A 55,770-nucleotide genomic window follows, 5' to 3' on the forward strand; every position below is an offset into this window, starting at 1 on the left:
CCTGCGTCTCCTCGTTAGGTCTCCCTACACCAATTTACTGCGCCGGGCCGAGGCGGCTGACAATCCGGCCGCTGCCCGATATGAATCCCTCCCCAGCCTTATGGATGCGTGTGCTGACCGCTTGCTATGCTACCCGCGTAACTAAAGGAGGGCTTTCTCCAGAAGTCGAATAATTTGGCAACTTTGCCCAGGATTTCTCCATCGCCTCCGATGCTCACGATGATCGGCCTCAGCCACAAGACCGCGCCGCTGGAGGTGCGGGAGCGGCTGGCCTTTGGCGAGGAGGAGTTGCCGGAGGCGCTCCGGGCGCTCCGCGCCCTGCCCGGGGTGCGGGAGGCCTTCCTCCTTTCGACATGCAACCGGACGGAGGTCTACCTCTGCACCTGGGAACAGCCCGACCGCGGCCAGGTCGCGGAGGCCCTGGCCAGGCTGCGGCGGGCGGACGCGGCCAGTTTCCTGCCCCACCTGGGCCTCGCCGCAAACGATGAGGCCGCCCGACACCTCCTGCGCGTGGCCGCCGGGCTGGAGTCGATGGTCGTCGGGGAGAGTCAGGTTCTCGGCCAGGTCCGCCGCGCCTTCGCGGTGGCCAGAGCGACGGGGGCCACGGGACCGGTGTTGCATCGGCTCCTGCAGGTGGCCATCGCCTGCGGACGACGGGTCCGGGCCGAGACGAGCCTGGGGCGCCCGTCCGCCTCGATTCCTCATGCGGCGTTTGACCGGTGTCGCCGGAGCTGGGGATCGGCGCGCGACCGGACGGTCGGGATTGTCGGGGCGGGGGAGATGGCTCAGCTCGCCGCAAAGGCCTTCAGCGCGGGCGGGGCGCGGATCAGATTTGTCGCCAACCGCACGCTGGAGGCGGCGGAGGCCCTGGCCAGCCGCTACGGCGCGGAGGCCATCCCGCTCGACGTCCTGGCGCCGGCGCTGGACGGGTTGGACGCGCTCATCGTCTCCGTCGGCGCCGACCACGCGGTGATCGGGGCGTCGTCGGTTGCCGGTCGCGACGGCTCGGCTCCCCTGCTCGTCGTAGACATCGGCGTGCCCCGGGGGGTCGATCCGGAGGTGGGCCGCCTGCCGGGGGTGACCTTGATCGACCTGGACATGCTCGGACCGGAGACGAATGATCCCGATCCGCCAGAGGAGGTGGCTGCAGCGGAGGTCATCGTCGAGGAGGCGCTGGAAGCCTTTCTCCGCTGGCAGGGGACCCGCGCCGCGGAACCGGTGATCGCCGCGCTGCACCACCGCGCGGAGCGAATCGTGGAAGAAGAACTGGAGCGGGCGCGGGCCAGGTTGCAGCGCCTCGACGAACGCGAGCGCCGCGCCGTGCGCGGGGTGGTGGAAGGGGCGCTGCGCAAGCTCCTCCACGCGCCCTTCGTGCGGCTCCGCGCGCGGGGTGACGACGCGCGGGTGCTGGCCCTGGCGCGGGAACTGTTCGACCTGGACGGGGAACTGGACGGTGGGCCCGGTGAGTGAGGCGGTCGCGGCCACGTCGGAAGATCTCTTCACGGAGAGCCTGCAGTACTTCCCGGGCGGCGTGAACAGCCCGGTACGGGCTTTCCGCGCCGTCGGCGGGACGCCGGTGGTCGTGGTCGAAGGCCGGGGAGCGCGCGTGACCGACGTCGACGGCCGGAGCTACCTCGACTACATCGGCTCCTGGGGCGCTTTGGTCCTGGGCCACGCCGCGCCCGAGGTGGTCGATGCCGTCCGGCGGGCCGCCGCCCGCGGCACGACCTACGGCATGCCCACGCCCTATGAGGTCGAACTGGCCGGGATGATCCGGGCCGCCGTTCCCTCGATGCAGCGGATGCGCTTCGTCAGCTCCGGCACCGAGGCCGCGATGAGCAGTCTGCGCGCGGCCCGGGGATTTACGGGTCGGGCCAAGGTCGTCAAGTTCGCGGGGTGCTATCACGGCCACGCCGACGCGCTTCTGGCGCAGGCCGGGTCCGGGCTGGCCACCTTCGGGCTTCCCGCCAGCGCCGGTGTCCCCGCGGGCGCCGTCGCCGACACGATCGTGCTCTCCTACAACGACATCGGGGCCCTGCGGGAGGTGTTTGCGGCGCGAGGAGATGAGATCGCGGCGGTGATCGTGGAGCCGGTGGCGGCGAACATGGGGGTCGTCCCGCCCGAGCCCGGTTTCCTCGCCGCGCTGCGCGAGTTGACCACGGCCTGCGGGGCGCTGCTGATTTTCGATGAGGTGATCACCGGGTTCCGGGTGGCCCGGGGGGGCGCGCAGGAGCGCTTCGGGATCACGCCCGACCTGACGTGCCTGGGGAAGATCGTCGGCGGCGGCCTGCCGCTCGCCGTCTACGGCGGCCGCGCCGACGTGATGAACCTCGTTGCCCCGCTCGGCCCCGTCTATCAGGCCGGCACCCTGTCGGGGAATCCCCTGGCCGTGGCGGCGGGCGCGGCCACGCTGCAGCGGCTGGCCGAGCCGGGAACCTACGAGCGGCTGGAGGCTCTGGCCGCAGGGCTGGAGGCGGGGCTGCGCGAGGCGGCGGCCCGCGCGGGGGTGTCCTGTTCCGTCGTGCGCGCGGCCTCGATGCTCACGGTGTTCTTCACGCCTCGGGCGCCGCGCAGCTACGCCGAGGCCGCGGCGGCCGATACCGCCGCCTTCGCCCGGTTCTTCCACGCCATGCGGGACCGCGGGGTGCTGCTGCCGCCGTCCCAGTTCGAGGCCTGGTTCGTGTCGCTGGCGCATACCGACGACGACATCGCCCGCACCGTGGCGGCGGCGGGCGAGGCGTTCCGGGCGGTGCGGCCGTGACGGCGGAATCCTTCGTCCTGGGGACGCGCGGCAGCACGCTGGCCGTGCGCCAGACGGAGGCGGTGGCGGCCGCGTTGCGCCGGGCCCATCCCGCGCTCACCGTCTCCGTTCTGACCATCCGGACCACCGGGGATGAGCGGCCGGAGACGCCCTTTGAGGGTCTGCCCGGGATCGGCTTCTTCGTCAAGGAACTGGAGGTCGCGCTCCTCGAGCGGCGCGTGGATGCGGCGGTGCACAGCATGAAGGACCTGCCCACGGCGGCCACCCCGGGGCTGACGGTGTGCGCCGTCACCGCGCGCGAGGATCCCCGCGACGTGCTGGTCGGACGTCGGGGCGCCACGCTGGCGACCCTTCCCCGGGGAGCGCGGATCGGCACCGGCAGTCCGCGGCGCGCGGCGTTTGTGCGCGCCGTCCGCCCGGACCTGCAGATCGTCCCCATCCGGGGCAACGTCGAGACGCGGCTGCGCAAGGTGGACACCGGCGAGCTCGACGCCGTGCTTCTGGCCGGGGCGGGTCTGCGCCGCCTGGGGTTGGAGGACCGGATCGGCGAGTGGCTGCCCTTCGAGGTGATCCTGCCGGCCCCCGGACAGGGCGCGCTGGGGGTGCAGGTGCGGATCGGAGACGAGACGGCGGCGCAGATCGTCTCCGCGGTGGACGATCAGCCGACGCGGTGGGCGGTGACGGCCGAGCGGGCCTTCCTCGACCGGCTCCAGGGAGGATGTCGGTTGCCGGCGGGAGCGCACGCGATCATCCGCGACGGCGCGGTGCGGCTCCAGGCCGCGGTGGTGGTGCCGGACGGCCGCCGGGCGCTGCGGGGGGAACGCAACGGACCGGTCTCCCGGGCGGAGGCGGTGGGTCGGGCCCTGGCGGAGGACCTGCTGGCCCGCGGGGCGGGAGAACTGCTGCGCGCCGTGGAGGCCGGGGGATGAGGAGGATGCGTCTGCTGGTGGCGCGTCCCGAGGGCCAGGCCGAGACGCTCTGCGCGCGGCTGCGAGATCTGGGGATCGAGCCGGTTCCGGTCCCGGCGATCGAGATCGTACCGCCGGAGTCCTCTGCGGATCTGGAACGGGCGATCGCGCGGTTGCCCGAGTATGACTGGCTGGTTTTTACCAGCAGGAACGCCGTCGCGGCCGTGTTCGACCGGCTCCCCCTCCTGGGAAGAGGGGCGTCACTGCCGCGACTGCTGGCCATCGGCCCGGCCACGGCCCAGGCACTGCGCGACCGCGGGGTGCGGGATGTCTGGATGCCGAGCCGGGCGCTGAGCGAAGCAATCGGGGAGGAGATGCCGATCCGCGCGGGGGAGCGCGTCCTGCGGCTTCGCGCCGAGCGCGCCTCCGCGGAGCCCACCCGCCTGCTGCGGGACCGCGGGGCCGTCGTGGATGAGGTGGTGGTTTATCGAACCGTAGAGGCTCCCCCGGCGTCGCGGAGTCTGCTGGCCGCGGCGGTCCGGGACGGGCTGGACGGCGTGATCGTCACCAGCGCCTCGACGGTACGGGGTCTGGTGCGCCTGGCGCAGGATGTCGGTTGCCTCGAGACGCTGCGCGCCCTGCCGACCGTCGCCATCGGTCCCGTCACCGCGCGGGCGCTGGAGGAGGCCGGCCTGCGCGTCGACCTCGTGGCTTCCACGCACACGGCGGAGGGGATCGTGGCCGTATTGCGCGAGAGGGGGATCCCGCATGCTGGTGTCGCACCTGCGTAGCGCGGTCGAGGCGCGGCCGCGGAGGTTGCGCCGCACCGCCCCGATCCGGGCCCTCGTCCGGGAGACGCGGCTGGATCCGGAGATGTTCGTCGCGCCCATCTTCGTCCGCCCCGGGCGAGGCCTCCGGGAACCTATTCCGTCGATGCCCGACCAGTATCGCCTCACCGTCGACGAGCTGGCGCCGGAGGCGGACGGCCTGCGCGGTCTCGGGATCCACGGCGTGCTCCTCTTCGGTCTCCCCGAAGCCAAGGACGCGTCGGGAACCGGCGCCTACGACGACGACGGGATCGTGCAGCGCGCGGTGCGGGCGCTGCGGCGGAGCCACCCCGACCTGGTCATCATGACGGATGTCTGCCTGTGCGAGTACACCTCGCACGGGCATTGCGGGATTGTGCGCGACGGCCAGGTGGACAACGACGCCACGCTGGAGGTGCTGGCGCGCACCGCGGTCTCCCTGGCCGCCGCCGGCGCCGACGTGGTGGCGCCGAGCGCGATGATGGACGGGCAGGTGCGGGCCATCCGCAGGGCGCTCGACGAGGCCGGCCTGACCCAGACGGCGATCATGGCCTATTCCGCCAAGTACGCCTCGGCGTTCTACGGACCGTTCCGCGAGGCCGCCGGCTCCGCCCCGCAGTTCGGCGACCGCCGGGGATACCAGATGGACCCGGCCAACGCCCGGGAAGCGGAGCGCGAGATCGCCCTCGACCTCGCCGAGGGAGCGGATCTGGTCATGGTCAAGCCGGCGCTCGCCTACCTGGATGTCATCCGACGGGTCCGCGATCTGGTTCCGGTGCCGCTCGCCGCCTACAACGTGAGCGGGGAGTATGCGATGGTCAAGGCGGCGGCGGCCGCGGGATGGCTTGACGGGCGGGCCGTCACGCTGGAAATCCTCACGGCGCTGGCCCGGGCCGGGGCGGATATCCTCATCACGTACCATGCCAGGGAGGCGGCGACGTGGCTGGCGGCGCGGTAGGGGAGCGCCCCGTCCTTCAGGTGCTGGCGCTGCGGCTCGACCCGGCCTGGCGGCGCCTGTCCCCGGCGCAGCGGGCGAGCGAGCGCGAGGAGTTTGTCGCGGCGGTGGCGCAGACGGCGCGGTCGGTGACGACCCTCACCTACTCCTCGGTGGGGATGCGTGCCGACACCGACCTGATCTTCGTCCGGGCTGCGTCGTCCTTCGAAGACCTGGAGGAGGCCGCCGCGGGAATGCTGCGCAGCGGAGTGGGGAGATCGCTGCAGATCGCCCACAGCTTCACCGGGTTGATCCGGGGGTCGACGTACGTCAAGAAACCCGGGGCCCAGGAGCAGGCGCTCCTGAGCGGCGAGCGGTCGCGCTACCTGATCGTCTACCCCTTCACCAAGACCGCCGACTGGTACCGCCTGAGCCGCGAGGCCCGGCAGGGGATGATGAACGAGCACATCCGCGTCGGCCACGACTTTCCGCAGGTGCGCCAGCTGCTGGCGTACTCCACCGGGCTGGACGATCAGGAGTTCATCGTGGCCTACGAGACCGACGACCTGGCCGCGTTCCAGGACCTGGTCGTGGCGCTGCGGGAGACCGAGGCGCGCCGCTACACGCTCCGCGACCAGCCGATCCTCACCGCGGTCTTCCGGCCGCTGGAGGAGGCCCTCCGGCTGCTGGGTTGAGGAGGGAGAGGCGATGCGCACGGCGACGGCGGCCGTCTCCGCCGGGGCGGGGTACCGATTCGATCGCGCCCCGCGCATGATCTACTGGGAGATGACGCGAGCCTGCGACCTGGCCTGCCGGCACTGCCGGGCCGAGGCCGTCGCGCAGCGCGATCCCCTGGAACTGACCACGGACGAGGCGGTGGCGCTGCTGCGGACGCTGCTCGACTTCGGTCACCCCCTGCCGCACCTCGTCTGCACGGGCGGGGATCCCCTCAAGCGGCCCGATCTGCTGGAGATCGTCCGGACGGGCACCGCCATGGGGCTGGGGGTCTCCCTGGCCCCGAGCGCCACGGCCAGCCTCACGCGGGAGATGATCGTGGCCCTCCAGGCCGCGGGGATGCAGAGCATCTCCCTCAGCCTGGACGGTTCGACCGCGGCCCGTCACGACCGCTTCCGCGGGGTGGAGGGCACCTTCGAGACCACGCTGCGCGCGGCCCGCTGGATTCGCCAGGCGGAGATCCCGCTGCAACTCAACACGCTGGTCACGGCGGAGACCGCCCCGGACCTGCCGGCGTTGTACGACCTGGCCTGTTCGTTGGGCATCATGCGCTGGAGCCTGTTCTTCCTGGTGCCGGTCGGCCGGGGGAGGACGCTGCCGGAACTCACCCCGGAGCAGGCGGAAGACGTGATGCGCTGGCTGGCGGCGCGCAGCGCGGAGGCGCCGTTCGCCATCGCCGCCACCGAAGCCCCGCACTTCCGGCGCGTCGCATTGGCCGAGGCCCAGGCCCGGGGCCTGACCGCTCAGGCCGTGCGGCAGGGGCCCATCGGCCGCGGCTTCGGCGTCCGCGACGGCAACGGAGTGATGTTCATCTCCCACCGGGGGGATGTGACCCCGGCCGGGTTCCTCCCCGTGATCACGGGGAATGTCCGCGACCGCTCGGTGGTGGAGCTGTACCGGTCCCACGAGGTGTTCGTGGCCCTGCGGGATCCCGCGCGCCTGCGCGGCAAATGCGGGGTGTGCGAGTTCCGGGAGCTGTGCGGAGGATCCAGGGCGCGGGCCTTTGCGCACTTTGGGGACTACCTGGCCAGCGATCCGCTGTGCGCCTACATCCCCCGGGGCTGGCGGGACGAGGTGCCGGCGCCGATATGAGCCGCTTCCTGCTGGCCTGCCGCCGGCAGCCCGTGGACCGGACGCCGGTGTGGTTCATGCGTCAGGCCGGGCGCTCGCAGCCCGGATACCGGGCCCTGCGCGCCCGGTACTCCCTGCTCGAGATCTGTCGCCACAGCGATCTTGTGGCCGAAGTGACCCTGGCCCCGGTGGAGCAGCTGGGTGTCGACGCCGCGATCCTCTTTGCCGACATCACCGTGCCGCTGCTGGGGATGGGCGTCGCCTTCGACCTGCGGGAGGGAAGCGGCCCCCACATTCACCGACCGGTGCGCGACGCCGCCGATCTGGAGCGGCTGCATCCTTTCGAACCCGAGGAGACCGTCCACGCCCTGCTGGACGCCGTCCGTCTCATCCGGCGCAGCGCCCCGGTGCCGCTGATCGGATTCGCCGGCGCGCCCTTCACCCTGGCCAGCTACCTCATCGAAGGCGGGCCCTCCCGGGAGTTCCTCCGGACGAAGGCGCTGATGCGGGAGGACCGGCGCCTGTGGGATGGGCTGATGACCCGCCTGACCGAAGCGACCACGAGTTTTCTTCGGGCGCAGATCGCTCACGGCGCGCAGGCCGTCCAGCTCTTCGACAGCTGGGTCGGCGCGCTCTCCCCGCGGGAGTACGCGGTGTATGCCGCGCCGTACAGCCGGAGGATCTTCGAGGCGGTACGCGAGACCGGCGTCCCCGCCATCCACTTCGGGACGGGCACATCGGGATTGCTGCGGGAAATGGCATCCGCCGGGGGAGATGTCATCGGCGTGGACTGGCGGATCGGACTGGATGTCGCCTGGGCGCAGATCGGGTACGACCGCGCCATTCAGGGGAACCTGGATCCGTCCCTGCTCCTGGCCTCGCCCGAGGTGCTGCGGGCCGAGGCGGAGGATGTCCTCAGCCGGGCGGCGGGACGCCCGGGCCACATCTTCAACCTGGGTCACGGTGTGCTGCCGGAGACGCCGCAGCAGCGCCTGCGCGATCTGGTGGAGTTCGTCCACGCCTACCGGCCGGCGGCGGTGGTGTGATGGCGGCGAGGCAGGCCGTCCTCCTCATGGCCTACGGCAGTCCCCAGACCCTCGACGATGTGGGGACCTACTTCACCCACATCCGCGGAGGGCGCACCCCTCCTGCGGAGCAGATTGAGGAGCTGCGGGAGCGCTACCGCCGCATCGGGGGGACCTCGCCGCTGCGGGCCATCACCGCCCGGCAGGCGGAGGCGTTGCAGCAGACCCTGGCCCGGCAGGGGATGGGCATCCCCGTTTACACGGCGATGAAGCACGCGCCCCCGTTCATCGCCGACGTCGTCGGGGTCATGGCCGCCGAGGGCATCCGGGATGCGGTGGCCCTCGCCCTGGCGCCGCACTACTCCCGCCTGAGTGTGGCCGGGTACTTCTCCGCCGCGCGCGAGGCGGCGGCAGCGCACGGCATCGCCCTGCGCGCCGTCGAGTCCTGGCACGACCATCCCGGGTTCATCGCCGCGCTGGCCGCCCGCCTGCGCCGGGCCCTGGCCCGGTGCGCCTCGCCCGAGGAGGCCGAGGTGGTGTTCACGGCGCACAGCCTGCCGGAGCGGATCCGCACCTGGGACGATCCCTATCCGGTCCAGCTGATGCGCACCTGCGACCTGGTGGCGGCTCTGGCGACCCTGCCCTCCTGGCGGCTGGCCTACCAGAGCGCGTCGCACACAGGGGAGCCGTGGCTGGGGCCCGACCTGCTGGCGGTCCTGCGGGCCCTGGCCGCCGAGGGCCGGCGGCAGGTCGTCGTCTGTCCCGTGGGATTCGTCGCCGACCACCTGGAGGTTCTGTACGACATCGATGTCGAGGCCAGGGAGGTTGCCGCCTCCCTGGGGCTGCGGCTCGAACGGGCGCCGTCGCTCAACGCGGAGCCCGATTTCATCGCCGCCCTCGCCGACCTCATCACGCGGGCGTTCCGGGAAGAGGGCGCACGCTGATGGCGCGTATCGCGGTGGTGGGAGGAGGGATCGCCGGCCTCGCCGCCGCGTACGCGCTGCAGCACGGTCTGCAGGAGGGCCGCGCGGTCGGGGTGACGTTGATCGAAGCAGCGCCCCGTCTGGGCGGGAAGATCCTGACGGAGCGCGTCGGCGGTTTCCTCATCGAAGGTGGTCCCGATTCCTTCCTGACGCTGAAACCGCAGGCGGTGCAGTTCGCCCGCGCCCTGGGTCTCGGCGACCGGCTGGTCCCCACAGGGCGGCCCCGACACGTCTTCATCCTCCACCGGGGACGGCTGCACCCCCTGCCGGACGGACTGACCTCCCTCGTGCCCCGGCGGCTGGGTCCCTTCCTGCGCAGCGACCTCTTCTCGATCCGGGAGAAGGCGCGGTTCGCATGGGACCTCCTCGTCCCGCCGAACCGGAACGGGAGCGATGAGACGATCGGCGCCTTCGTCCGGCGCCGGCTGGGCCCGGCGGCGGTCGAGCGGCTGGCTGGTCCGCTGCTGGCCGGGATCCATGCCGGCGACGTCGAGGCGTTGAGCCTGCGGGCCACCTTCCCCACGCTGGCCGAGGCGGAGATCCGGTACGGGAGTCTGACGCGGGCCGTGGTGGCCCGGCGGCGTTCCGTGACGGGCGTTGACGGCGAGGCGGCGATGTTCATGACGCTGGCCGGCGGGCTGCAGGAGCTGGTGGATCGCGTCGTGACGGCGCTGCAGGCCGTGGTCCTGCGGACGGGAACCCGTGCCCTCTCCCTGGAGCGGCGGGCCCGCGGCTACCGGGTCATCCTTGAGGGGGGAGAGGAGGTCGAGGCCGACGCGGTGATCCTGGCCACACCCGCCAACGTCGCCGCCGCCCTCCTCCGCGACGTCAACGAGGCCGCATCACGTCTGGCCGCGGACATCCCCTACGCGTCGACGGCGGCGGTGGCGCTCGGATTCCGCCGTCCGGATGTCGCGCATCCGCTCGTCGGGCACGGCTACGTCGTCGCCTCGTCGGAAGCGATGCTGCACACCGCCTGCACCTGGGTGAGCTCGAAGTGGCCGGGTCGTGCGCCGCCCGATCACGTCCTGCTGCGCTGCTTCGTCGGACGCGCGGGGCGGTCGGCGGGATTGGAACTCGCCGACGATGTGCTGGTCCGCAGGCTGCTGGCGGAACTCGCTCCGCTGCTGGGTCTGCGGGGAGATCCGGTGCTGGCACGCGTCTACCGGTGGCCCGCCTCGATGCCGCAATACACCGTGGGCCACCTCGAGCGCCTCCGTGCCCTGCGTGCGGCCCTGGCCGGGACGCCCGGGCTGTTCATGGCCGGGGGAGGATACGAAGGGGTGGGGCTTCCGGACTGTATCCGCCAGGGACAGGAGGCCGCGGCGGCGGCGCTGGCCTCCGCCTCACCGCCGTGATGACATGGGTTCCGGCGGCCTCGTCCGCCGTGACGGTGGTCTTTGCCGCGCTGGTGCTGCGGCGGTACGCCGTCCGCCGCGAGCCCCACCTCCTGCTCTGGGGGATCGGCCTGAGTTTCTTCGGCCTGGCCACCGTCGCCGAAACGTACTCCGCAGTCGCCTGGCACCCCGTCGCCTTCCGCCTGTGGTATCTCGGGGGGGCGGTGCTGAGCGCAGCATGGATCGGGCAGGGAACGGTGCATCTGCTGGCCGGGCCCCGCCGGCGGCCGCTCGCCTCCGCCCTGACCGGGCTGCTCGCCGCGGCGAGCCTGGTCGCCTCGGGGCTGGTCTTCACGGTCCCGCTCGACGCGTCGGCGTTCGACCCACGGCGGCCTCTGGGCGTCCAGTACCGCGCCGTCCTCCCGCCGCGCGCCCCGGTACGCCGCATCACACCGGCCTTCAACATCTACGGCACCGCGGCGCTGGTCGGCGGCGCCCTGTACTCGGCCTGGTTATTTCGGCGTCGCGCCCTTGCCCCGCACCGTGTCCTGGGCAACCTCCTCATCGCCCTGGGCGCTCTGACCATCGCCCTCGCCGGGACCCTGGTCCGCTTCGGCCTGGGAGGCGTCCTGGCCCTGGGTGAACTCCTCGCCGCCGCGCTGATGTGCGCCGGCTTCCTCCTGGCCGCGGGTCCCGCGGCGGGAAGGATATCCGCCTCCCCTGCGCGGCGATGACTGCGCGGCCGAGGCGGCAGGGACCGGAATGGATGACTCTGGGAGAGGCCAGCGCCTTTCTGGGCGTGGACGCCTCCACGCTCCGGGCGTGGGCCGACGCCGGACGCGTCCCGGCCTACCGGACTCCGGGCGGGCACCGCCGGTTCGACCGGGCCGCCCTGGAGGCGTTCTTGGAGCGCAGCCGACGCGAGCCCGAGCGCAAACTGGCCGAACTCATCGGACCCCACGCCGCCTACCTGATTCCCGACGCCGTGGAGCAGATCCGCCGGCAGCGCTGGTATCGTCTCCTCGACGACACCACGGCCCGACAGATCGGCGGTATCTGTCACGGGCTGATGGATGCCCTGGCCGGCTATCTGGCCGGCGGCGCGCGGCAGCGCGAGGCCCTGCACGCCGGCGAGGAAGCGGGGGCGGCGCTGGGCCGGGCCGTGGCGTCCCTGGGCCTGGACGCGGCCGAGGCCACCGAGGCCTACCTGTTCTTCAAAGGGATCATCGGCGACGCGGTGACCCGGCGCCTGCCCCTGTCGCCCGACGGCAAGGTCCGCTCCCTGCGGCGCATCGACGCCTTCCTCAGCCGCGTCCTGCTCCGCATGATGACGGCCTTCGCCGCCGCGAAGGAGTAGGGCCGGAATAGGGCGATCCCTCTTATCCGTCCCCTAGGCTAGCGGCTATACTGTGGGGGTGGCCGCCGCAATGCAGGCGCTGATCGTCATTCCCGTGTTCAACGAAGAGCGGTCGCTCGATGCCGTGCTGGACCAGGTGCGCCGGGTCGCGCCGGCCGCCGAGATCCTCGTCGTTGACGACGGCTCCACCGACCGCTCTCCGGAGATCCTGCGCGCGCGGACCGACCTCCGCGTCGTCCGCCACCCCCGCAACCTCGGGTACGGCCGGTCGCTGATCACCGGATTTGCCGAGGCCGTGGCCGGAGGATACGACGTGGCGGTGACCCTGGACTGCGACGAGCAGCACGAGCCCGCGCGCATCCCCGACTTTCTGGCCGCCGTGCGCGACGCCGACATCGTCTCCGGCAGCCGCTACCTCGATCCGACGGTCCCCGGCGATCCGCCTCCGCCGGATCGGGCGCAGCTGAACCGCGAGTTCACGGCGCACATCCGGGCGATCACCGGGTACGCCATCACCGACGCGTGGTGCGGGTTCAAGGCCTATCGGGTCGAGGCGCTGCGCCGGTTCCAGCTCACGGAGTCCAGTTACGGCCTCCCCCTGCAGGTGTGGGTGCAGGCCGCCTACCATCGGCTGACCGTGCGGGAGATCCCGGTGGCCCGAATCTACAAGAATCCCGAGCGCCGGTTCTGGGGCGGGCTCGACGATCCGCCCACGCGGCGCGCCTACTATCTCCGCGTCCTCGAGGCGGAGGTGGCCCGATGGCTGCCGGACCGGCTGGGTCTGCTGCGGGTGGCGCGATGAGAATCCTGGCCGTGGGGCCGCATCCGGACGACGTCGAGATCGGGATGGGCGGGACGGTGCTGGTCCTGCGCGCCGCCGGCCATGAGGTCGTGCTCTGCGATCTCACCAACGGCGAACCGACGCCGATCGGCACGCCCGAGCGGCGGGCGCGGGAAGCGGCGGAGGCGGCGGGGATATTGGGGGTGCGGCGGATCACGCTGGAGATGCCCAACCGGACGCTGGCGGACACCGTGGAGAACCGGCAGGCGCTGGCCGAGGTGATCCGATCGGTGCGTCCGGAGATCCTGTTCATTCCCTACTGGGAAGATGCGCACCCGGACCACGTCGCCGCGGCCGCCCTGGGCGAAGCGGCCAGGTTCTACGCCAAGCTGACCAAAGTGTCCATCCCCCACGCCCCCTGGTATCCCCGGCGCGTCGTGCACTTCCTCTGCAGCCACTACGCACTTTCCGTCCGTCCGACCTTCGTCGTGGACATCAGCGGGCAGATCGACACCAAGCTCCGCGCCGTGGCGGCCTACGCCTCACAGTTCGGTCCGGAGCGGGGCAACGAAGGGTTTTTCGAGGAGCTCCGCGCCGTCGGGCGTTACTACGGGGCGCTCATCCACCGCGCCTACGGCGAGCCCTTCGTCATGCGCGAGGTGCCGGGGCTGCTGGGGCTGGACCAGTTCGTCTGAAGGATGCGCACCGCCTCCGCGACCGTGTCCTTCGAGATCCCGGCGCGTTCCGGCGAGGTACTGTGCGTCCCGCCGGCGTCCCAGCTCCTCGTCGTGGCCGAGGCCAACCGGCGGGCCCTGCAGGCGGCGTCCACGCCGGTGGGCGGGGTGAGTGTGGGGAACATCCGCGCCGAGATGCGGCGGGCCGTCCTGGCCGCCACCTCCGCCTACGGCGAAGAGCTGCGCCTCCCGCCGCTCTCCGAGGCCGACCCCCGGCCGCTGGTGGGCACCGGACACCAGCCGGTCCTGTTCCATCCCGGTATCTGGGTCAAGCAGCTCCTCGGTGCCCGTCTGGCGTCGGCGGCGGCGGTGGTGAACATGGCCGTCGATTGCGACGCCGCCGCGGAGGTCGGCGCCGATGCGCCGCACCTCGACGGCGGGCTGCGCATTGTGCGCGAGACGCTGCGCCGTACGGACCCCGAGGTCCCCTACGAGGCCACCGCCGCGCCGGATCCCGGGGAGTGGGCGGCGTTCCTCGAGCGCCTGGACGCCCACCTGCGGACGTTGCCCCACCGCCTGACGCGGGAGACCTTCGCGGAGTTCCGCGCGCGGACGGCCGACCTCCAGGCCCGCGAGATCGGTTCATTCCTGACCCTGGCACGGCGCCGGCATGAGGGCGAGGCGGCGTATGCCGAACTCCCGGTCTCGCGCCTCAGCGACCTGCGGGGGTTCCGGCTGTTCGTCCTCCACCTGATCACCGAGGCCGAGCGCTTCTCGGCGGTCTTCAACGCACGCCTGGCGGCCTACCGTGAACTCAACAACATCCGGACCGCGGGGCAACCCTTTCCCGGTCTCGGTCGCGACGGCCCGCGCTTCGAGGTGCCCTTCTGGATCATCCACCGCGGTTGCCGCCGGCGGATGTATGTCGACCGGTTCGGCGGCGCGTATCGACTGTGGGCCGAGGCGCAGCAGGTGGCCGCCATCGCCGGGCGCGACCCCGACGAACTGGCCGGCCTGGCCGTCCGGCCACGAGCCCTCACCCTGACCCTGTTCACCCGGCTGTGCGTGGTGGACCTGTTCATCCACGGGGTAGGCGGAGGGCGGTACGATCGGATGACCGACGAGGTGATCCGGGAATTCTTCGGCCTCGAGCCTCCCCGGTACGCCGTGGTCAGCGCCACGCTGCACCTCCCGCTCGGCGAGTTGGATCCGGATCTGGAACGGGCCGTCCTGCAGCGCCGGCACCTGGAGTTGCTCCACAATCCCGAGCGCGCGCTGGGCGACCCGACCGAGGAGCAGCGGCGGTGGATCGAGGAGAAGTGGCAGTGGATTCGGCGGCTGGACGAGGGGCATCTGACGCGGCGGGAGCGCCGGGAGGCCACCCGGCGGATCCGGACGATCAACCAGCATCTCGGCCGCGCGTTGGCCGAAGAGCGGCGGCGGATCGAGGAGCGGCTGGCGGCGCTCGCCGGTGTCGGCCGGGCCTTCGCCGCCGCCACCTACCGGGGTTACCCGTTCTGCTTCTTTCCCCGCCCGGAGGTCGAGGCGCTGGTGGACCGCATGTTTGCGGAGCCGCAGGCGTGAGGTCACAGGCGCCCTCCGGCGGCAGCGGTGTTCTGCTGGAGGTCCGTGCGGTCTCCAAGTCCTACGGGCGGAGGCGGGCCCTGAGCGGGGTGTCGCTGACTGCAGGGGTCGGGCGGGTCGTGGCGGTGCTGGGGCCGAACGGCGCCGGAAAGAGCACCCTGCTGCGGATCGCGGCCGGCATCACCCGGCCCGATGCAGGCGAGGTCCGGGTGGGAGGGCATCCGGCGGACGACGCCGGGGTGCGGCGCCGGATCGGCTTCGCCGGCCACCAGTCCCTCCTTTACGGGGCCCTCACCGTGGAGGAGAACCTCCGCTTCTATGCGCGGCTCTACCGTCTCGATCCAGACCACATCGAGGAGGGACTGACCCGCTTCGGCCTGCTCCCGCACCGTCGGCGGCCGGTCCACGAGCTCTCCCGGGGACTCGTCCAGCGCGCCAGCCTGGCCCGCGCCCTCCTGCACCACCCGCCGGTCCTGGTGTTGGACGAGCCCTTCACCGGCCTGGACGCCGACGGCGCGGCGGTGCTGCAGGGAGTGATCACCGATCTCCGGGCCCGGGGCGGGGCGGTCCTGCTGGCCACCCACGCCTGGGCGGAGGCCCGCGACCTGGCGGACGAGGCGGTGGTCCTGGTGGGCGGACGGCTGGCGCTGGCTGATGAGGCGGAGGCGGTGGACGCCGGACGCCTCGCCGCCGTCTACGGCCTGTCATGAACGGGTTCTGGGCGGTCTTCCGGAAGGATCTCCTCATCGAGTGGCGCGCCCGGGACCTGCTGCCCCCGATGGTCGTGCTGGCGCTTTTGCTGCTGGCCGTCACGGGCGCGGCGGGGGCCGGAGCCCGGAGCGCGCCGGCGATGCTGTGGGTCACCGTGGCCGTCGCGGCCGCGTTCGGCCTGCTGCGCAGTTTTCAGCAGGAGACCGAACGGGACCAGCTGCACGGATTGCGGCTGGCGGGGGTGGATCCTGCGGCGCTCTACCTGGCGAAGGCGGCGGCGAACTTCGTTCTCGTGGGCACCGTGGAGATCATCGCCCTGGCCGCCGTCGTGGTCTTCTTCGACGTCTCGATCCCCCCGCGACCGGCGCTCCCGGCGGTGCTGGTGCTCGGCACCGCTTCCCTGGTGACCAGCGGCACGTTGCTGGGAGCGCTGCTGGCCGCGGCACGGGCACGGGAGGCGCTACTCCCCCTCCTGCTGCTCCCGCTGACGACCCCGGCCGTCGCCGCCGCCGCAGGCGCCACGGCCCGTCTGCTGTCGCCGGCGGGCGGGTCGGTGGTCGGGGAGATCCGGCTGCTGCTGGCGTTCACCGTGCTGTTCCTCGCGATCGCCGTGCTGCTTTTCGAGCACATCATCGAGGAGTGAAGGCGGCGAACCGCTCTCGGGTCGCGGAGGTAGAAGGCTCCTCTTCGCCTGCGGCGAAGGGAGTCAGTCGGGGGTTGGGTATGGTGTTGCTGGTGTTGGCTGCCGTCGCCGTCCCCGTCGGCATTGTCCTCGCCTTGTTCGTCGCGCCGGTGGAGGCGGTCCAGGGCGAGCCGTACCGCATTCTCTACGTCCACGTGCCGAGCGTGACCGCCGCCTACCTGGCCTTCACCGTGACCTTCGTGGCCAGCGTCGTCTACCTCCTCACCCGGCGGATCCGCGTGGACCGTCTGGCCGCGGTCTCGGCCGAGATCGGCCAGGTCTTCCTGACCATCGTGCTCCTCACCGGCCCGATCTGGGGGAAGCCGGTGTGGGGGGTGTGGTGGACCTGGGACGCCCGGCTTACCACCGCGCTGGTCCTGTGGTTCATCTTCGCGGGGTACCTGATGCTGCGGGCCTGGGCGGGACCGCAGGGAGCGCGGGCTGCGGCCGTGGTGGCGATCGCCGGGTTCCTGGACATCCCCTTGATCCACTGGTCGGCGGTGCTGCTGCGCACGTTGCATCCGCCGCCCACGGTCTTCCGTCCGGAGGGGCCCGCGCTGCCGCCTTCGATGCTCGTCATCCTGTCGGTCAACACCGCGGCCTTCCTGCTGGCGTATTTCGCGTTTCTGACGGTGCGGATGCGGCAGGAGGCCCTGCGCGACCTGCAGGAGGCGGCGCCGTGATCTACGTCGCCGCCGCGTACCTGGTCACCCTGGCCGTGCTCGCCCTGTATGCGGGCTCGATCTGGCTGCGCCAGCGCCAGCTCAATCGCTCCGCGCCCGGAGGCTTCCGGTGACGGCATCCCGCAGACTGGTGGCAGGCCTGGCCCTCATCGTCCTGGCCATTGCCGTCGTAGCCTACAGCGGGATCCGTTCGGCCGCGGTCTACTACCTGACGCCCACGGAGTTTGCCGGCCGTCCCGATCTCCGCCACGCGCAGGTCCGCCTGGCCGGGCGCGTCGAGTTGGGCAGCGTGCGCCGCCGGGACGGGCGGATTGAGGCCTTCACCATCGGCGACGGGGCCACGACGATCGAGGTGCGCTACGACGGCCCGCTGCCCGATCTCTTCGCCGAGGGGCGCGAGGTCCTGGTCGAAGGTCGGCTGGACGGGACCGTGCTGGCGGCAAGCCGGGTGATGACCACCCACCCCACCGAGTACCGGGAAGCGCCCCCGCGGTGAGCACTCTGGGGAGTTTCGCGCTGCTCGCCGCCCTGGTCGTGGCGGCCTACGGACTGGTCGCCGGCCTGGCCGGACTCCGACGCCGGGACGACGCCCTGCTCGAGAGTTCGCGCCGGGCCCTGGTGGCGTGGGCGGCCTTCGCGGCGCTGGCCTCTGCGGCGCTGCTGGCCGCGCTGCTGACGAGGGACTTCTCGATCCGCTACGTGGCCGAGACGTCGAGTCGCGACCTCCCCCTCCTCTATACCGTCACCGCCTTCTGGGGCGGCCATGCCGGATCGCTCCTCCTGTGGGCGTTAGTCCTCGGACTCTACGGCGTCGCCGCCGCAACCCGCCTCAGACCGTCGGCGGATGCCCCGCTGGTCTTCCTCGTCCTGCTGGTCACGGCCGCGTTCTTCACCCTGACGCTGGTCCTGGGCAGCAACCCCTTCGCCTCGGAGCGGATTCCTCCGCCGGACGGGCGGGGGCTGAACCCCCTGCTGCGCAACCCGTGGATGGCCGTGCACCCTCCGGCGCTGTACCTGGGCTTCGTGGGGACCACGGTCCCCTTCGCGCTGGTGGTGGCCTCGCTGGTGCGCGGCCCCGGATCCCGGTGGCTCGAGGCCACGCGGGCGTGGATGCGTCCGGTCTGGTGCTTCCTGACCCTGGGCCTGCTGTTCGGCGCGAAGTGGTCCTACGTCGTCCTCGGATGGGGCGGGTACTGGGCGTGGGATCCCGTGGAGAACGCGGCGCTCATGCCCTGGTTGACCAGCACGGCATTCCTGCACTCCGCGCAGGTGCACGGCTACGACGGCTCGCTGGGCGGCTGGACCAGGGCGCTGGTGCTGCTCACCTTCCTGCTGGCCATCCTCGGAACGTTCTTGACGCGCAGCGGCGTGCTGAGCTCGGTGCACGCCTTTGCGCACTCGACCGTCGGCGTGTACTTCCTGGCGTTCCTCACCGTCGCCTCCCTGGCGTCGTGCGCGCTGCTGCTCCGGAGCCGGAGGGAAGCGCGTCCGGCCGCGGACAGCGCGCTTCTGAGCCGGGAGGTCGCCTTCCTCGTGAACAACGTGCTCTTTGTCGTGGCCGTCGCCGCCGTGCTGTTCGGGACACTCTTTCCGCTCCTGGCCGAAGCGGTAACCGGGGACCGGATCAATGTCGGCCCGCCCTACTTCAACCAGGTGATGGTGCCGATCGTCCTCCTCCTGCTCCTGTTGATGGCCGTCGGACCGCTGCTGTCCTGGCGGCGCACCGATCCCCTGGTGTTGAGCAGGCGTCTGGCCCTGCCGGCCGCCGCCGGCGTGCTGTCGGCCCTCGCCGCCGCGGCGGCCGGCCTGCGACGGCCGCTGCCCCTGCTTCTTGTGGCCCTGGGCGTCCTTGCTGCCGCAACGACCGTCGGCGAGTTCGTCCGCGGCGCCGGCCTGCGGCGCAACCGCGGGCAGGCCTGGCCCGGGGCGCTCCTGCAGCTGGTCGGCCGGGGCCGGACGCGGTACGGAGGGTATCTCGTTCACCTCGGGGTGCTGATCATGCTGGCCGGCATTGCGGCGTCGTCGGCCTTCACGACGCGGGTCCAGGTGACGGTGGCCCCGGGGGAGCGGTTCCGCCTCGGCCGGTACGAGGTGCGCTACGACGGCGTCCGGGCGGTGGGCGGTCCCGGGCTGCTCATCACCGAGGCCCGCCTCACCGCCGCGGACGGCCGGACCCGGGTCGCGCTGCGGCCGCGCCACCTGCTCCACACGGTGAGCGACCAGATCACCGCCGAGGTGGCGATCCGCTCCAGCTGGCGCGACGACCTGTACGTCGTGCTGATCGGTCTGGCCGCCGACCGCCGTGCGACCTTCCGGGCGCTGCTCACGCCGGGAATGGCCTGGCTCTGGACGGGGGCGCTGGTCGCGCTGGCCGGCGGAGTGCTCGCGGCAACGCCGGCGCGCCGCCGCGTCCCGGCGCGGCAGGCCATGCCCGGGGCCGCAGTCGTCCCGGAAGGAGGCGGCTAGCATGATCGAGGTCGTGATCGTCGTCTGCACCGTCGCCGCGGCGGTCTACCTGCTCCGGCCGCTGTTCGCGGCCCTGATCATCGCCACGGCCGTGCTCGCCTCCGGTGCCGCCGCCGCTCCGGCGCGGGACGGCCCCGCCATCGGGCTGCTCCTCATCGCCGTCGACGCCGGAGTGGACCACCTGCGGATCTCCGAGGCGTGGCGTGTGGGCAATCCGGGCCCTCCCCGGGAGATGGTGCTCCGGGGCGTCCTGCCCCCGGGCGCGCAGTACCTCACGTTTCATCGCGGCGTCAAGACCTTCGTCCGGACGGCGGAGGGGTTCGCGGCGCCCGTGCGCCTGGGCAGCGGACTCTCCGAGATCGCCTACAGTTACCTGCTGCCCGCCGGGGCGACGGCCGTCGTTCCCCGGAGATTTCCGCTGGACGTCAGGCGGCTGGAGGTGGTCGCGCGCGGCGGACGGACACGGCTGCGCCTCGATCGGGGCCATCCCGCCGACCCGATCCGGCTGGACGGGCAGACGCTGCCGCGGTGGGAGGTGCGCGATCTCGCCGCCGACCAGACCCTCACCCTCTTGCTCGACCATCTCCCCGCCTCGCGCCCCTGGTTGCCCGGTAGGGCCGCCGCCGTCCTGGCCGTGGCCCTGGGGGCGGGACTGACCGCGCGGATCCGCCGACTGCCGGACAGGGCCTCGATGGGGACAGACCGGCGCACAGAGGAGACGGTGCCGGACTCAAAGAATCCCTGAGGCTTGGTATGTCGGGTCTTCCCCGCCTGCTGGTCGTCCTGCTGGTCATCGGATCGCTTTCCGTCGCCGCCTGCCAGCCGACGGTCGATGTCTCGCAGGCGCTGGGGACAACGCCCCTTCCTTCGCCCGCGCCTCCGGATCCCAGGCTGGTGCCCGTCCGGCCCTCGGCCATCGAAGGCGCCCGGGTGTTCCAGCGGGCGCAGTGCGTGGTCTGCCACGGCTCCGAGGGGCGCGGCGACGGGCCGGCGGCCGCGAATCTGCGCGCGCCCGGCAAGAACCTGATGACAGACTTCTTTGCCCTCCTGGGCATCCGGCTGCGCGGCGAGCCACTGCCCAGCCGTCCGGCAAACTTCCACAACACCGTCGCGATGCGGTTGAACAGTCCCTTCAGCATGTACGAGACCGTGACCCGGGGCCGTCCCCACACGGCGATGCCGGCCTTCCCGCCGAAGGGCGGCAAGCCGGCCTACGGGGCCACCGCCTTCGGCGTGAACCTGACCGACGAGGAGCGCTGGCACGTCGTCTTCCATGAGTGGACCTACCAGAGTACGCTGGAGGAGATCCTGCGGGGGAAGCGCCTCTACGAGTCCAAAGCGGTCGAGATCGAGGGCTTTGCCGTGACCTGCGCCTCCTGTCACGGCACGGCGGGAGACGGCCGCGGGCCGCGGGGCCGACAGCTGGCGCGGCTGCTGTGGAACTGGTCGCGGGGCCAGGGTCCGGGGATCTTCACCGACATCAACCTCATGGCGCAGCGCAAGCCCAGCGAGCTGTACCAGGCCATCGTCGACGGACGGGGCCTGATGCCCGGCTACCGCGGCAAGCTGACCGACGACGAGATCTGGGCCCTGGTCAACTACGTGTACACCTTTGTTTACGACTACCCGTGGCCCCAGACCGAGCGGTGAAGCCCCGGGGCGTTGCCGGAGGCCCGGGAAAGGCGGTATGGTGATCTGGACATGAACGAGGCGTCTTCGACCCGGGTCAGGCGGCGCGGGTTCCTCAAGCTGGTCACGGCCGTCCCCGTAGCGGGCGCCCTGGCCGCCCTGGCCTCCCCGCTGCTGCGCCTGCTGAAGCCCAACGTCCCCAAGTTCGACCTCCTGCGCCCTACGGCGCCGGACACGGCGAGGGGCGAGGCGATCGTCGCCGCGTCGCTCTCCGAACTGCGGAACCCCTGGGACTTCAAGTACTTCGTCTTCACCCAGCGCTATCCGCAGTACACCCCGCAGGGGTTCAAGACGGCCAGCGTCCCGGGGGTGGCCGTGCGGCTGCCCTACAAGATCCGGCTGCCGCTGGACTGGGCGCAGGCCATCGGCAAGGAGCCCCCGGTCCGGGAGAGCGACATCATCGTCTTCTCCCGCATCTGCCCCCACCTGGGCTGCATCTACAACTACGTGCCGAACTACCGGGAGGTGACGGCGGGCTACGGCGGGTACGTGCCGCCGCCGCAACGGCAGCACGCGCTCATGGCCTGTCCCTGCCACCTGAGCATCTACGACCCGGCCGACCGGGACGTCCCGGGACGCGTGCTGTCCGGACCGGCGCCCAGGCCGCCCCGGACCTTCCTCTTCGAGATCCGGAACGCCGAGATCGTCGTCACCGACGTGGAACCCGGCGGGATCGCCTGAACGGTATGTGGGAACGCCTGCGGGACTGGGTCCGCGAACGCCGCGAGCACCTCAACCTCTTCGACGAGACGCTGGTGGCCCGGCAGGACAACCCCATGTACCTGCTGGGTCCGCTGCTGTACTACTTCTGGCTGATCACGGTGGTCACGGGCGTCGTGTTGATGATCTGGTACGAACCGACCACCGCCGGGGCGTACACCTCGATCGAGCGGATCCAGCGCGAGGTCCCGCTGGGCTGGCTCATCCGCGGCCTGCACAAGTACGCGGCGGACGGGGTCATTCTGACCATCATCCTGCGTATCTACCGGATGTACTTCCTGGGCGAGTATAAGAAGCCGGGCGAGCTGTCCTGGATGCTGGGCTTCCTGGGCCTGATCCTGGCCATGATCTCGGGGATCACCGGCTACCTGCTGATCTGGAACCAGCGGGCCTTCTGGGCGGCGAAGACGGTGCTCACCGTCCCGGTGTACTTCGACGAGCTCCCGGTGATCGGCCGGATGGGCTTCGGCTCCATGATCGCCTACATCTTCCTGGGCGGGCCGGCCATCGGCCAGGCCACGATCACCCGATTCTATGCCATCCACTTCGGGATCTCGCTGGTCCTGCTCATCCTGATCGAGGTGTTCTTCCAGCGCACGCGGCGCAAGCGCATCAACATGTCCCTGCTGCCCATCGTGCTCTTCCTGGCCATGCTGGTGGTGATCAGCTACATCCTCCCCGCCGAGTCCGGCCGGCGCGCGGACCCGACGCGCACGCCGCTGCCGATCCTCTCCGACTGGTACTTCCTGGCCCTCTACCAGTACGTGAAGTACACGCCGCCGCTGTGGGCCGGGCTCGGGCCGGGTCTGCTCATCGGCTACGGGATGCTGGTGCCGTTCCTGGACCGCAGCAAGGGCCGGCGGCCCCTGGAGCGTCCCTTCTTCTTTGTCGTCGGGGTGATGGCCCTGCTCTACTTCCTGGCCTTCACGACGCTCATTCTGTTCAACATCGCGGTGATCGAGCGCGAGCCCTTCATCATCATGAACCTGACCGCCGTCATCCTGGTGCTGGCCTTCCTGTGGGAGCTGCGCTATCGGCGTCGCCAGCGGACGGCGGCGCCCCCGCCGGCGCCGGCCGCGGGCGGGGCGGCGGGGCACTGACGATGCGGCTCCTCTCGATCGTCGCCGCCTTTGTCCTCGCCCTGGGGGCGTTGAGCCGGGGGTGGGCGGCGTTGCGCCGGGCCTGGGCGCAGCCCACGCCGGAGGCCGCGGCGGCGACCCTGCTGTACGCCCTGGTGTTCGTGCTGATGTTCCTCTACCTGGGGTTCTGGGTGTACAGGGCCGATCGCGCCGCAGGGAAGGTGGTGCGGACGATCGGCCTCTACGAGCGGATCCTCAGGCGAAGGGAGGGCCGCGTTGGCTAACCGTCTCCTCCCCGGCGTGATCCTGGCGTCCCTGGTGGCGCTGCTCGCCGCCGCGGGCATCGTCTACGGCGAGGCCACCGACCGCTGGTTCTTCGGGGGGGCGATGATCGGCGTCCTGCTGCTGGCCTACTCGGTCCTCCTCCTCCTGCTGCGGAAGATGGGCATCCTCGGCCCCCGGAAGGCGGAGCGATGACGATCGCCCTGCAGCCCGGCCCCGCTCCCAGGACCGCCGTGCGCGGCCGCTACGGCCGGCTCATGACCTGGCTGCTCCGCGCCACGCTGCGGCTGGATACGGCGATCCACCGGATCTGGCCCACCGACTACAACCCGCTGTACTACACCGGAGGGCTGGCCAACCTCTTCCTGCTGATCCTGGTCCTCTCAGGACTCTTCCTCTTCTTCTATTATGAGGCCAGCCTGGGCGGCGCCTTCGACTCGGTCCGGTACATCACCGAGGGGGTGCCCTACGGCGGGATCATCCGCGGGGTCCACCGCTACGCCGCCGACGCCTTCATCGTCGCCGTCCTGCTGCACCTCTTCCGCAACTGGTTCACCGACCGGTACCTGTTCAGCCGCGACAACCCCTGGATCTCCGGGATGTTCCTGCTGGTCTTCGGGGGCTTCGTCGGCGTCACCGGCTATCAACTGATCTGGGACGAGCGGGCCCAGGTGCTGACCGGACTGTTCCTGGGCCTGCTGCGCTCGATCCCCGGGGTGGGGGACCCTCTGGCCCGGATCTTTCTGGGCGGCGCCGGGGTCAGCGACGGGACGCTCGTCCGGATTCTGTTCCTGCACATCGCGCCGGCGTCCACGCTGTACGTCCTGCTCTGGTGGCATTACCTGCGCCTGCGCCATCCGAAGATCTGGCCGCCGGCCACCTGGGTCCTGTTCAGCGTCGGACTGATCTTCCTGCTGGCCGGCATCATCCCGGCGCGGGGCGGCGAGCCCGCCGCCCCCGGCGCACGCCCGACGGGATTTCCGCTGGACCTCTTCTTCCTGCTGCCGTTCTGGCTGCTGAACTGGATCCCCCCCGGGGGCATGGTGGCGGCGCTGGCGCTGCTTGTGGTGCTCGGCCTGGCCATCCCCTACGTCGGGCGGCGCGAGCACCCGGAGGCGATGAACGTCCGCCATGCCGGCGTGGCCCAGGTCATCGACGGCAACTGCACCGGCTGTGAACTGTGCTACTACGACTGCCCCTACAACGCCATCATCATGGTGTCCTCGCCGGCGCCCGGCCTGTCCCGGGCCGCGGCCAACCGCACCCTGCTGGCCGTCGTGCTGGAGTCCCGCTGTGTGGAGTGCGGGATCTGCGTGGGGGCGTGTCCCTTCGAGGCGCTCGAGCTCCCGGGGTTTCTGGAGCGCGACGTCAAGCGCCTGGTGGCGGAGGCGGTCCGTGCCTGAGAGGACGGCGGCGGCTGGCGAGTGGCCGAAGATCGTCGGATTCGTCTGCGACTGGAGCGTGGATCTGGCTCCGCTGGTGGAAGCCGGTCGCCTGCGGGAGCTGCCCAACGTGCGGATCATCCGCATTCCCTGCTCGGGGTTCGTGCGTCCGGCCTGGCTGGAGGACGCCCTGGGCCGCGGCGCCGACGGTGTCTTCGTCACCGGGTGCCCCTATGGAGACTGTCTCAACCGAGAGGGCAACTACCTGATGCGCGACCGGGTCGATCAGCTGCAGCGTCGCCTGGTGCGCCGGCGCATCGACCCGGCCCGGCTGGCCATGCTGGCCCACGGGCTGCACGACGGGCAGGCATTCCTGGCCGAGATCCGCGCCTTCGTCGAGCGGCTGCGGGCGCTTCCGAAAGCCGCCGCCGCGCGTCCGCCTCAGGCGCCCGCCGCCGCGTCCGCCACGGAGGGAGAAGGCTGATGAGGCGGCGCCCGCTCAAGGTGATCCTGCTCTACGTCCTGTATTACCTCTTCTGGTTCCTCCTGTTGACCTTCGTGGCATCCTTCGGACTCATTGCCGAGACCTAGACGCATCCGAGGACATCCGATCCGGCAGAAGGAGGGAGAGATGGCTCATCGCTTCTGGCTGGCCGTGCTGGTGCTCGCCGTCCTGACGCTCTCCGCCTGCGGACCCGGCGGCGGGGGGGGACCGAGCGGGGGAGGGGCGCCGCCGACCGGAGGAGGGGGTGCCGGCGGAGCGGTCAGCGTCACCGAACACGAGTGGGCGATCGAGATGCCCAAGGAAGTGCCCTCAGGAACGGTCACCTTCACCGTGAAGAACGACGGCGCCGTGGAGCACAACTTTGTGATCCAGGAGACCGGCCAGCGCCTGGACGGCATCATGCCCGGACAGACCAAGACCTTCCAGGTCACGCTGCGGCCGGGTACCTACACGATCGTCTGCGACATCCCCGGCCACAGCGAGGCCGGGATGAAGACGACGGTCACCGCGAAGTAGGCGGGCGACCGGGGAGCCTCCGTGGACCTGGCGGCGATCTACGCGCCCATCCGGGACGACCTGAAGCGGCTGCAGGGGCTGCTGGCGCAGGAACTGGTGGCGCCCGATCCCTTCATCGGCGAGCTGGTCCGCCACGTCCTGGACACGCCGGGGAAGATGATCCGTCCGGCGCTGGTCTGTCTGGCCGCCCAGGCCAGCGGCGGCGCCGGAGAGGCGCGCCTGTGGATCGCCGCAGCCGTGGAACTGATCCACGTCGCCTCGCTCATTCACGACGATATCATCGACGAGGCGGACCTCCGGCGCGGCGTGGCCACCGTCAACGTTCGCTGGAGCAACCAGATCGCGGTGCTGCTGGGCGACTACCTCTTCGCCCGGGCCTTCGACCTCCTCAGCCGCGTGCGCCATCCCGAGGTGGCCCTGTCCCTGGCCCGCGCCTCGGTGGAGATGAGCCAGGCGGAGATCATGCAGATCAAGTACGGCGCGGAACCCCACGACGACGAGGAGATCTACCTGCGGATCATCGGCGGGAAGACGGCACACCTCTTCTCTGCCGCCTGTCGCTCGGGGGCGCTGGTCGCGGGGAACGGCCCGGCCGCGGAGGCGCTGGGACGGTTCGGGCTGGAGTGGGGGATGGCCTTTCAGATTACCGACGACGCCCTCGATCTGACCGGCCGCACGGAAGCGCTGGGCAAACCGATCCACAGCGATATTCGGGGCGGGAAGGTGACCCTGCCCCTGATCCACACGCTGCGCCGCGCCGCGCCCGAGGACCGTGTCCGCCTGCTCGCCCTCCTCCGCGAGGGGACGGCGGCGGACGGACACGTCGCGGAGGTCCAGCAGTTGCTCGGGCGCTACGGGGCGGTGTCCTACGCGCTGGAGGCGGCCGCCGCATACTCCCGCCGGGCGGCCGCGGCGCTGAGCGTCCTGCCCCCCAGTCGGGCTCTGGACAGCCTGCGCGCCCTCACCGAATTCGTCGTGGTGCGCGCCCGCTGACCCCGATGCAAGGACCGATCGCGGTCACCGGTGCCACGGGCTTCGTCGGATCGCACCTCGTCCGGATGCTCCGGGCGGAGGGGCTGCCGGTGCGGGGCGTCGTGCGCGCCCCGGGTCGTGCCGCGGCGCTGCGGGCCCTCGGCTGCCAGGTGACGACGGGCGACGTGCAGGACCGGACTTCGCTCGTCGCGGCGTTCGAGGACTGCGCGGCCGTCGTGCACCTGGTGGCGGTGATCCGGGAGCGCGGCGCGCAGACCTTCGAGGCGATCAACCGGATCGGCGTGGCGAACGCCGTCGCCGCCGCATCCGCCGCCGGCTGCAGCCGATTCGTGCACCTCAGCGCGCTGGGGGCGGCGCCGGACGGCCCCCGCTATCTGCGCTCCAAGTGGGCGGGCGAACAGGAGGTCCGCACCGGCGGGCTGCCCTTCGTCATCTTCCGTCCGTCGATCCTGGTAGGGAGGGGCGGCGGAGCGGCGACGCAGCTGGCGGATGTCGTGCGCTTCGGGCCATGGTATCCGCTGGTGCTCCTGATGGGAGGCCGGAGGGTGTTCGGGCGACTGGCCGCCCTGCTGCCGATCGTCCCGGTGCTGGGCTCCGGCCGGTACCGGTCCATGCCGGTCGCCCTCGACGACGTCCTTCCGGCCCTGCGGCAGGCGCTGGAGCGGGACGATGTGCTGGGCGGGACCTACGAGATCGGGGGCCCGGAGGCCCTGACCTACGACGCCCTGATCCGGACGGTGGCGCAGGTGCTGGGCCTCCGCCGGGTGCTGGTGCACCTGCCTGGTCCTCTGGCGCGCGCCGTCGTCGCGCTTTTCTCCCTGCTGCCCGATCCGCCGATCACGCGGGAGGAGGCCGCCGCGCTGTTCATCGACAACGTCTGCGACAACGCACCCGCCGTGCGCACCTTCGGCCTCACCCTGCGCCCGGTCGAGCAGGCGCTGCGCGAGGCGCTGGCGGCTCCGGAGGCGAAGAGTTCACCAGGGTAGAGCCTGCTGGTCCAGGCGTCGCGGGGAGGCGGATGGGATGCAACATCCCGACGGAGAGGACGGCACCGGCGCGCGGCTCGGCCGTCTGATGCGCAACATCGCGGCGCTGGGGCGCCTGCGGCTGGAAGAGGCGTGGCGGGAGGCATCTGACGCGGCGCGGGGGATGGCGATGGGGATCATCTTCGGTGCCGTCGCCCTCCTCCTCATCCTGCTGGCGGTGCCGATCCTCGTCACCGTCCTCATCCTGGTCCTGGCACTGTTTCTGCCGGCCTGGGCCGCGGCGGCGGCGGTTCTGGGCGCCGTGATCGCCGCGGCCGCCGCCCTCGTCGCTCTGGCCCGTGCCCGGCTGCGCCGGCCCCGGTTCGCGCTCGGGCGGGAGATGAGGGCGGACTGGGAGGCCATCCGGGCATCGGTGGAGGGACGGCGATGACGGCGCGCCGGGCCGACCCGGAGGAGGTGCGGGCGCTGCGCGCGGCGATCGCCGACGACCTGGCAGCGTTGATGCAGGCCGTGCGCCGGCCGGCGGCCGGGGCGCGGGAGGCCGCCGATGTCTCGGAGCAACTGGGGCGCCTGCTCACCGGCCGCGCCGGGTGGGCTGCCGCGGCGGCGGGAGTGCTTGCCGGGCTGGCCCTCGCCGTCTGGTCCCGGCTGCGGCAGGCCCGCCGCTGATGCCGCGGCCGATCTCCTTCGGCCGCAGTCCCCGGGTTCCGAGACGGTGTCAGGCCTGGGACAGAGGAGTACCGCCGACGGTGCTATAATCGGAACGGAGGTGTTCCATGCCGAACATCGGCTGGCCGGAATTGATGGTGATCCTGATTATCGCCCTCCTGCTGTTCGGGCCGCAGCGGCTCGCTGGGATCGGCGGGGCGCTGGGGCGCGCCATTCGCGAGTTTCGCGGCGCGATCCGCGAGGCAGAGAACGAGATCGAGAAGGCACCCGACAAGACGAATCTGGAGAAGCGGGCGTAGGCCGCAGCCGCTGATCGAGGGTTGGACGGCGGGACGACTCCGCCGTCCGACCCTTTTCATTGTTCGTGAGATGAAGGGACGGCGGAGGCGATGAGAGGAGAGATGGAAGACCGTCCCATGACCATCATCGAGCACCTGGAGGAGCTGCGCCATCGGCTGCTCATCGCCGTCGCCGCGTTCGCTGTGGCGACCGTCGCCTCGTTCGTCTTCGTCGAGCAGATTCTGAACGTCCTCATCCGCCCCGTCGGCCGTGTGGTCTTTCTCGCTCCGACCGAAGCCTTCATCGTGCGCATCAAGGTGGCCGCCCTGGCCGGAGCGCTGCTCAGCCTTCCCGTGGTGCTCTACCAGCTGTGGCGGTTTGTGGCCGTGGGCCTCACCCCGACCGAGCGGCGGTACGCGCTGGGGCTTCTGCCCGTCAGCCTGGTCCTCTTCGTCGCCGGGGCGACCTTCGCGTTCTTCACCATCCTGCCGGTGGGCGTCCGCTTTCTGTTGAGCTATCAGACCGAGGCCCTGGTGCCGATGATCTCCATCGGCGCGTACACCTCCTTTGCCACCGCCTTCATCCTCGCTTTCGGACTCGTCTTCCAGCTGCCGGTGGTGGTGCTGCTCCTGGCCCGGCTGGGGATCGTCACCCCGGCCACGCTGGCCGCCGGACGCCGGTACGCACTCCTGGGGATCGTCGCCCTCTCCGCGGTGCTGACCCCGGGCGGCGACGTGGTGTCCCAGGCGTTGATGGCGGTGCCCACCTATCTGCTGTACGAAGCAAGCATCTGGATCGCCCGCGCCTTCGCCCCCAAGCCGGCACGGCAGGAATCCCTCCCCACGGACTGAACCCCTCTGGTGGCCGTTGCGGGGGGGGATGCGATGCGGTCAGGCAGGCGGGCCCGCAACCCGTGGTGGGTGCTGGCGATTGTGGTCAGCCTGGGCGCGGTCCTCGGCATCGTCATCGGGGAGGCGCTCGTCGGCTACCCGGTCCTGGCCTTCCTGTCCCGCGACGTGCACGTGGGGATCGACCCGCCCTTCGTCGTGGACCTCAAGTTCCTCACGGTCACGCTGGGGTTCACCTTCCGTCTGAACCTGGCCGTCCCGATCGGCGTCGTGGTCGCGGCCTGGATCTTCCGCCTCCTGCGGTAGCCCCCCGGAGCCCTCCTGGGCCATTCTCCGCAGTGCTGACCCGGATCGGCCAGCCCGACCTGTTGCCGGCCTCGGGGGGCGTGCCTATACTGGGTCCCCCGTGAGCCTGAAGCGCCTGCCCGCCGAACTGCGTCCCCGCGAACGGCTGCGGAGCCAGGGGGCGGGGGCGCTCTCCACCGCCGAGTTGCTCGCCGTCGTCATCGGGACGGGCACCCGCACCACCTCCGCCCTCGAGGTCGGGATGCGGCTGCTGCGGCACTTCGGATCGCTGGCCGAGGTGATGCGTGCGCCGCTGGCCGAGCTGGTCACCATCCCCGGGATGGGCGAGGTCCGCGCCCTTCAGGTCGCGGCCGCCCTCGAACTCGGCCGGCGGCTGCTGGAACCCGCGCCCCTGCGTCGCGTGATCCGGTCCGCCGCCGACGCCGCGGCGGTGTGCTCGTCCATGCGCCGGCTGGATCGCGAGCACTTCCGGGTGATCCTGCTCAACACGCGACACGAGATCCTGGACATCGTCGACGTGTCCGTGGGCGGTCTGGCCTCCGCACCGGTCCATCCCCGGGAAGTGTTCAAGGAGGCCATCCGTCGCAGCGCCGCGGCGGTCATCCTGGTCCACAACCACCCGTCCGGCCACCCTGAGCCGAGCGGCGACGACCTGGTCATCACCGAGCAGTTGCGCGCCGCGGGCCGTCTGGTGGGGATCGAGGTTCTGGACCACCTGATCATCGGGGAGAGGACGTTTACCAGCCTTCGCGAACAACGGCAGGGATTCTAGCGGGCCAGGCTGCGGATGGGGGCGGCGGGCTCCGGTGACGGCGGGCCGGGTGACGGCGGACCGCCGGCCGCGCCGAGGTCCGACGGCGTCTGCGCCTTGAGTGCGTGTCTTCGGGTATGATGGGAGTGACGATGGACGGGAGGCAGGCATGGTGCTCGACGGTTTGTTCGGTCGGCTGAGTCGGGACATGGGGGTGGATCTCGGGACGGCGAACACCCTGATCTACGTCCGACGGGAGGGGATCGTTCTTCGGGAGCCGTCCGTCGTGGCCAAACGCGCCGACGACGGACAGATCCTGGCCGTTGGCGACGAAGCCAAGCGGATGATCGGGCGGACGCCCGGTGAGATCATCGCCACCCGCCCGCTGCGCGACGGCGTGATCGCCGATTTCGACACCACGGCGGCGATGCTGCAGTACTTCATCCGCAAGGGGCTCAAGGGGCGAACCTTTCTCCGTCCCCGCGTCATCGTCGGCATCCCCTCGGGCGTCACGGGCGTGGAACGCCGCGCGGTGATCGACGCCACAGAGCAGGCCGGGGCGCGCGAAGCGTACCTGATCGAGGAGCCGATGGCCGCCGCGATCGGGGCCGGCCTGCCGGTGAGCGAACCGGTCGGGAGCATGGTCGTGGACATCGGGGGCGGGACTACCGAGGTGGCCGTGATTGCCCTCGGGGGCATCGTGACCAGCAAGTCCATCCGGGTGGGCGGCGACGAGATGGACGAGGCCATCATCCAGTACTGCCGCCGCGCCTACAACCTGCTGATCGGCGAGCGCACCGCCGAGGAGATCAAGATCCAGATCGGGTCGGCGTATCCCATGAAGGACGAACAGACGATCGACGTCCGCGGGCGCGACCTGGTGAGCGGATTGCCCCGGACGGTGCGCATGACGAGTTCGGAGGCGCGCGAGGCCCTGGCCGAGCCCGTGGCGCAGATCGTCGAAGCGGTGAAGCAGACGCTGGAGCGGACGCCGCCGGAGCTGGCCGCCGACATCGTGGACCGCGGGATCATCATGGCCGGGGGCGGCTCGCTGCTGCGCGGCATCGACCGGCTGCTGGCGGAGGAGACCGGCATGCCCGTCACCATCACCGACGATCCCCTGTCCGCGGTGGCCATCGGCACCGGTCGGGCGCTGGAAGAGATCGAGATGCTGAAGCGGATTCTCATCACCTCCCGGAGGCTGTAGGTGGTGTGACCGAACTGCTCCTGGCCCGGCGGCGGGGCGCCATCTTCCTGGTCCTGCTGCTGCTCATGCTTGTCCTGCTGAGCAGCCAGAGCCGCACCGCGGATCGGCGCGACGCAGGGGCGGTGGGCCGGGCGGTCCTCACGCTGCTGTGGCCGGTGCAGTCCGGGATGGTCCGCCTGGCCGACGGTGCGGCGGGCCTGTGGGGGCGGTTCACGGAGATCGGCCGCCTGCGCCGGGAGAACCTACGGTTGCGCGCGGAAGTGGAGGCCCTCCGCCGCGAGGTGGCCCGGTTGCGCGAGGCCTCCGCCGAGGCGGAACGGCTGGAGCGCCTCCTCGCCTTTCGCGCCCGGGTCGGCTATCGGAGCGTGGCCGCCCGGGTCGTGGGGCGCGACGCCGCCCGCTGGTTCAGCACCCTCGTCGTCGATCGGGGGAGCCGGGACGGGATCCGGCCCGGCACGCCGGCGGTGACCCCCACCGGGGTGGTTGGACGCGTCATCGAGGTCACGCCCTTCGCCTCGCGTGTCCTGCTCATCGCCGACTCACGCAGCGCCGTGGGGGTGTTCGTCCAGCGCACCCGCGACGCGGCGGTGGTGGAAGGGCGCAACACGGAGCGCCTGCACCTGAAGTATCTGTCGACGGCAGCGCAGGTTCGGGCCGGGGACCTGCTCGTGACCTCGGGGCTGGGCGGGGTGTTCCCCCCGGGCCTGGTGGTGGGGCGAATCGCCACGGTGGAGAGAGAGGAGGGAGCGTTGCTGCAGGAAGCCGAGGTGGAACCGGCGGCGCGGCTGGATCGGCTGGAGGAACTGCTGCTCCTCCTGCCGCAAGAGTGAGACTGCTGGCCTACGGTGGGTTGCTGGTCGCATCAGCCCTGGTGCACGTTGCCTGGCTGTCTCGTCTGGAGATTTCGGGGGCGATCCTTGATCCGTTGCTGCCGATCGCGGTGGCGGTCGGCATTCTGCGGGGCGCGTCGTCCGGCGCGGTGGTCGGAACGGCCGGAGGCCTCCTGCAGGACCTGCTGAGCGGGGGGCCGCTCGGCGTCAACGGCTTCGCCAAACTCGTGGTGGGATTCGCCTCGGGGCTGTTCGAGCGGAGCATCTACATCGAGAACCCGCTGCTGCCCGCCGTCGCCACCTTCGCCGGGACGCTGCTGGGCGAGGTCCTGCTGGCCGTCGTCGGTCAGGTGACCGGCTTCGGCCGTGAACCCCTGTCGGGCGTCCTGGGCCGCGCCGGGGTGCAGGCGGCACTGAACAGTGCCGTGGCTCCCTTCCTGTTCCGAGTCGTCAGGAGGATCGAGGTCCGGCTGGAGGAGCCGCGGTAACTCCGGACGACCGACGGGCCATGGCCGGGCGGCGGCTCCCCGGCGGGGTGCATCCGAATTCCGATGCGTACCGACTATGTGCCGCCCTTTCGGCGGCTTCGCGTCCTCAACACGATCATCGTCGCCCTGTTCGGGCTGCTGGTGGCGCGCCTGTGGCAGCTCCAGGTCTGGCACGGCGCGCACTACCTGCGGCAGTCGGAAGAGAACCGCATCCGCGACTACATCCTGACCGCGCCCCGGGGGGTGATATACGACCGGCACGGTCGGCCGCTGGTCAGCAACCGTCCGGCCTTCACCGTGGCCATCCTGCCCCTCGAACTCAAGGACGCTGCCCGCGTCCTCCCGCGGCTGGCCCAGCTGGTGGGCATGCCGGCGGAGGAGATTCGACGGCGGATCGACGCCCACCGCGAGCGCCCCTTCGAGCCGGTGCGGATCCGGCGGGATGTCGGGGCCGCGGTCGTGGCCCGGATCGAGGAACACCGGATGGAGCTGCCCGGCGTGGTCATCCTGGTGGAGCCGGTGCGGCACTACCTCTACGGGCCGATGGCCGCGCACGTCTTCGGCTACCTCGGAGAGATCAATGAAGAGGAGCTGCGAGAGCGTCGCGACCGCGGCTACCGCCCCGGAGACCTCGTCGGCAAAGCCGGCGTGGAGCGGGTGTATGAATCGGTGCTGCGCGGGGTGGACGGACGGCTGCGCATGGAGGTGGACGCCCTCGGCCGTCCGCTGCGCGTCCTCCAGCGCATCCCGGCCGTCCCCGGGCGGCCCATCGTGCTGACGTTGGATCTCACCCTGCAGAAGGCCGCCTTCCAGGGGCTGCGGGACGGGCCGCAGCCCTCGGGCGCAGTGGTGGCGATGGACCCCCGCTCCGGGGAGATCCTGGCCCTGGAGAGCCAGCCGGCCTACGATCCCAACGAGTTCGCCATCGGGATCACATCGGAGCGCTGGCAGGCGCTCACCGGAAATCCCCTGCGGCCGCTGCTGAATCGGGCCCTGGGGGCGGCGTTCGAGCCCGGCTCGGTCTTCAAGATCGTCACCGCCGTGGCCGCCCTGGAAGAGGGGCTCGTCGGCCCGACCACCACATTCTACGCGCCCGGATATTACCGTCTGGGCCGCTGGGTCTTCCGCGACCTGCGGGCCTGGGGGACGGTGACCTTTCTCCAGGGGATCCAGAACTCGATCAACGTGGTGTTCTACACCCTGGGGTACCGGCTGGGGGGCGAGACCCTCGCCGCGTACGCGCATAAGATGGGGCTCGGCGCGGTGACCGGCATCGACCTTACCGGGGAGGTCTCGGGCACGATCCCCAGCCCCGCGACCAAGCAACACCTCGTCGGGGAGCCGTGGTATCCGGGAGATGCCGTGAATATGTCCATCGGTCAGGGCGCGGTCACGGTGACGCCCCTGCAGGTGGCGCGCATGATCGCCTCGGTGGCCAACGGCGGGACGCTCCTGCAACCCCACGTCCTGCTCCAGGCTCAGGCCGGCGGTCGGACCGTCCGGTCCCAGCCGGTGGTCCAGCGCCGCGGACTCTACGACGCCCGGGCTCTCGCCGTCCTGCGGGCGGGGCTGCGGGCGGCGGTGGAGCGGGGCACGGGACGGGCGACGAACCTGGCGCAGGTCGCCGTGGCGGGGAAGACCGGCAGCGCGGAGAACCCCCGGGGGAAACCCCATGCCTGGTTCGCCGGATACGCGCCGGCGGACGCCCCCCGCCTCGTCGTGGTGGCGTTCGTCGAGCACGGCTTTCGCGGGGGGATGACCGCCACGCCCATCGTCCGCCGCGTGATGGAGGCCGCCTTCCCCGAGGCCCCGGCGGTGGGACCGGAGGACGGCCGGTGAAGCCGCGGGTGCTGCGCTATGTGGACTGGGCCCTCGTGGCCTCGACGCTGGCCCTGATCCTGGGCGGCGCGGTCATCCTCTTCTCCGCGACCAGAACCTTCCCCGACCCGTGGGCCTTCGTCAAGGCCAGGGCCGTGCACGTCGTCCTGGGCGGCGTCATCCTTGTGCTCGTCGCCGCCGTGGACTACCAGGTCCTGGCGCGCTGGTGGCGGCCGCTGTGGCTGGGGACCGTCATCCTCCTCGCCGCGGTGGACATCGTCGGTCGCACGGCGCAGGGCGCCCAGCGCTGGCTCCCGCTGGGCCCGCTGAGCTTCCAGCCCTCCGAGGTGGCCAAGGTCCTTCTCATCATCACCCTGGCCAAGCACCTGGACGGCCACGGGGAGCCGACTTCGCTGCGTCAGGTCTTTCCGGTGCTGCTGCATGCCGCGGTGCCCATCGTCCTGATCGTGCAGCAGCCGGACATGGGGACGGCGCTGGTGCTGCTGGCCATCCTGCTGGCGATGCTGTTCGCCGCCGGGACACCCGTGCGCCTGTTGGGCGGGCTGGCCGCGGCCGGGGCGCTGGCCGCACCGGTCCTGTGGCGTATGCTCCACGACTACCAGCGGCGGCGGCTCATCGTGTTCCTCGATCCGGGGAGCGACCCCTTGGGCGCGGGCTATGCCCTGATCCAGTCCAAGATCGCCGTAGGGTCGGGCCAGCTGCTGGGGAAGGGCTTCCTGCAGGGCACCCAGAACCTGCTCCGCTTCATCCCGGAGCAGCACACGGACTTCATCTTCACCGTGATCGGGGAGGAGCTGGGCTTCCTCGGGGCCCTGACCCTGCTGGCGCTGTTCGGTTTCTGGGTGTGGCGGGCCGCCGCCGTGGCCCGGGTCGCCAAGGACCGGCTGGGGATGCTCATGGCCGTCGGCGTGCTGGCCATGATCGCCTTCCACCTGTTCATCAACGTGGGGATGACGGTGGGCCTGGCGCCCATCACGGGGATCCCGTTGCCCTTCGTCAGCCACGGCGGCAGCGCGTTGATCGCGATGCTGGCCGCCACAGGGTTGCTGTTGAACGTTGGCATGCGCCGGAAGAAGATCTTGTTCTGATCCTGTCGGTGAGGGTGGTGCGTTCGGGAGTGGCCATGACCAAAGAGATCATCGCCAACATCGATCCCCTCGAGACCCGTGTCGCCGTGCGGGAGGAGGGGCAGCTGGTCAACCTGTATATCGAGCGCGGCGAGCCGCTGGCGGGAAACATCTACAAGGGCCGGGTGGCCAACGTGCTGCCGGGGATGGAGGCGGCCTTCGTGGACATCGGGCTGGAGCGCAACGCCTTTCTCCACGTCGGAGACATTCGCTCCCAGCGGCTGGCCGGCGAGGAGGTGGAAGAGTCCTTCGGCAAAGGGGCGATCGCCCAGCGGCTGCGTGTCGGTCAGGAGATCCTGGTCCAGGTGACCAAGGAGCCGATGGGGACCAAGGGCGCGCGGGTCACCACCTACATCGCGCTCCCCGCCTACCATCTCGTGCTCATGCCCACCGTGAACTACGTGGGGGTGAGCCGGCGGATCGAGGACGAGCAGGAGCGCAAGCGGCTGCGCCAGCTCGCCGACCGGCTGCGGCCCAAGGGCATCGGGGTCATCGTGCGCACCGCGGCGGCGGGAGCCAAGGAGCAGGCCCTGGCCGACGACCTCAAGTACCTGTTGCAACTGTGGAACCGCGTCGAAGAGCGCTCCAAGAACAGCCGGGCGCCGGCCCTGGTGTACCAGGACCTGCACCTGATTCGCCGGGTGGTGCGTGACCTGTTCACGGCCGAGGTCGACCGGTTCCTCATCGATGCCAAGGACGAGTTTCAGCGCGTGCAGGACCTGCTGAGTTCCTTTGCCCCCGAGCTGAAGCCCCGCGTCCATCTCTACCAGGGAGAGACCCCGGTGTTCGAGCACACCGGCGTGGAGCGCGAGCTGGAGAAGGCGCTGCACCGAAAGGTCTGGCTGCGCTCCGGCGGCTACATCGTCGTGGACCGCACCGAGGCGCTGACCATTATCGATGTCAACACCGGGAAGTACGTGGGCAAGACCGACCTGGCCAGCACGATCCTGCGCACCAACCTGGAGGCGGTGGACGAAATTGTGCGCCAGATCCGGTTGCGCGACATCGGCGGCATCATCCTCGTGGACTTCATCGACATGGAGAGCGAGGCGCACCGCAAGAAGGTGATGGCCGCCCTCCAGGAGGCCGTGCGGCGCGACCGCTCCAAGGTGCACGTCATCGACCTGACTGCGCTGGGGCTGGTGGAGATCACGCGCAAGCGCGTCTACCAGGATCTGGAAGAGGTGATGCGGGAGCCCTGTCCCTATTGCGAAGGCCGGGGACGGGTGTTCACTGCCGAGACGATGGCCCTGCGCATCCGCCGGGACCTGCGCCGGTTCCTGCGCAGCGCCAAGGGCGGCGCCCTGCTGGTCGAAGTGCATCCCGATGTCTACCGGCTTCTGACGGCCGGCGGCGAGGGGTGGGTCCGGCCGCTGGAGGACCAGACCGGCAAGCGCCTGCGTCTGCGCAGCCGTGAGGGGATGCATGTGGAGCGGGTACGGCTGGTCGAGGCGGGGTCGGTGGAGGGGCTGGAGGAGGCGGCCCGCAGCGGGCAGGAGCAGATCTTCTGGATCGCCCACGAACCGGCCGATGCCGTCCGGTTCGCCGAGCCGGACGAGGAGCAGGAGGTGGCCCTGGTCGGTGCCGGTCGGCGGGACGGCCTGCTGGTGCGGCTGCGCCGATTGCTCGGCGGAAGTTGATGTGATAGAATTCGTCGGGTCCGAAGACGCGGCGAGACCGGGCTGGTGCCGCCGCGTGGTCCGGGCCTGGGCACCGTCGGGAGAGGATCTCGTGTACGCCGTTATCGAGAGTGGGGGGAAGCAGTACCGCGTCGAGAAGGGCGCGCTGGTGCAGGTGGAGCGTCTCGACGCCGCGCCGGGGACGCAGGTGACGCTGGATCGCGTCCTGCTCGTCGCCGACGGCCCCACCGTGAAGGTGGGCGCTCCGGTGGTGCCCGGCGCCGTGGTCCGGGCCACCGTGCTCGAGCACGGTCGAAGCAAGAAGATCCTGGTCCTGAAGTACAAGGCCAAGGCCCACTATCGCCGGCGGCAGGGACACCGCCAGGGCTATACCCGTCTGCGGATCGACGAGATCACCGTCTGAGCCGGGATCACCGTCTGCGTCGGGATCATCATCTGCGGTCGGAGGGTCGGTAGCGATGGCGCACAAGAAGGGCATGGGGTCGTCCCGCAACGGGCGGGACAGCAGGAGCAAGCGGCTCGGGATCAAGGCCTTCGCCGGCGAGCGGGTGCAGCCCGGCAGCGTGCTGGTCCGGCAGCGCGGCACGAAGGTGCGCCCCGGACTCAACGTGGGCATCGGCCGCGATCACACCCTGTTTGCCCTCGTGGCCGGCACGGTGGCCTTCGAACGCCGCGGTCGCGACGGCCGCCAGGTCAGCGTCTACCCGGTGCCGGCGTAAGGCAGGAGATCCGCCGCGGCGCGTGGCGTCGGCCTCGCGCCAACGCGCCTGCGGAACCGGACGTGCCTGCGGGGACGCGTCGGCGTGAAGGAGTCTCCTTCCAGGCCCGGTCCCGCTCCGGCGGGTCGGGCCTTTTGTCTGCCGACCCGGGGTCCACGGTGATGTTCATCGATCGTGCGGTGATCCACGTGAAAGGCGGCGACGGCGGGCGCGGCGCGGTGAGCTTCCGGCGGGAGAAGTCCCTCCCCAAGGGCGGGCCGGACGGGGGCGACGGCGGCCAGGGCGGCGATGTGGTGCTGGTGGCCGACGAGGGGCTGTCCACGCTGCTCGACTTCCAGTACCGGCGACACTACCGCGCCGAACGCGGGGCCCACGGAGAGGGGGGCAACCGTCACGGACGCCGGGGAAGCTCGCTGATCGTTCCGGTCCCCGCGGGCACCGTGGTCCGTGACGCCCGGACCCGGGAGGTCCTGGCCGATCTCGTCCGGCACGGGCAGCGGGTCGTCGTGGCGCGGGGAGGCCGCGGGGGACGGGGGAACGCCCGGTTCGCCACGTCCACGCGCCGCGCGCCGCGTCGGGCCGAACCGGGAGAGCCCGGGGAGGAGCGGGACGTCGAGCTGGAACTGAAGCTCATCGCCGATGTGGGACTGGTCGGGTTCCCCAACACGGGCAAGTCGACGCTGCTGGCCCGGGTCTCCGCGGCGCGCCCGAAGATCGCCGACTACCCCTTCACGACGACGGAGCCGTGCCTCGGCGTCGTGGCCGTTCCCGACGGCCGGAGTTTCGTGCTGGCCGACATCCCGGGACTGATCGCCGGCGCGCATCAGGGGCTGGGACTGGGCCACACCTTTCTCCGCCACATCGCCCGGACCAAAGTGTTGATTCACCTCGTCGATCTTGCCGCGCCCGAGCGCGATCCGGTGGGCGATATCGAGATCATCAACCGGGAACTCCGCCTCTACGATCCGGCGCTGGGGGAGCGCCCGATGCTGTACGCGCTGAACAAGGTCGATCTCCCCGGAGCCCGGGAGCGGGCGGTCCAGGTTTCGGCGGTTCTGGAAGCGAGAGGCTGCCGTCTCTTCGTGATCTCCGCCGCCACGGGGGAGGGCGTCGATCTCCTGATGTCGGCGGCCGCCGACCTGCTGGCCCGCAGAGGCGAGGGGGCCGCCCCGCTGGCGACCGCGCAGGACGGGGACAGCGGGAGGACGCAGGAGGACGGCGAGATAGAGAGGATGAGGGGCGCAGGCACGGTGACAGGCGCAGGGACGGCCTAGACGGCAGGTTTTGTCGTGGCGCGCATCGGCATCATGGGCGGGACGTTCGACCCGATCCACTACGGCCATCTGGTCACGGCCGAGGAAGCCCGCTTCCAGTTCGCTCTGGATCACGTGTACTTCGTGCCAAACCGCTATCCGCCCCACAAGTCGCTGGATCACGTCACCGATCCCGAGCACCGGTTTCGGATGACCCAGCTGGCCGTGCAGAGCAACCCGCGGTTCTCCGTCTCGCGGATCGAAATCGACCGGCCGGGTCCCTCCTACACCATCGACACGCTGCTCGCCCTGCGCAGGGAGTATGCCGCGGGGGACCTGTTCTACATCACCGGCGCGGATGCCATCCTCCAGATCGTCCGCGGGGAGTGGCAGCGCGCGGCCGAACTGCTGGAGCTGTGCCAGTTCATCGCCGCCAGCCGGCCCGGCTTTCCCATCGGCGTGGACGACCTGCGCCGGTACAATGTGACGGGACGGGTGCTGGAGAACCTGCACGTCATGGAGATCCCGGCCCTGGCCATCTCCTCCACCGATATCCGGGCCCGTGTCGCCGCAGGTCGCCCTATTCGCTATCTGGTGCCCGATGCGGTCGCCGCGTACATTGCCGAGCACGGGCTGTACCGGCGCCCTGGGACGCCGTTACCGTGAGGGCGTCGCGGTGCCGGTCGGTCGGACGGGTCGGGGCCTGTCGGGACGGCGGCGCGGCGGGAGTGCGGCGACCATGAAGGCGGCGCGGCAGCTGGCCCTGGCCGCCGCTGCGGCGATGGACGCCAAGAAGGCCTCGGACGTGGTGATCCTGGATCTGCGGGCGCATACGTTGGTGGCCGACTACTTCGTGATCGGGTCGGCCGAGACCACGGTGCAGCTCCGCGCCGTGACCGAGGCCGTGGAGGAGGCACTCGCCGAGGCGGGGGCGATCCTCCTCGGACGCGAAGGACACGCCCGCGCGCGGTGGATTCTCCTGGACTTCGGCCCGGTCGTCGTGCACATCTTCGGCCCGGAGGCCCGGCGGCTGTACAACCTGGAGCGGTTGTGGGCCGACTCGCCGATCGTCGAGCGCTAGCCGCGGGTGGAGCGGGCGACGTGCGGGGCGCCGGCGGTGGGGCGGCGCCGAACGTGGCGGTGCGGGGACGGCGGAGCCGGCGGGACCGGGGAAGGCGATCATGGCGAAGCTGACCTTCCGTACGAGCGAGCCGGGCGATGTTGACACCCTCGTGGCCCTCTACGACCGCCACTACGAAGGCGGGTACTCGGCCTGCTTCGATCGGTACGGTCCGGCCACGCCCCGGGACTTCTGGTGGGTCCAGTCGGAGAAGTCGCTCACCCTGGTCGAGGTGAATCGGAAGGTCGTCGGCCTGATCGTCATCGGGCGCTCGGGGAGACGGCTGCTGGCGGAGGAGGTGATCCTGGACGTCGATCGCGGAGAGCGGGATGATCTCCTCCCTCAACTCCACGAGTGGCTCACCCGTCGCTTCCAGCAGGCGCGGCAGGAGGTCCTGTCGATCCGCGGGGCGGAGACCAACGCCGTTGTGCTGGCCATGGCCCGCACCTTCGGATTTGTTTTCGCCGACGCGCTGGTTGTGGCCGTCGGCGGCCGGCCGGCCGCGGGGGCCCCGACCGCGACCGGCCGGCCGCCGGCCGGCGGACCGGCGCACGACGAGGACCGGTCACCCGGGGAGGGCCCCCGCGGCTACCGCATCCGCCGGGCTCGGCCCTCCGACGAGCAGGCCCTTTCGCAACTGCACGAGGAGACCGTGGGGCCGGTCCGGGCCAGCGATCTCAAGGCGCTGTGGACCCTACCCGATGTCCGTATCCTCCTGGCGGAGCGCGACACGTTTCCGGTGGGGTTTCTGATTGCGCAGGTACGAGACGGTGCCGGGCGGTGGCTCGTCGGTGTGCGTCAGACCCACCGGGGCAAAGGGCTCGGCCGGGCGCTGGCCGCGGAGGCCCTGCAGTTCTTCCGTGCCAGACGCGTTCCGGCCGTCACCACCTACTGGGGGACGGACTCAGGCGCGATACGCCTGGCCCGCGCGATCGGGGCGAAGACGGAGCGGGTCTTCCTGTACTTCCAGCGACCGCTGTGACGACAGTCGTCCGCTAGGCGGCCTTCTCCTCAGGCTTGAAGGTGAAACGGTTGCCGCAGTTCCGGCACTTCCACTTCTGCGCGCCTGTTTCGTCGCGTCCCTGATAGTCGATGTGGGTGCTCTTGCAGGCCGGACAGCGGTCGGCGCCCTTCATCCCCATGGCCATCCCCCCTTGCCTTTATCCTAGTCGCCCGGAAGGGCCTGCCAATCCGGCAGGGGCTGTATACACGAAGACGGGCGCGCTCTCCCCGCACGCGGCCTACGGCGGCGGTCCCCGCAGGCCGGCCCGGACCTCCGCCTCGTACCGGTTGTGCGCCCGGCAGCGCAGCTGGAGGTTGTCGACCGTCGCCCTCCCACCGGCGCTGAACGGAACGATGTGGTGGAACTCGAGGAAGCCGCGCTCCGTGCACCGATGGCCGTCGCCGCTTGTGAAGGTGCACCGTCCCTCGTCGCGGAGCCACACCGCCCTTCTGACGTCCGGCGGGATGTAGCGCGAGCCGGGCGGAATGTCGCGCGAGCCGGGCCGGGGCTCCCGCAGTGGAGACCCGCCGGGAGGGGCCTTCGACGACGGTTCCAAGGAGGGCGCCGTGCGGGCCGTGCCCGGCCGGGGGGGCGCGCGGTCGGCGGCCCCGAGCTTCCGCTTCATCAGTTCGTTCAGCAACGCCGTCAGCGCTCGATCGACGATCTTCCCGACGTCGCCGTCGGGAATCTGGTGGCGTAGCAGGTCCTGCGCGGCGCGGAGTTTGGCGTGGGTGTCGGGGCTGGCCGTGAACTGGACCCGGTAGAACTGTTCCGCCAGTGGGGTGATGGCCGCGCGCCGAGAAGCAGGCGGCGTGGTCGGCGACGGCGCGGGGGGTGAGACGTGCCGGATGCGATCCTCCGACGATACCGGCGATGGGCCGGCGGCGTCCGGGCCGGGGGCAGGTTCCGGCCCGGATGTATCCAGGATCGGCCCGGACGTGGTTGCGGCGGCGGGCGACGGGGCGGGGAGCCGGCGGATCAGCGAGCGTGCCGGCGGACGAGGCCGGAGCCGGGCGATGATCTCCTCGACCTGCCGCCTGGACTTGTGGGTGACGGCGGCCAGCAGGTCACGGTGGTTGTCCGGCGTCAACTCCGGCGCCAACAGCGTGACAGCGGTGAGGGTGACCGAGCCGTCGGCCAGAAGATCCAGGACGAGGGGATAGCGCCGGGCCGCACGCGCGGCCTGAATCCGGCCGTACGCCGCATGCTCGGACAGGTGGAGGAACTGGGTAAGGTAGGCGAAGAGCGATGAGGCGCCTTCCTCGAGGTACAGCTGCCGTTCGTCCAGCACGGCCAGATGGGCAATCAGGATGGCCGTGGCCCGGCGCTCATCGGCGGCAAGCCCCTTGACCCGCGCCACCAGTTCCCGGTTGGTGAGGCGGCGGGCTCCCGACAGCGACACGACACTGACGGCTGTTGAGGCGGTATCCACCGCCGCGGTCCCGAGCGGTGCGGCTTCGCTGCGCATCGCCAATCATGATGGCACGCCGCCGTCTGAAGACTATGCCCCCGCCGGACTGTTTGGTAGGCTCCACGCCCAACTCGGTTCAGAACCAAGTGGTGGGGCCTGTGGGGGCCAATGTGCGGGCCGGCAGGTCACAGGGCAAGGCCTGCCTCCGCTGCGTCTTCGGCGTGGGGGCGCCCTCGCCCTCGATTGACGCCGAATGCACGGCGTCGTTATAATGGCAGGGCGTAACGCGATGACCGGAAGCAGTAGGCCGGCGCTCGGGCCCAAGCGAGCCGGTGGAACGGGTGGAACGACCGGTGCCAGGAGCCAGCCGAACTCGTCCGGGAGCAGCGGACCCGACCGCACGGGCGTTGACCCGCCTGCGCGCAGGGTCGCCGGGGCTCACCCGATACGTGAGGTGAGCGGATAGCGTTGCCGGGGCTGTAGCTCAGAGGGAGAGCGCCCGCTTGGCGTGCGGGAGGTCGAGGGTTCAATTCCCTCCAGCTCCACCAGAGACGCTGTCAATCGTGGGTGGTACCGCGGAGGCCGCCTTCGTCCCACGGGACGAGGCGGCGTTTCTACTTTGGAGGGATGACGATGGCCGCATCGATCTGGTTCAACGGGGCGCTGGTCGCCGCGGAGGAGGCGCGCGTGCCGGTTACGGTCCACGCGCTGCATTACGGCAGTTCCGTCTTTGAAGGGATCCGCGCCTACGCCACCCCCCGGGGACCGGCGGTGTTCTGCCTGGCCCAGCACGTGCGCCGGCTGGTGGATTCCTGCCGGATTTTCCGCATGACGCTGCCCTACAGCGCGGCGGAGCTCACCGACGCGATCCTGACCACGGTGCGCGTCAACGGCCATGAGAGCTGCTATATCCGCCCCATCGTCTTTCGCGGGACGGGGACCTTCGGCCTGGACCCGCGGAAGGCCTCGGTGGAGGTGGCGATCATCACCTTCGAGTGGGGACGGTACCTGGGCCAGGAGGCCCTGGAGCAGGGGGTCGATGTGATGGTCAGTTCCTGGCGGCGGGCCGCGCCGGACACCGCCGTCCCCATGGCGAAGATCGGCGGCCAGTATGTGACGTCGCAACTGATCGCGATGGAGGCCGCCGATCACGGGTTCACCGAAGGCATCGCCCTGGACGCCCAGGGGTTCGTCAGCGAGGGCAGCGGCGAGAACATCTTCCTGGTGCGGGAGGGAGTGGTGTACACGCCCCCGCTGTCGGCAAGCGTCCTCCCCGGCGTGACGCGCACCGTGGTGGTGACGATGCTGCGGGATCTGGGGGTCCCGGTACGGGAGGAACCGCTCCTCCGCGAGGCCCTGTACACCGCCGACGAGCTGTTCTTCACGGGGACGGCGGCGGAGATCACCCCGGTCCGCTCCGTGGACCGGATTCCCGTCGGCAGCGGCCGCCGCGGCCCGCTGACGGTGCGGCTGCAGGAGCAGTTCTTCGGCCTCATCTCGGGCGCCGTGCCGGACCGGCACGGCTGGCTGACCTATGTCCGCGCCGGTGCCGAAACACCGGGGCGCCCGGGAGTCGAGGCGAGGGCGGAAGAGGACGTGAGGGCGTAGGGGAGGTGGCCAGGGTCATGCGTTACGACGCCACCGCAATCGAGGCCAAGTGGCAGGCCCGGTGGGAGGCGGACCGGCTGTACCACGCCCCCGATTTCGATCCCCGGCCCAAGTGGTACTTCCTGACGATGTACCCCTATCCGTCGGGAGACCTGCACATCGGGCACTGGTATGCCATGGCACCCTCGGACGCTGCGGCGCGCTTCCGGCGCATGCAGGGCTACAACGTGATGTTCCCCATCGGCTTCGACGCCTTCGGGCTGCCTGCGGAGAACGCCGCGATCCAGCACGGGATCCACCCGTACACCTGGACGATGGAGAACATCCAGCGCATGCGCCGCCAGCTGCGCTCCATGGGGGCGATGTGGGACTGGGACCGCGAAATCGTCACCTGCGACCCCGAGTACTACAAGTGGAACCAGTGGTTCTTCCTGCGGATGTACGAACGCGGCCTGGCCTATCGCGCTTTGGCGCCCGTGGACTGGTGCCCCCGCGACAACACGACGCTGGCCCGGGAGCAGGTGGTCGGAGAAGAGCGCGTCTGCGAGCGCTGCGGCACGCCGGTGGTGAAGAAGAACCTGGAGCAGTGGTTCCTGCGGATCACGGCCTACGCCGAGGAGTTGCTGAACTTCTCCGGCATCGAGTGGCCGGAGCGGGTGCGGGTGCTGCAGGAGAACTGGATCGGCCGCAGCCCCGGGGTGGAGTTCGAGCTGAAGGTCGCGGGTCACCCCGACGCCGGCTTCCGGGTGTTCACGACACGGCCGGATACGGTGTACGGCATGACCTTTGCGGTCCTGGCCCCCGAGCATCCGCTGGTGGATCGCCTGACCACGCCGGAATGCAAGGCGGAGGTCGAGGCCTACAAGTTCAAGGCGGCGCGCACCTCCGACATCGAGCGGCTGTCCACGGAGAAGGAGCGGGACGGGGTGTTCATCGGAGCCTACGCGGTGAACCCCATGAACCAGGAGAAGGTGCCGATCTTCATCGCCGATTACGTCCTGCTGACCTACGGGACGGGGGCGATCCAGGGCGTGCCGGCCCACGACGCCCGGGACTTCGCCTTCGCCCGCCGCTACGGCCTGCCCATTCCCGTCGTCGTCGCCCCGCCGGGCTGGGACGGGAGCCCGCTGCGCGAGGCGTATCTGGGCGAAGGGACGATGGTGAATTCGGGTCCCTTCAGCGGCCTGTCCTCCGCGAGGGGCTGGGAAGCCGTCGCCGACTATATGGAGCAGCACGGCATCGGCAAGAGAACGGTCCACTACCGGCTGCACGACTGGCTGATCAGCCGGCAGCGCTACTGGGGGACGCCCATCCCGATCATCTACTGCCCGCAGTGCGGGACGGTGCCGGTGCCCGACAAGGACCTTCCCGTGACCCTGCCCATGGACGCCGAATTCCTGCCCACCGGCGAATCGCCTCTGAAACGCCACGAGGGCTTCCGGAGGGTGCGGTGTCCGACCTGCGGCGGTCCGGCCGAGCGCGAGACGGACACCATGGACACCTTCATCGACTCCTCCTGGTACCAGTACCGGTACGTCAGCCCCCACGAGGCCGGCCGTCCCTTCGACCCGGTCCGCGGGGCCTACTGGTTGCCCGTGGACCAGTACACCGGCGGCGTGGAACACGCCGTCATGCACCTGCTGTACACCCGCTTCTGGACAAAGGTGATGCGGGACCTGGGACTGGTCTCCTTCAGCGAGCCGATGCTGCGCCTGTTCAACCAGGGCGTTATCCTGGGCGAAGACGGAGAGAAGATGAGCAAGTCGCGGGGCAACGTGGTGAACCCCGACGACTACGTGCGCACCATGGGCGCCGACGTCGTGCGCACCTACCTGATGTTCATCGGTCCCTGGGAAGGCGGCGGTCCCTGGAACAGCCGGGGGATCGAAGGCGCCCAGCGGTTCCTGCAGCGCGTCATGGCGGTCGTGGGGTACGGCGATGCTTCCTCCTCCGGAGGGGACGCAGGGCGGGGATCGGGGCCGGCGGCGCCCCGCAGGCCCTCCGCGGAGGCCGTGCGCGAGCTGCGCCACTGGACCCACAAGACCATCAAAAAGGTCACGGAGGATCTGGAAGGGTTCCGCTTCAACACCGCCATCGCGGCGCTGATGGAGTTCGTGAACGAGCTGGGGCGGGTGAAGAGGATACTGGAGGGCACCCCGGCCTGGCGGGAGGCGGTCCGCACGCTGGTGTTGTTGCTGGCCCCCATCGCCCCCCACCTGAGCGAGGAGCTGTGGGCGCATCTGGGCGAGTCCTACAGCGTGCACCAGCAGCGGTGGCCGGCCTTCGACGCGGCGCTGGCCCGCGCGGAGACGGTCACCCTGGTGCTGCAGGTGAATGGCAGGGTCCGGGACCGCGTCCGGGTCCCCGCGGATCTGAACGAGGCCGAGGCCCGGGAACTGGCGCTGCGGAACGAACGGGTGCGCAAGTTCCTCGACGGCAAGGAGGCGGCGGCGGTCGTCGTGGTCCCGGGACGGCTGGTCAACGTCGTGACGCGGTGAACGGGAATCAGGCCCGCGAGGTGATGCCGTTGGAACTCGCCGGCGGCGGGTAGGGGCGACACCGTACGACTTCGCCGCCGTCGAAGCGCGCTGGCGGCGCCTCTGGGAGGCGCAGGCGCTGGACCGCACCCCCGACCCGTCGGCGCGGCCGAAGGCGTACATCCTCGATTTCTTCCCCTACCCTTCCGGGGAAGGTCTCTCCGTCGGTCACGCCAGAAACTACGTCCCCACCGACGTGCTGGCCCGTTACTTCCGGATGCGCGGGTACGCCGTCCTGCACCCCATGGGCTGGGACGCCTTCGGGCTGCCGGCCGAGAACGAGGCCCTGCTGCGCGGCCGCCATCCCCGGGAGACCACCGCCCGCTACGCCGCCAACTACCGCCGGCAGCTGACCCGGCTGGGCTGCTCCTACGACTGGACGCGTGAGCTCATCACCAGCGATCCGGCGTTCTACCGCTGGACCCAGTGGGGGTTCCTCCTACTGTACCGCCGCGGGCTGGCCTACCGGGCGACGGGTTGGCAGTGGTGGTGTCCCGCCTGCCGGACCATCCTGGCCAACGAGCAGGTCGTCCAGGGGCGGTGCTGGCGTCACGGGGATACGCCGGTGGAACGGCGGGCCCTCGAGCAGTGGTACGTGCGCACCACCGCCTATGCCGAGCGGCTGCTGCGCGATCTGGACCGGCTGGACTGGCCCGAACACATCAAGACCATGCAGCGCAACTGGATCGGCCGGTCGGAGGGGGCGGAGATTCGCTTTGGAATTCGGGGCGAACCGGGGGCGATCACCGTCTTCACGACGCGGCCACAGACGCTGTCGGGCGCCGCGTTCATCGCGCTGGCTCCGGAGCATCCGCAGGCGACGGCCTTGAGCGCCGCGGATCGGCGCGAGGAGGTCGCGCGATTCGTCTCGGAAGCGCTGCGCCGCACGGAGATCGAGCGTCAGGCAGGCGCCTCTGTCCGGGGAGTCTTCACCGGCGCCTACGCCGCGCATCCGTTGACCGGCCGGCCCCTGCCGGTCTATGTGGCGGATTACGTGCTGGCGCAGTACGGGGAGGGGGCCGTGATGGGCGTCCCGGCGGCCGATGCGCGCGATGCCGCCTTCGCCCGGCGGCATGCCCTGCCGGTTCTCCCGGTGGATGGGACGGCGACCGCCGAGGCGGTGCTGGCCGACTTGGCCCGGGCTGGCGCCGGCGGTCCGGCAGTGCGCTACCGCATGCGGGACTGGCTGATCAGCCGCCAGCGCTACTGGGGCGCTCCCATCACCATCGTGTACTGCGCGCACTGCGGGACCGTGCCGGTTCCCGACGACCAGCTGCCGGTCCGGCTCCCCGAGGTGGCACATTACGTCGCTGCGGGAACGGGGCGCTCACCGCTGGACGCGATCCCCGAGTTCGTCCGGACCGTATGCCCGCGCTGCGGCGGCCCGGCCGAGCGGGAGACCGACACCCTGGACGGGTTTGCCGACTCCAACTGGTACTTTCTGCGCTTCGCCGATCCCCGCTGGCCGCACGGTCCGTGGAATCCCGACGCGGTCGCCTACTGGCTGCCCGTGGACTGGTACGTCGGCGGGGCGGAGCACGCCGTCATGCACCTCCTCTACGCGCGCTTCTTCACCAAGGTCCTCTATGATGCGGGGATGCTGGCGTTCGACGAACCGTTTGTCCGGCTGCGCAGCCAGGGCAGCGTGCTCTCGCCCGTGGACGGGGCGCGGATGAGCAAGTCGCGCGGGAACGTGGTCACTCCGGACGAGGTGGCCGCCGTCTACGGGGCCGACGCCCTGCGCCTGGCCGTGATGTTCATCGGTCCCTTCGATCAGGACGTGACCTGGGACCCGGAGGCGGCGGTCGGGGCGGCCCGCTTCCTGCGGCGTCTGCACAGGCTGGTCGGCCGTGCGGCACGCGCCGAGCCGCGGTCCGAGGATCCCCCTCAGGCCCAGGCCGCAGTCAGGCGTCTGCGGCGCGCCGGCCGGAAGCTGGGTGAACTGATCGAGGCATTCCGCTGCAACGTCCTGGTCGCCGAACTGATGACCGTGCTCAACGATCTTGAAGCCTTGGAGGGTGCCTGTCGCGGATCGCCCGCGTGGCGGCAGACCATGGTGGACCTGACGAGGCTTATCGCCCCCGTCGCGCCGTTTCTGGCCGAAGAAGCCTGGGCCATGCTGGGGCAGACCGGAAGCGTGCATCGGACCTCCTGGCCCGAGGGCGGGACGGCTCCCGGCGACGAAAGGGAAGCCACCATCGTCATTCAGGTGGACGACCGGGTGCGCGATCGCCTGACCGTCGCGCAGGTCCACGATCGGAATGCGCTCGTCGAGCATGCCGGCCGGCGGCCGCGTGTCCGGGCGGCCCTCCGAGGGCGGGAGATCGCCGACGTGATCGTCGTCCCCGGCCGGGTCGTCAACTTCGTCACCCGTGGGGACTCGGGCGCGTGATCGAGACCTGATCTACCGCGGTTCCTGTCCGGGCCAGGCGCGCGCCGCCTGCACGGCTTCCGATTCGGAGGCGAAGACCGGGAAGACTTCGTGCAGTCCGGTGATGGTGAAGATCTTCTCGATCTGCGGCTGGTTGTAGACCAGGGCCACCGTCCCTCCGGCGTCTTTCGCCTGCTTGAAGGCCGAGGTCAGGACGGAGAGGGCGGTGCTGTCGAGGTAGGTGGTCTGCAGGAGGTTGACCACGAGCCGAACGCGCCCGTCGGCCATCGCCTCCTGGAGGGCCGCGCGCAGCCGGGGCGAGGTGTAGATGTCGAGCTCCCCCTGGACGTCCAGGATCTCCACGCCAGTCTCCGAGCGGCGGTGCAGGTGGACCTCCATGGCGCTCCCTCTCCCGCGCGGTGGTGGATTCGCCACGGCGCGTGATGCTCCTTGCCCGGTCGGCTGCGGCGTCCAAAGCCTCCGACCGCCGGCCAGGCCCGGTCGGGCCGAGCGAGCAGTCGGCCCATCTGGGGGGTCCAGGAGGCGAGACCACACGTGGTACAGTGGGCCCGGCACTCTCGTGCCTATGGCCGCGCGATCAGGCAGGGTGGAGGGCGGGGGACCGGTGCGGTGGACCCGAGCGGAGCAGCTGCTGGTTCTCGTCTCCTCCGGAGCGGTGATCGCGGGCATCGCCGTCCTCGTCTTTGTTCAGCGACCGGCTCCGGCCGTGCGCATCTTCGAGGCGCCTCCGGCGGCCGAGGTGGTGGTTCAGGTGGACGGCGCGGTGGTCCGTCCGGGGCTCTACCGCCTGCCGGCGGGGTCGCGGACGGAGGACGCCGTCCGGGCCGCCGGCGGCCTCTCTCCGGCCGCGGACTCTGAGGGGATCAACCGCGCCCGGCTGCTTCGGGACGGCGAGCGGGTGACGGTTCCCTATCGGGGGGCGGGATCGTCGCTCCTGACGGCGGGCGCTCCGCGGGACGGCGCCGCCTCCGCCTTGCCGCCCGTGGATCTGAACCGTGCCTCCGCCGCCGAACTGGAGGGGTTGCCCGGGATTGGTCCGGTGCTGGCGCGCCGGATCATCGCCCACCGGGACCGCAACGGCCGCTTCCACCGGCTGGAAGATCTGCTTGAGGTCCAGGGAATCGGGCCGAAACTCCTGGCCCGCCTGCGGCAGCGCGTTGTGCTACGATGACTGGTGTCGAATCGGGAACTTCAGCCTGCCGGCGCTCGTATGCCCAGGCGAGGGCGCCGGAGGGCTGGCACGGAGCATCCGTGGACTCATCCGACTCCCCGCCGGCCGGTACCGCTCGAGAGATCGAGGCCTTCGAGGCACTGCTCCGGCGGTACGGCCGCCGGATCTACCAGCTGGCCTACCGGATGGCCGGCAACGAGGCCGACGCCAGCGACCTCACTCAGGAGGCATTCATCCGCGTCTGGCGGGCCTTTCGCCGGATCGATCCGGAGGCGAACCTGGAGAGCTGGTTGTACCGGATCGTCACCAACCTGTACATCGACCTGCTCCGGCGGCGTCCCAGGGTGCGCCTCGAGTCGCTCGACGTCCCGGTGCGGACGCCCAAGGGCGACGAGGTGAGGCGCGAGATCCCGGACGAAAGGTCCGATCCGGCGGAGGCGGTCCTCGGCCGGCGCCTGGACGTCGAGATCCAGCGGGCGCTCGTCGCGCTCGGTCCCGAGCTTCGGATGGTGGTGGTGTTGAGCGACATCGAGGGGCAGTCCTATGAGGAGATCAGCGCAACGCTGCGGATTCCGATCGGCACGGTGAAGTCCCGGCTGCACCGAGCCCGGCGGATCCTGCAGGGGCGTCTCGCCCACCTCATGCTCAAGGCCGGCCCCGGCGGGGAGCAGCGATGACGCACGCCAGGATTTCGCGTCAGCTGTCGGCGTATCTCGACGGCGAGCTGGAGCCCGACGCCGTCCGCGAGGTGGAAGCCCATCTCACGGTCTGCGGAGCCTGCCGGGGGGAGCTGGGGGGATTGCGGCAGGTCAAGGCCATGCTGGCCAGCCTCCCCGAGATCGCGCCGCCTGAGGAGGTCTGGCAGGGACTTCGTCGGCGGATGGAGCGCGAGCCGCCGTCCGGCTGGCGGCCAGCGCTGCGAGAGGCGCTGCGCTCGACGGTCCGCCGGCCGGCCCTGGCGATCGCCGCGGCGGCGCTGATCATCCTGCTGGCGGCGTTCCCCGTGGTGAAGGGACGGCGTGATCGGTTGCAGGCGGCGGACATCGGCGTGGACCTGTACCTGCGCGAGCACGCCCTGCTCTCCTCCGCCGATCCCTTCGTCGATCCGGCCTACCTGGGCCTGCTGATCGGCGACGCCAACCGTGCGCTGGCCGGCGCACGCCGCGTCATCGAGGAAGGGCCGTGACACCTCCGCGCCGTCCCGTGGCCCGTGGGGCCCTGATCCTGGCGCTCGTCCTGTCCCTGACCGCCGCGTGGGGGTCTCCGTCGCCCGCCGCTGCTCCGGCCTCGCCGCCGCCGCCCGCGGCGGCGGAACCGACGTTCCCGGACCGGGCGTCGCTGCCGCCGGCACGCGAAGTGCTGCGCCTGATGCTGGCCGCCCCGGCGATCGTGGACTACGAGGGGACGAAGATCATCTCCACGGTGCGGGGCGCGAGGGCCGAGACGGTAACAATCCTGGAGGCGTACAAGCGGCTGGGGCGCCTCCGCCTGGAGTTCCTGTCGCCCGAATCGGTGAGCGGCCGGCTCGTCGTCGACGACGGCCTGAGCGCCTGGCAGTACGAGCCCGCGCTGCATCTCGTGATCCGGGGGCCGTCCTTTGTGCAGGGGCGGGCGCGTCCGGAGCGTGCCGACGAGATCCTCCGGCGCTACCGGGTGGCGGTGGTGGGCCGGGAGGCGGTGATCGGACGCGACACGGTGGTGCTGGCGCTGGCGCCCGGAGCGACCGGAAGCGACCGCCGCCTGTGGGTCGATGAGGGCACGGGCGTGATCCTGCGTGCTGAGGAGCGCGACGCGAGCGGCGAGATCGTCTACACCAGCTACTTCAGCCGCATCAGTTACAGCATCAACCTCCCGGTTCCGCTGTTCCGCTTTCGCCAGCCGGCCGGAGCGAAGGTGCTCAACATCTTCGTCTCCGGCGATCCGGTCGCCTCGGCCGAGGACCTCCGGGCACGGGCGGGAAAGGGCGTGGTCATTCCCTCCAGGCTCCTCCAGTTTGCCTTTCGCGACGGGCGCGTGGCCCGTCACGGCGCCTTGGCCGCGGTGGCGCTGAGCTATACCGACGGGGTGGGCGGCGTGGTCACCCTGTTCCAGACACCCACCGCCCGGATGGCCTTCCCCACTGTGGGCCGCGCGATCCCCCTTGGCGGGGGGCGGGGCAGGATTCTGGACGTCGGTTACTTTCGCGTCCTCCTGTGGCAGTCGCAGGGCATGAACTTCGCGCTGCTGGGGAATGTGCCGGTGGCGGCGCTTGTGGCGATGGCGGCGCAGATCGCTCCGCCGCGCTAGCGGGGCAGGGTTGGCTGCGGGCGGCCCGAACTCCATAGCCTGTCGTGCATCTCCGCGAGTTCCAGGAGATCATCCGGGCGACCTACGGGGCCCGCGACCGCGCCCGCGGTGCCGATGCCACCTTCCGCTGGCTGGCCGAAGAGATCGGAGAACTCGCTCAGGCCCTGCGGAAGGGTGATCCTCAGGCGCTGCGGGAGGAGTTTTCCGACGTCCTGGCCTGGACGGTCAGTCTGGCGGGGTTGTGCGGGGTGGACGCTGAAGACGCCGTCTCGCGCTACGCCGCAGGTTGTCCCAAGTGCGGCCACATCCCCTGCGACTGTCCCGGCGAACAGCGGGGGTGACCGTCCCGCCGCTCCCCCGGGGCTCCGCTGCCCTTGTTCCGGCGCGGACCGGCCCGCCACGGGGCGCTCCGCTCCGCCGGGGGGCGGACGGCCGGGGGGCGGACGTCTTCAGGCCGGTCGGCGGACGCCGAGAGCGAGGAGACACTCCCGGATCAGCACGGCGGCCAGCACCGCCGTCCGTCCGGAGGGGTCGTAGGGCGGGGAGACCTCCACGAGGTCGCATCCCACGACGGGCAGGTCCCCGAGCCGCCGAACCAATCCCAGCAGGTCCCTCGCGCTGACGCCTTCAGGTTCGGGATTGCCGGTGCCTGGGGCCTCGGCGGGATCGATCGCGTCGATGTCGATGGTGACGTAGACGTGCCGACCGGCGAGCCACGACCAGACCTCGGCGGGAATGGCCGGCTCCCGGGAGCACCACCGCAGCGAATCGGCCATTGTGAACTCCTCCGCCGTTCCCGCCCGGATGCCGATGGCCGCCACGGCATCCGGGCGCAGCACCTCGAGAATCCGGCGCATCACCGTGGCGTGGCACACCTGCCGCCCCTCGTAGGTATCCCGCAGATCCGTATGGGCGTCCACCTGCAGCACGGCCAGATCGGGATATCGCGCGGCCAGCGACCGGACCGCGCCGAGGGTGATCGTGTGTTCTCCCCCGATCAAGAAGGGCCGCGTGTCGCCCAGTCCGGCGACACGGTCCGCGACGCGATCGACCGCCTCCTCAGGCGTGAGGCGCTCCAGATCCAGGTCTCCTCCGTCCGCGGCGCCGGCCTCTTCCAGGTCGGCGCGCAACACCGGGCTGTAGGTCTCGATGCTCTGCGACGCCCAGCGGATCGCCGCCGGGGCGTGGCGGCTTCCGGAGCGGAAGCTGGAGGTGGCGTCGTAGGGCGCGCCGACGATGACGACTCTCGGCCGGGCCTGCGCCCGCGTGCCCAGGAACGTCACGGGAGGGGCGGGAAGTTCAGCGCCGCCCGAGCGACGGCCGGCGAGTAGTACCGGAGGCCGGGGATGGTCAGGTGTCGGAACTCCCCCGGGGTGGACTGCGCCAGGGTGAAACTCCACAGCGTCCCCGGGTAGCTCGGGACGGCGGCCCAGTACGGGAGGACGGCCGGAAAAGATGCCGCCAGATGCCGCCGGACCTGGTCTGCCAGCTCGCGCTGGTACAGCGGCGACCCGCTCTGCACCGCCAGGACCCCCGAGGGGTTCAGGGCACCGGCGCAGGCGCGATAGAACTCGGCGGAGAACAGGGCGAGGCCCGGCCCCTTCGGATCGGTGGAGTCCACCAGGATGGCGTCAAATTTCTCGCTGGTCGATTCGACAAAGGCGATGCCGTCGGCGATCAGCAGCCTGGTGCGGGGTTCGTCGAAGGCCCGTCCCCCGATGGAGGGGAGATAGGCGCGGCTGACCTCGACCACCTCGCGGTCGATCTCTACCATCGTCACCGTCTCGACGGGGTGCTTCAAAACTTCCTCCAGCGTCCCTCCGTCCCCCCCGCCGATGATCAGGACGCGCCGGGGATCGGAGTGGGCGGCCAGCGGCAGGTGGACGAGCATCTCGTGGTAGATGTGCTCGTCCCGCTCGGTCGTCTGGACGGCGTCGTCCAGGATGAGCATCCGGCCGTAGTGGGGGGAGGTGGCCACCTGGATGTGCTGGAACGGGGAGTAATGGTCGTAGAGGATGTCCTCGACGGCCAAAGCCTGGCCGAAGCCCTCACCGACCACGTCGACGATCCACTGCATCGGGGGTCCCCCGCGCCTCAGAGGCCGTCGGCCTGCGGCCAGAAGACCACGGCGGCCACGGCGCAGCCGATCCGCTCCACCACGTGCTCGATGACCGCGACGCGGATCTCGCGCACGGCCAGATCGCGTAGCGCCATGGCTTCCTCCACCATCCGGCGCACGATTCCCTCGGCGTTGTCCGCGGTGCCGCGGTGGCTATACTCCATGATCACGCCGTAGTCATTTGCGGAGAGGCCCACCCCCACGGCGGCGGCGATCCGCTCCCCGGGGGTATGGCTGGTGATCCGCGCGTAGACGGCGGGGGTGAGCAGTCCCGGGGGAAAGGTCGGGACCGGAATGATGGCGGTGCCGGCGGGGAGGATGCTGGTCACGCGCAGGAAGTTGAGATTGGCGATGCCGGCGGCCGCCAGCGCCCGGTCGAACGCAGTCAGTTCCGTCCTCCCCTCGCCGCTGCCGGCGACGACGGAGGCCGCCTTTGGTCGCTGCCACACGCCTAACAGTGTACGCTACGCCGCCGCGCGTCGCCTGCCGTCTCCCGCCCGGGTTGCGAAAGGTCGGC

63 protein-coding genes and 1 tRNA gene are annotated in these 55,770 nt (G+C 71.1%); 58 read left to right on the top strand and 6 right to left on the bottom strand.

The genetic code is table 11. From position 1 onward, the window contains the following. Positions 1-219: 219 nt before the first annotated feature. From hemA to QN141_06605, 49 genes are all read left to right on the top strand, one after another. Entirely contained in the window at positions 220-1,470 is a 1,251-nt protein-coding gene (gene hemA / locus QN141_06365) for a glutamyl-tRNA reductase (protein ID MDR7558093.1), read from the top strand. Further along, the gene (gene hemL, locus QN141_06370) at positions 1,463-2,761 is read left to right on the top strand and encodes a glutamate-1-semialdehyde 2,1-aminomutase (GenBank protein MDR7558094.1); all 1,299 of its coding nucleotides are present in this window, start codon (positions 1,463-1,465) and stop codon (positions 2,759-2,761) included. The genes hemA and hemL overlap by 8 nt, the downstream gene beginning before the upstream one ends. Then, positions 2,758-3,690, top strand: coding sequence for a hydroxymethylbilane synthase (gene hemC, locus QN141_06375; protein ID MDR7558095.1), 933 nt, complete (start codon positions 2,758-2,760; stop codon positions 3,688-3,690). The genes hemL and hemC overlap by 4 nt, the downstream gene beginning before the upstream one ends. Beyond that, complete coding sequence (locus tag QN141_06380) at positions 3,687-4,460, top strand: uroporphyrinogen-III synthase (GenBank protein MDR7558096.1); 774 nt, start codon at positions 3,687-3,689, stop codon at positions 4,458-4,460. The genes hemC and QN141_06380 overlap by 4 nt, the downstream gene beginning before the upstream one ends. Beyond that, positions 4,438-5,433: a porphobilinogen synthase gene (gene hemB, locus QN141_06385; GenBank protein MDR7558097.1), complete on the top strand. Its 996-nt coding sequence runs from the start codon at positions 4,438-4,440 to the stop codon at positions 5,431-5,433. The genes QN141_06380 and hemB overlap by 23 nt, the downstream gene beginning before the upstream one ends. Beyond that, positions 5,415-6,104 (top strand): chlorite dismutase family protein, encoded by a 690-nt coding sequence (locus QN141_06390; GenBank protein MDR7558098.1) that lies wholly within the window; start codon positions 5,415-5,417, stop codon positions 6,102-6,104. The genes hemB and QN141_06390 overlap by 19 nt, the downstream gene beginning before the upstream one ends. A gap of 13 nt (positions 6,105-6,117) precedes the next feature. Beyond that, positions 6,118-7,236, top strand: a complete 1,119-nt coding sequence (locus QN141_06395; protein ID MDR7558099.1) for a TIGR04053 family radical SAM/SPASM domain-containing protein — start codon at positions 6,118-6,120, stop codon at positions 7,234-7,236. Continuing rightward, positions 7,233-8,261, top strand: a complete 1,029-nt coding sequence (hemE, locus tag QN141_06400) for a uroporphyrinogen decarboxylase (protein MDR7558100.1) — start codon at positions 7,233-7,235, stop codon at positions 8,259-8,261. The genes QN141_06395 and hemE overlap by 4 nt, the downstream gene beginning before the upstream one ends. Further along, positions 8,261-9,184, top strand: coding sequence for a ferrochelatase (hemH, locus tag QN141_06405; GenBank protein MDR7558101.1), 924 nt, complete (start codon positions 8,261-8,263; stop codon positions 9,182-9,184). Before hemE ends, hemH begins: the two co-directional genes overlap by 1 nt. Then, positions 9,184-10,581: a protoporphyrinogen oxidase gene (gene hemG / locus QN141_06410; protein MDR7558102.1), complete on the top strand. Its 1,398-nt coding sequence runs from the start codon at positions 9,184-9,186 to the stop codon at positions 10,579-10,581. The genes hemH and hemG overlap by 1 nt, the downstream gene beginning before the upstream one ends. Further along, the gene (locus tag QN141_06415) at positions 10,581-11,294 is read left to right on the top strand and encodes a hypothetical protein (GenBank protein MDR7558103.1); all 714 of its coding nucleotides are present in this window, start codon (positions 10,581-10,583) and stop codon (positions 11,292-11,294) included. Before hemG ends, QN141_06415 begins: the two co-directional genes overlap by 1 nt. Positions 11,295-11,326: 32 nt before the next feature. Next, entirely contained in the window at positions 11,327-11,917 is a 591-nt protein-coding gene (locus QN141_06420; GenBank protein ID MDR7558104.1) for a helix-turn-helix domain-containing protein, read from the top strand. 70 nt (positions 11,918-11,987) lie between these two features. Further along, positions 11,988-12,719, top strand: a complete 732-nt coding sequence (locus QN141_06425) for a glycosyltransferase family 2 protein (GenBank protein ID MDR7558105.1) — start codon at positions 11,988-11,990, stop codon at positions 12,717-12,719. Next, entirely contained in the window at positions 12,716-13,393 is a 678-nt protein-coding gene (bshB1, locus tag QN141_06430) for a bacillithiol biosynthesis deacetylase BshB1 (protein MDR7558106.1), read from the top strand. The genes QN141_06425 and bshB1 overlap by 4 nt, the downstream gene beginning before the upstream one ends. A 3-nt stretch (positions 13,394-13,396) precedes the next feature. Beyond that, positions 13,397-14,956 (top strand): hypothetical protein, encoded by a 1,560-nt coding sequence (locus tag QN141_06435; GenBank protein MDR7558107.1) that lies wholly within the window; start codon positions 13,397-13,399, stop codon positions 14,954-14,956. Beyond that, positions 14,953-15,666, top strand: coding sequence for a heme ABC exporter ATP-binding protein CcmA (gene ccmA / locus QN141_06440; protein ID MDR7558108.1), 714 nt, complete (start codon positions 14,953-14,955; stop codon positions 15,664-15,666). Before QN141_06435 ends, ccmA begins: the two co-directional genes overlap by 4 nt. Continuing rightward, complete coding sequence (locus tag QN141_06445) at positions 15,663-16,310, top strand: heme exporter protein CcmB (protein ID MDR7558109.1); 648 nt, start codon at positions 15,663-15,665, stop codon at positions 16,308-16,310. Before ccmA ends, QN141_06445 begins: the two co-directional genes overlap by 4 nt. An 80-nt stretch (positions 16,311-16,390) precedes the next feature. Next, a complete protein-coding gene (gene ccsA / locus QN141_06450; GenBank protein ID MDR7558110.1) occupies positions 16,391-17,032 on the top strand; it encodes a cytochrome c biogenesis protein CcsA in 642 nt (213 codons plus the stop codon). Positions 17,033-17,141: 109 nt separating this feature from the next. Next, positions 17,142-17,528, top strand: coding sequence for a cytochrome c maturation protein CcmE (locus QN141_06455; GenBank protein MDR7558111.1), 387 nt, complete (start codon positions 17,142-17,144; stop codon positions 17,526-17,528). After that, positions 17,525-19,498, top strand: coding sequence for a cytochrome c-type biogenesis CcmF C-terminal domain-containing protein (locus QN141_06460; GenBank protein MDR7558112.1), 1,974 nt, complete (start codon positions 17,525-17,527; stop codon positions 19,496-19,498). Before QN141_06455 ends, QN141_06460 begins: the two co-directional genes overlap by 4 nt. Before the next feature lies 1 nt (position 19,499). Then, positions 19,500-20,243 (top strand): hypothetical protein, encoded by a 744-nt coding sequence (locus QN141_06465; GenBank protein MDR7558113.1) that lies wholly within the window; start codon positions 19,500-19,502, stop codon positions 20,241-20,243. Positions 20,244-20,251: 8 nt separating this feature from the next. Next, complete coding sequence (locus QN141_06470; GenBank protein MDR7558114.1) at positions 20,252-21,148, top strand: c-type cytochrome; 897 nt, start codon at positions 20,252-20,254, stop codon at positions 21,146-21,148. A 51-nt stretch (positions 21,149-21,199) separates the two neighbouring features. Then, positions 21,200-21,868, top strand: a complete 669-nt coding sequence (locus QN141_06475; protein ID MDR7558115.1) for a Rieske 2Fe-2S domain-containing protein — start codon at positions 21,200-21,202, stop codon at positions 21,866-21,868. 5 nt (positions 21,869-21,873) lie between these two features. Continuing rightward, positions 21,874-23,007: a cytochrome b N-terminal domain-containing protein gene (locus tag QN141_06480; protein MDR7558116.1), complete on the top strand. Its 1,134-nt coding sequence runs from the start codon at positions 21,874-21,876 to the stop codon at positions 23,005-23,007. A gap of 2 nt (positions 23,008-23,009) precedes the next feature. Further along, complete coding sequence (locus QN141_06485; protein MDR7558117.1) at positions 23,010-23,270, top strand: hypothetical protein; 261 nt, start codon at positions 23,010-23,012, stop codon at positions 23,268-23,270. Further along, positions 23,263-23,463: a hypothetical protein gene (locus QN141_06490; protein ID MDR7558118.1), complete on the top strand. Its 201-nt coding sequence runs from the start codon at positions 23,263-23,265 to the stop codon at positions 23,461-23,463. Before QN141_06485 ends, QN141_06490 begins: the two co-directional genes overlap by 8 nt. Continuing rightward, positions 23,460-24,671 carry a cytochrome b N-terminal domain-containing protein gene (locus QN141_06495; protein MDR7558119.1) on the top strand — a complete coding sequence of 404 codons (1,212 nt, stop codon included), beginning with the start codon at positions 23,460-23,462 and terminating at the stop codon, positions 24,669-24,671. Before QN141_06490 ends, QN141_06495 begins: the two co-directional genes overlap by 4 nt. Further along, the gene (locus QN141_06500) at positions 24,664-25,134 is read left to right on the top strand and encodes a hydrogenase iron-sulfur subunit (GenBank protein ID MDR7558120.1); all 471 of its coding nucleotides are present in this window, start codon (positions 24,664-24,666) and stop codon (positions 25,132-25,134) included. Before QN141_06495 ends, QN141_06500 begins: the two co-directional genes overlap by 8 nt. 147 nt (positions 25,135-25,281) lie before the next feature. Further along, positions 25,282-25,671, top strand: coding sequence for a cupredoxin domain-containing protein (locus QN141_06505; protein ID MDR7558121.1), 390 nt, complete (start codon positions 25,282-25,284; stop codon positions 25,669-25,671). Between the two features lie 21 nt (positions 25,672-25,692). Further along, positions 25,693-26,664 (top strand): polyprenyl synthetase family protein, encoded by a 972-nt coding sequence (locus QN141_06510; GenBank protein MDR7558122.1) that lies wholly within the window; start codon positions 25,693-25,695, stop codon positions 26,662-26,664. A 5-nt stretch (positions 26,665-26,669) separates the two neighbouring features. Then, the gene (locus QN141_06515) at positions 26,670-27,650 is read left to right on the top strand and encodes an NAD(P)H-binding protein (protein ID MDR7558123.1); all 981 of its coding nucleotides are present in this window, start codon (positions 26,670-26,672) and stop codon (positions 27,648-27,650) included. Positions 27,651-27,687: 37 nt separating this feature from the next. After that, the gene (locus QN141_06520) at positions 27,688-28,080 is read left to right on the top strand and encodes a phage holin family protein (GenBank protein ID MDR7558124.1); all 393 of its coding nucleotides are present in this window, start codon (positions 27,688-27,690) and stop codon (positions 28,078-28,080) included. Next, positions 28,077-28,319, top strand: a complete 243-nt coding sequence (locus tag QN141_06525) for a hypothetical protein (protein ID MDR7558125.1) — start codon at positions 28,077-28,079, stop codon at positions 28,317-28,319. Before QN141_06520 ends, QN141_06525 begins: the two co-directional genes overlap by 4 nt. Positions 28,320-28,426: 107 nt before the next feature. Next, on the top strand, positions 28,427-28,618 hold the full coding sequence (locus QN141_06530; GenBank protein ID MDR7558126.1) for a twin-arginine translocase TatA/TatE family subunit: 192 nt from the start codon (positions 28,427-28,429) through the stop codon (positions 28,616-28,618). Between the two features lie 102 nt (positions 28,619-28,720). After that, positions 28,721-29,449 carry a twin-arginine translocase subunit TatC gene (gene tatC / locus QN141_06535; protein MDR7558127.1) on the top strand — a complete coding sequence of 243 codons (729 nt, stop codon included), beginning with the start codon at positions 28,721-28,723 and terminating at the stop codon, positions 29,447-29,449. A gap of 33 nt (positions 29,450-29,482) precedes the next feature. Further along, positions 29,483-29,752 carry a DUF4321 domain-containing protein gene (locus QN141_06540; protein ID MDR7558128.1) on the top strand — a complete coding sequence of 90 codons (270 nt, stop codon included), beginning with the start codon at positions 29,483-29,485 and terminating at the stop codon, positions 29,750-29,752. Between the two features lie 100 nt (positions 29,753-29,852). After that, entirely contained in the window at positions 29,853-30,524 is a 672-nt protein-coding gene (gene radC, locus QN141_06545) for a DNA repair protein RadC (GenBank protein ID MDR7558129.1), read from the top strand. A 148-nt stretch (positions 30,525-30,672) separates the two neighbouring features. After that, on the top strand, positions 30,673-31,710 hold the full coding sequence (locus QN141_06550; GenBank protein MDR7558130.1) for a rod shape-determining protein: 1,038 nt from the start codon (positions 30,673-30,675) through the stop codon (positions 31,708-31,710). 5 nt (positions 31,711-31,715) lie between these two features. Then, positions 31,716-32,540: a rod shape-determining protein MreC gene (mreC, locus tag QN141_06555; protein ID MDR7558131.1), complete on the top strand. Its 825-nt coding sequence runs from the start codon at positions 31,716-31,718 to the stop codon at positions 32,538-32,540. Then, a complete protein-coding gene (gene mreD, locus QN141_06560) occupies positions 32,537-33,028 on the top strand; it encodes a rod shape-determining protein MreD (GenBank protein ID MDR7558132.1) in 492 nt (163 codons plus the stop codon). The genes mreC and mreD overlap by 4 nt, the downstream gene beginning before the upstream one ends. 63 nt (positions 33,029-33,091) lie before the next feature. Next, on the top strand, positions 33,092-34,867 hold the full coding sequence (gene mrdA, locus QN141_06565) for a penicillin-binding protein 2 (protein MDR7558133.1): 1,776 nt from the start codon (positions 33,092-33,094) through the stop codon (positions 34,865-34,867). Beyond that, positions 34,864-35,955 carry a rod shape-determining protein RodA gene (gene rodA, locus QN141_06570; GenBank protein MDR7558134.1) on the top strand — a complete coding sequence of 364 codons (1,092 nt, stop codon included), beginning with the start codon at positions 34,864-34,866 and terminating at the stop codon, positions 35,953-35,955. Before mrdA ends, rodA begins: the two co-directional genes overlap by 4 nt. A gap of 8 nt (positions 35,956-35,963) precedes the next feature. Further along, entirely contained in the window at positions 35,964-37,634 is a 1,671-nt protein-coding gene (locus QN141_06575; protein MDR7558135.1) for an Rne/Rng family ribonuclease, read from the top strand. 91 nt (positions 37,635-37,725) lie between these two features. Beyond that, on the top strand, positions 37,726-38,037 hold the full coding sequence (gene rplU, locus QN141_06580; protein ID MDR7558136.1) for a 50S ribosomal protein L21: 312 nt from the start codon (positions 37,726-37,728) through the stop codon (positions 38,035-38,037). Between the two features lie 55 nt (positions 38,038-38,092). Continuing rightward, positions 38,093-38,353: a 50S ribosomal protein L27 gene (gene rpmA / locus QN141_06585; GenBank protein ID MDR7558137.1), complete on the top strand. Its 261-nt coding sequence runs from the start codon at positions 38,093-38,095 to the stop codon at positions 38,351-38,353. Positions 38,354-38,514: 161 nt separating this feature from the next. Further along, a complete protein-coding gene (gene obgE / locus QN141_06590) occupies positions 38,515-39,627 on the top strand; it encodes a GTPase ObgE (GenBank protein MDR7558138.1) in 1,113 nt (370 codons plus the stop codon). 15 nt (positions 39,628-39,642) lie between these two features. Continuing rightward, positions 39,643-40,272 carry a nicotinate-nucleotide adenylyltransferase gene (gene nadD, locus QN141_06595; GenBank protein MDR7558139.1) on the top strand — a complete coding sequence of 210 codons (630 nt, stop codon included), beginning with the start codon at positions 39,643-39,645 and terminating at the stop codon, positions 40,270-40,272. Between the two features lie 10 nt (positions 40,273-40,282). Then, the gene (rsfS, locus tag QN141_06600) at positions 40,283-40,687 is read left to right on the top strand and encodes a ribosome silencing factor (GenBank protein MDR7558140.1); all 405 of its coding nucleotides are present in this window, start codon (positions 40,283-40,285) and stop codon (positions 40,685-40,687) included. Between the two features lie 100 nt (positions 40,688-40,787). Next, positions 40,788-41,708, top strand: a complete 921-nt coding sequence (locus QN141_06605) for a GNAT family N-acetyltransferase (protein ID MDR7558141.1) — start codon at positions 40,788-40,790, stop codon at positions 41,706-41,708. A 13-nt stretch (positions 41,709-41,721) separates the two neighbouring features. On the opposite strand, the gene QN141_06610 is transcribed toward QN141_06605, so the two are convergent. Both QN141_06610 and QN141_06615 read right to left on the bottom strand, forming a co-directional pair. Continuing rightward, positions 41,722-41,874, bottom strand: coding sequence for a hypothetical protein (locus QN141_06610; protein ID MDR7558142.1), 153 nt, complete (start codon positions 41,872-41,874; stop codon positions 41,722-41,724). A 93-nt stretch (positions 41,875-41,967) separates the two neighbouring features. Beyond that, entirely contained in the window at positions 41,968-43,197 is a 1,230-nt protein-coding gene (locus QN141_06615) for an HNH endonuclease signature motif containing protein (GenBank protein ID MDR7558143.1), read from the bottom strand. Between the two features lie 416 nt (positions 43,198-43,613). On the opposite strand from QN141_06615, the gene QN141_06620 reads away from it, so the two are divergent. The 4 genes from QN141_06620 (at position 43,614) to QN141_06635 (ending at position 49,677) form a co-directional block, all read left to right on the top strand. Continuing rightward, positions 43,614-43,688 (top strand) — tRNA-Ala (locus QN141_06620). A 79-nt stretch (positions 43,689-43,767) separates the two neighbouring features. Next, positions 43,768-44,748, top strand: a complete 981-nt coding sequence (locus QN141_06625) for a branched-chain amino acid transaminase (protein MDR7558144.1) — start codon at positions 43,768-43,770, stop codon at positions 44,746-44,748. A gap of 17 nt (positions 44,749-44,765) precedes the next feature. Beyond that, positions 44,766-47,246: a leucine--tRNA ligase gene (gene leuS / locus QN141_06630; GenBank protein MDR7558145.1), complete on the top strand. Its 2,481-nt coding sequence runs from the start codon at positions 44,766-44,768 to the stop codon at positions 47,244-47,246. Positions 47,247-47,406: 160 nt separating this feature from the next. Beyond that, complete coding sequence (locus QN141_06635) at positions 47,407-49,677, top strand: class I tRNA ligase family protein (GenBank protein MDR7558146.1); 2,271 nt, start codon at positions 47,407-47,409, stop codon at positions 49,675-49,677. A gap of 12 nt (positions 49,678-49,689) precedes the next feature. On the opposite strand, the gene QN141_06640 is transcribed toward QN141_06635, so the two are convergent. Continuing rightward, complete coding sequence (locus tag QN141_06640; GenBank protein ID MDR7558147.1) at positions 49,690-50,055, bottom strand: STAS domain-containing protein; 366 nt, start codon at positions 50,053-50,055, stop codon at positions 49,690-49,692. A gap of 226 nt (positions 50,056-50,281) precedes the next feature. Between QN141_06640 and QN141_06645 the strand changes: the two genes are divergently transcribed. The 5 genes from QN141_06645 (at position 50,282) to QN141_06665 (ending at position 53,475) form a co-directional block, all read left to right on the top strand. Continuing rightward, positions 50,282-50,848, top strand: a complete 567-nt coding sequence (locus QN141_06645; protein MDR7558148.1) for a ComEA family DNA-binding protein — start codon at positions 50,282-50,284, stop codon at positions 50,846-50,848. A gap of 80 nt (positions 50,849-50,928) precedes the next feature. Beyond that, positions 50,929-51,525 carry a sigma-70 family RNA polymerase sigma factor gene (locus QN141_06650; GenBank protein MDR7558149.1) on the top strand — a complete coding sequence of 199 codons (597 nt, stop codon included), beginning with the start codon at positions 50,929-50,931 and terminating at the stop codon, positions 51,523-51,525. Then, positions 51,522-52,034: a zf-HC2 domain-containing protein gene (locus QN141_06655; protein ID MDR7558150.1), complete on the top strand. Its 513-nt coding sequence runs from the start codon at positions 51,522-51,524 to the stop codon at positions 52,032-52,034. Before QN141_06650 ends, QN141_06655 begins: the two co-directional genes overlap by 4 nt. After that, positions 52,031-53,134 (top strand): sigma-E factor regulatory protein RseB domain-containing protein, encoded by a 1,104-nt coding sequence (locus QN141_06660; GenBank protein ID MDR7558151.1) that lies wholly within the window; start codon positions 52,031-52,033, stop codon positions 53,132-53,134. Before QN141_06655 ends, QN141_06660 begins: the two co-directional genes overlap by 4 nt. A 44-nt stretch (positions 53,135-53,178) precedes the next feature. After that, positions 53,179-53,475 carry a MazG nucleotide pyrophosphohydrolase domain-containing protein gene (locus QN141_06665; protein ID MDR7558152.1) on the top strand — a complete coding sequence of 99 codons (297 nt, stop codon included), beginning with the start codon at positions 53,179-53,181 and terminating at the stop codon, positions 53,473-53,475. Between the two features lie 108 nt (positions 53,476-53,583). Here QN141_06665 and speB read toward each other — a convergent pair whose 3' ends face one another. Genes speB through QN141_06680 form a run of 3 tightly spaced genes read right to left on the bottom strand, consistent with a single transcriptional unit; the run spans position 53,584 to position 55,702 of the window. Further along, a complete protein-coding gene (speB, locus tag QN141_06670; GenBank protein MDR7558153.1) occupies positions 53,584-54,417 on the bottom strand; it encodes an agmatinase in 834 nt (277 codons plus the stop codon). After that, on the bottom strand, positions 54,414-55,211 hold the full coding sequence (gene speE, locus QN141_06675; GenBank protein ID MDR7558154.1) for a polyamine aminopropyltransferase: 798 nt from the start codon (positions 55,209-55,211) through the stop codon (positions 54,414-54,416). Before speE ends, speB begins: the two co-directional genes overlap by 4 nt. A 17-nt stretch (positions 55,212-55,228) precedes the next feature. Further along, positions 55,229-55,702 carry an arginine decarboxylase, pyruvoyl-dependent gene (locus tag QN141_06680; GenBank protein ID MDR7558155.1) on the bottom strand — a complete coding sequence of 158 codons (474 nt, stop codon included), beginning with the start codon at positions 55,700-55,702 and terminating at the stop codon, positions 55,229-55,231. Positions 55,703-55,770 lie beyond the last annotated feature (68 nt).

It is taken from the genome of Armatimonadota bacterium (assembly GCA_031459765.1).
Lineage (GTDB): Bacteria > Sysuimicrobiota > Sysuimicrobiia > Sysuimicrobiales > Kaftiobacteriaceae > Kaftiobacterium > Kaftiobacterium secundum.

Excerpts from the sequence above, each read along its gene's own strand:
- hemA (MDR7558093.1), top strand. The coding sequence starts at position 220 with ATGATCGGCCTCAGCCACAAGACCGCGCCGCTGGAGGTGCGGGAGCGG.
- QN141_06380 (MDR7558096.1), top strand. The coding sequence starts at position 3,687 with ATGAGGAGGATGCGTCTGCTGGTGGCGCGTCCCGAGGGCCAGGCCGAG.
- hemB (MDR7558097.1), top strand. The coding sequence starts at position 4,438 with ATGCTGGTGTCGCACCTGCGTAGCGCGGTCGAGGCGCGGCCGCGGAGG.
- QN141_06395 (MDR7558099.1), top strand. The coding sequence starts at position 6,118 with ATGCGCACGGCGACGGCGGCCGTCTCCGCCGGGGCGGGGTACCGATTC.
- hemE (MDR7558100.1), top strand. The coding sequence starts at position 7,233 with ATGAGCCGCTTCCTGCTGGCCTGCCGCCGGCAGCCCGTGGACCGGACG.
- hemH (MDR7558101.1), top strand. The coding sequence starts at position 8,261 with ATGGCGGCGAGGCAGGCCGTCCTCCTCATGGCCTACGGCAGTCCCCAG.
- hemG (MDR7558102.1), top strand. The coding sequence starts at position 9,184 with ATGGCGCGTATCGCGGTGGTGGGAGGAGGGATCGCCGGCCTCGCCGCC.
- QN141_06415 (MDR7558103.1), top strand. The coding sequence starts at position 10,581 with ATGACATGGGTTCCGGCGGCCTCGTCCGCCGTGACGGTGGTCTTTGCC.
- QN141_06420 (MDR7558104.1), top strand. The coding sequence starts at position 11,327 with ATGACTCTGGGAGAGGCCAGCGCCTTTCTGGGCGTGGACGCCTCCACG.
- QN141_06425 (MDR7558105.1), top strand. The coding sequence starts at position 11,988 with ATGCAGGCGCTGATCGTCATTCCCGTGTTCAACGAAGAGCGGTCGCTC.
- bshB1 (MDR7558106.1), top strand. The coding sequence starts at position 12,716 with ATGAGAATCCTGGCCGTGGGGCCGCATCCGGACGACGTCGAGATCGGG.
- QN141_06435 (MDR7558107.1), top strand. The coding sequence starts at position 13,397 with ATGCGCACCGCCTCCGCGACCGTGTCCTTCGAGATCCCGGCGCGTTCC.
- QN141_06445 (MDR7558109.1), top strand. The coding sequence starts at position 15,663 with ATGAACGGGTTCTGGGCGGTCTTCCGGAAGGATCTCCTCATCGAGTGG.
- ccsA (MDR7558110.1), top strand. The coding sequence starts at position 16,391 with ATGGTGTTGCTGGTGTTGGCTGCCGTCGCCGTCCCCGTCGGCATTGTC.
- QN141_06465 (MDR7558113.1), top strand. The coding sequence starts at position 19,500 with ATGATCGAGGTCGTGATCGTCGTCTGCACCGTCGCCGCGGCGGTCTAC.
- QN141_06470 (MDR7558114.1), top strand. The coding sequence starts at position 20,252 with ATGTCGGGTCTTCCCCGCCTGCTGGTCGTCCTGCTGGTCATCGGATCG.
- QN141_06475 (MDR7558115.1), top strand. The coding sequence starts at position 21,200 with ATGAACGAGGCGTCTTCGACCCGGGTCAGGCGGCGCGGGTTCCTCAAG.
- QN141_06480 (MDR7558116.1), top strand. The coding sequence starts at position 21,874 with ATGTGGGAACGCCTGCGGGACTGGGTCCGCGAACGCCGCGAGCACCTC.
- QN141_06485 (MDR7558117.1), top strand. The coding sequence starts at position 23,010 with ATGCGGCTCCTCTCGATCGTCGCCGCCTTTGTCCTCGCCCTGGGGGCG.
- QN141_06495 (MDR7558119.1), top strand. The coding sequence starts at position 23,460 with ATGACGATCGCCCTGCAGCCCGGCCCCGCTCCCAGGACCGCCGTGCGC.
- QN141_06505 (MDR7558121.1), top strand. The coding sequence starts at position 25,282 with ATGGCTCATCGCTTCTGGCTGGCCGTGCTGGTGCTCGCCGTCCTGACG.
- QN141_06515 (MDR7558123.1), top strand. The coding sequence starts at position 26,670 with ATGCAAGGACCGATCGCGGTCACCGGTGCCACGGGCTTCGTCGGATCG.
- QN141_06520 (MDR7558124.1), top strand. The coding sequence starts at position 27,688 with ATGCAACATCCCGACGGAGAGGACGGCACCGGCGCGCGGCTCGGCCGT.
- QN141_06525 (MDR7558125.1), top strand. The coding sequence starts at position 28,077 with ATGACGGCGCGCCGGGCCGACCCGGAGGAGGTGCGGGCGCTGCGCGCG.
- QN141_06530 (MDR7558126.1), top strand. The coding sequence starts at position 28,427 with ATGCCGAACATCGGCTGGCCGGAATTGATGGTGATCCTGATTATCGCC.
- tatC (MDR7558127.1), top strand. The coding sequence starts at position 28,721 with ATGGAAGACCGTCCCATGACCATCATCGAGCACCTGGAGGAGCTGCGC.
- QN141_06540 (MDR7558128.1), top strand. The coding sequence starts at position 29,483 with ATGCGGTCAGGCAGGCGGGCCCGCAACCCGTGGTGGGTGCTGGCGATT.
- QN141_06550 (MDR7558130.1), top strand. The coding sequence starts at position 30,673 with ATGGTGCTCGACGGTTTGTTCGGTCGGCTGAGTCGGGACATGGGGGTG.
- mrdA (MDR7558133.1), top strand. The coding sequence starts at position 33,092 with ATGCGTACCGACTATGTGCCGCCCTTTCGGCGGCTTCGCGTCCTCAAC.
- rpmA (MDR7558137.1), top strand. The coding sequence starts at position 38,093 with ATGGCGCACAAGAAGGGCATGGGGTCGTCCCGCAACGGGCGGGACAGC.
- obgE (MDR7558138.1), top strand. The coding sequence starts at position 38,515 with ATGTTCATCGATCGTGCGGTGATCCACGTGAAAGGCGGCGACGGCGGG.
- QN141_06605 (MDR7558141.1), top strand. The coding sequence starts at position 40,788 with ATGGCGAAGCTGACCTTCCGTACGAGCGAGCCGGGCGATGTTGACACC.
- QN141_06610 (MDR7558142.1), bottom strand. The coding sequence starts at position 41,874 with ATGGCCATGGGGATGAAGGGCGCCGACCGCTGTCCGGCCTGCAAGAGC.
- QN141_06615 (MDR7558143.1), bottom strand. The coding sequence starts at position 43,197 with ATGCGCAGCGAAGCCGCACCGCTCGGGACCGCGGCGGTGGATACCGCC.
- QN141_06625 (MDR7558144.1), top strand. The coding sequence starts at position 43,768 with ATGACGATGGCCGCATCGATCTGGTTCAACGGGGCGCTGGTCGCCGCG.
- leuS (MDR7558145.1), top strand. The coding sequence starts at position 44,766 with ATGCGTTACGACGCCACCGCAATCGAGGCCAAGTGGCAGGCCCGGTGG.
- QN141_06640 (MDR7558147.1), bottom strand. The coding sequence starts at position 50,055 with ATGGAGGTCCACCTGCACCGCCGCTCGGAGACTGGCGTGGAGATCCTG.
- QN141_06655 (MDR7558150.1), top strand. The coding sequence starts at position 51,522 with ATGACGCACGCCAGGATTTCGCGTCAGCTGTCGGCGTATCTCGACGGC.
- speE (MDR7558154.1), bottom strand. The coding sequence starts at position 55,211 with ATGCAGTGGATCGTCGACGTGGTCGGTGAGGGCTTCGGCCAGGCTTTG.